The organism is Ancylobacter radicis, assembly GCF_018449475.1.
Lineage (GTDB): Bacteria > Pseudomonadota > Alphaproteobacteria > Rhizobiales > Xanthobacteraceae > Ancylobacter > Ancylobacter radicis.
Window position 1 is genome coordinate 290,601 of record NZ_JAHCQH010000021.1, and the last position, 57,671, is coordinate 348,271.

Annotated in this window: 40 protein-coding genes and 1 pseudogene (2 of these 41 cut by a window edge); 28 read left to right on the plus strand and 13 right to left on the minus strand. The window is 68.0% G+C overall.

The features are described 5' to 3' along the window. Nucleotides 1-153 carry the start of a KpsE/RkpR family capsule polysaccharide export protein gene (locus KIP89_RS17590; protein WP_213756884.1) on the minus strand. It extends 1,215 nt beyond the left edge of the window, so the window shows 153 of its 1,368 coding nt (coding positions 1-153); the start codon lies at nt 151-153; its stop codon lies beyond the left edge, outside the window. 733 nt (nt 154-886) lie between these two features. Here KIP89_RS17590 and KIP89_RS19915 point away from each other — a divergent pair. Beyond that, a pseudogene (locus KIP89_RS19915) lies at nt 887-1,747 on the plus strand (LTA synthase family protein); the annotation flags it as partial. An 11-nt stretch (nt 1,748-1,758) separates the two neighbouring features. Here the strand turns inward: KIP89_RS19915 and KIP89_RS17595 are convergent. The 4 genes from KIP89_RS17595 to KIP89_RS17610 form a co-directional block, all read right to left on the minus strand. Continuing rightward, nucleotides 1,759-3,246, minus strand: coding sequence for a glycosyltransferase family 4 protein (locus KIP89_RS17595; RefSeq protein WP_213756885.1), 1,488 nt, complete (start codon nt 3,244-3,246; stop codon nt 1,759-1,761). Then, entirely contained in the window at nt 3,243-4,631 is a 1,389-nt protein-coding gene (locus KIP89_RS17600) for an aminotransferase class I/II-fold pyridoxal phosphate-dependent enzyme (RefSeq protein ID WP_213756886.1), read from the minus strand. The genes KIP89_RS17595 and KIP89_RS17600 overlap by 4 nt, the downstream gene beginning before the upstream one ends. Continuing rightward, a complete protein-coding gene (locus KIP89_RS17605; RefSeq protein WP_213756887.1) occupies nt 4,628-11,917 on the minus strand; it encodes a type I polyketide synthase in 7,290 nt (2,429 codons plus the stop codon). Before KIP89_RS17605 ends, KIP89_RS17600 begins: the two co-directional genes overlap by 4 nt. Before the next feature lie 85 nt (nt 11,918-12,002). Then, complete coding sequence (locus tag KIP89_RS17610) at nt 12,003-14,543, minus strand: glycosyltransferase (RefSeq protein ID WP_213756888.1); 2,541 nt, start codon at nt 14,541-14,543, stop codon at nt 12,003-12,005. Between the two features lie 621 nt (nt 14,544-15,164). Here KIP89_RS17610 and KIP89_RS17615 point away from each other — a divergent pair. The 8 genes from KIP89_RS17615 (at nt 15,165) to KIP89_RS17650 (ending at nt 26,431) form a co-directional block, all read left to right on the plus strand. Beyond that, nucleotides 15,165-17,486 (plus strand): polysaccharide pyruvyl transferase family protein, encoded by a 2,322-nt coding sequence (locus KIP89_RS17615; protein ID WP_213756889.1) that lies wholly within the window; start codon nt 15,165-15,167, stop codon nt 17,484-17,486. Then, nucleotides 17,483-18,892, plus strand: a complete 1,410-nt coding sequence (locus KIP89_RS17620; RefSeq protein WP_213756890.1) for a capsule polysaccharide biogenesis protein — start codon at nt 17,483-17,485, stop codon at nt 18,890-18,892. Before KIP89_RS17615 ends, KIP89_RS17620 begins: the two co-directional genes overlap by 4 nt. Then, nucleotides 18,889-19,785, plus strand: a complete 897-nt coding sequence (locus KIP89_RS17625; protein ID WP_213756891.1) for an SDR family NAD(P)-dependent oxidoreductase — start codon at nt 18,889-18,891, stop codon at nt 19,783-19,785. Before KIP89_RS17620 ends, KIP89_RS17625 begins: the two co-directional genes overlap by 4 nt. 136 nt (nt 19,786-19,921) lie before the next feature. Then, on the plus strand, nt 19,922-21,388 hold the full coding sequence (locus KIP89_RS17630) for a mannose-1-phosphate guanylyltransferase/mannose-6-phosphate isomerase (RefSeq protein WP_213756892.1): 1,467 nt from the start codon (nt 19,922-19,924) through the stop codon (nt 21,386-21,388). Nucleotides 21,389-21,412: 24 nt separating this feature from the next. Then, entirely contained in the window at nt 21,413-22,483 is a 1,071-nt protein-coding gene (locus tag KIP89_RS17635; RefSeq protein WP_213756893.1) for a polysaccharide pyruvyl transferase family protein, read from the plus strand. Further along, entirely contained in the window at nt 22,467-23,885 is a 1,419-nt protein-coding gene (locus KIP89_RS17640; RefSeq protein ID WP_213756894.1) for a glycosyltransferase family 4 protein, read from the plus strand. Before KIP89_RS17635 ends, KIP89_RS17640 begins: the two co-directional genes overlap by 17 nt. A gap of 3 nt (nt 23,886-23,888) precedes the next feature. Beyond that, entirely contained in the window at nt 23,889-25,319 is a 1,431-nt protein-coding gene (locus tag KIP89_RS17645; protein WP_213756895.1) for a glycosyltransferase family 61 protein, read from the plus strand. Next, nucleotides 25,316-26,431, plus strand: coding sequence for a hypothetical protein (locus tag KIP89_RS17650; RefSeq protein ID WP_213756896.1), 1,116 nt, complete (start codon nt 25,316-25,318; stop codon nt 26,429-26,431). The genes KIP89_RS17645 and KIP89_RS17650 overlap by 4 nt, the downstream gene beginning before the upstream one ends. A 28-nt stretch (nt 26,432-26,459) precedes the next feature. Here the strand turns inward: KIP89_RS17650 and KIP89_RS17655 are convergent, their stop codons facing one another. Both KIP89_RS17655 and KIP89_RS17660 read right to left on the minus strand, forming a co-directional pair. Then, nucleotides 26,460-27,173 (minus strand): GDSL-type esterase/lipase family protein, encoded by a 714-nt coding sequence (locus KIP89_RS17655; RefSeq protein WP_213756897.1) that lies wholly within the window; start codon nt 27,171-27,173, stop codon nt 26,460-26,462. Continuing rightward, nucleotides 27,163-28,230, minus strand: a complete 1,068-nt coding sequence (locus tag KIP89_RS17660; protein ID WP_213756898.1) for a hypothetical protein — start codon at nt 28,228-28,230, stop codon at nt 27,163-27,165. The genes KIP89_RS17655 and KIP89_RS17660 overlap by 11 nt, the downstream gene beginning before the upstream one ends. A gap of 398 nt (nt 28,231-28,628) precedes the next feature. On the opposite strand from KIP89_RS17660, the gene KIP89_RS17665 reads away from it, so the two are divergent. The 4 genes from KIP89_RS17665 to KIP89_RS17680 are packed head-to-tail and all read left to right on the plus strand — an operon-like array spanning nt 28,629 to nt 32,195. After that, on the plus strand, nt 28,629-29,537 hold the full coding sequence (locus tag KIP89_RS17665; protein WP_213756945.1) for a metal ABC transporter substrate-binding protein: 909 nt from the start codon (nt 28,629-28,631) through the stop codon (nt 29,535-29,537). After that, entirely contained in the window at nt 29,534-30,478 is a 945-nt protein-coding gene (locus KIP89_RS17670; protein ID WP_213756899.1) for a manganese/iron ABC transporter ATP-binding protein, read from the plus strand. The genes KIP89_RS17665 and KIP89_RS17670 overlap by 4 nt, the downstream gene beginning before the upstream one ends. Further along, nucleotides 30,475-31,338 carry a metal ABC transporter permease gene (locus KIP89_RS17675; RefSeq protein WP_305825935.1) on the plus strand — a complete coding sequence of 288 codons (864 nt, stop codon included), beginning with the start codon at nt 30,475-30,477 and terminating at the stop codon, nt 31,336-31,338. Before KIP89_RS17670 ends, KIP89_RS17675 begins: the two co-directional genes overlap by 4 nt. Then, nucleotides 31,338-32,195, plus strand: a complete 858-nt coding sequence (locus KIP89_RS17680) for a metal ABC transporter permease (protein WP_213756900.1) — start codon at nt 31,338-31,340, stop codon at nt 32,193-32,195. Before KIP89_RS17675 ends, KIP89_RS17680 begins: the two co-directional genes overlap by 1 nt. A gap of 19 nt (nt 32,196-32,214) precedes the next feature. On the opposite strand, the gene KIP89_RS17685 is transcribed toward KIP89_RS17680, so the two are convergent. From KIP89_RS17685 to KIP89_RS17695, 3 genes are all read right to left on the minus strand, one after another. Further along, on the minus strand, nt 32,215-33,510 hold the full coding sequence (locus tag KIP89_RS17685) for a DUF2254 domain-containing protein (RefSeq protein ID WP_213756901.1): 1,296 nt from the start codon (nt 33,508-33,510) through the stop codon (nt 32,215-32,217). Nucleotides 33,511-33,586: 76 nt separating this feature from the next. Beyond that, the gene (locus KIP89_RS17690) at nt 33,587-35,182 is read right to left on the minus strand and encodes an FAD-dependent monooxygenase (protein WP_213756902.1); all 1,596 of its coding nucleotides are present in this window, start codon (nt 35,180-35,182) and stop codon (nt 33,587-33,589) included. Nucleotides 35,183-35,266: 84 nt separating this feature from the next. Further along, nucleotides 35,267-37,522 (minus strand): TonB-dependent siderophore receptor, encoded by a 2,256-nt coding sequence (locus KIP89_RS17695; RefSeq protein WP_213756903.1) that lies wholly within the window; start codon nt 37,520-37,522, stop codon nt 35,267-35,269. A 627-nt stretch (nt 37,523-38,149) separates the two neighbouring features. Here KIP89_RS17695 and KIP89_RS17700 point away from each other — a divergent pair. From KIP89_RS17700 to KIP89_RS17720, 5 genes are all read left to right on the plus strand, one after another. Further along, complete coding sequence (locus KIP89_RS17700; protein ID WP_213756904.1) at nt 38,150-39,151, plus strand: tripartite tricarboxylate transporter substrate-binding protein; 1,002 nt, start codon at nt 38,150-38,152, stop codon at nt 39,149-39,151. Nucleotides 39,152-39,217: 66 nt separating this feature from the next. Further along, entirely contained in the window at nt 39,218-39,721 is a 504-nt protein-coding gene (locus tag KIP89_RS17705) for a hypothetical protein (RefSeq protein WP_213756905.1), read from the plus strand. Between the two features lie 24 nt (nt 39,722-39,745). Beyond that, nucleotides 39,746-41,266, plus strand: coding sequence for a tripartite tricarboxylate transporter permease (locus KIP89_RS17710; RefSeq protein ID WP_213756906.1), 1,521 nt, complete (start codon nt 39,746-39,748; stop codon nt 41,264-41,266). Beyond that, complete coding sequence (locus tag KIP89_RS17715) at nt 41,263-42,552, plus strand: LVIVD repeat-containing protein (RefSeq protein ID WP_213756907.1); 1,290 nt, start codon at nt 41,263-41,265, stop codon at nt 42,550-42,552. Before KIP89_RS17710 ends, KIP89_RS17715 begins: the two co-directional genes overlap by 4 nt. An 11-nt stretch (nt 42,553-42,563) precedes the next feature. Then, nucleotides 42,564-42,821: a hypothetical protein gene (locus tag KIP89_RS17720; RefSeq protein WP_213756908.1), complete on the plus strand. Its 258-nt coding sequence runs from the start codon at nt 42,564-42,566 to the stop codon at nt 42,819-42,821. 18 nt (nt 42,822-42,839) lie between these two features. Here KIP89_RS17720 and mdoH read toward each other — a convergent pair whose 3' ends face one another. Beyond that, nucleotides 42,840-44,651: a glucans biosynthesis glucosyltransferase MdoH gene (mdoH, locus tag KIP89_RS17725; protein WP_213756909.1), complete on the minus strand. Its 1,812-nt coding sequence runs from the start codon at nt 44,649-44,651 to the stop codon at nt 42,840-42,842. 226 nt (nt 44,652-44,877) lie between these two features. On the opposite strand from mdoH, the gene KIP89_RS17730 reads away from it, so the two are divergent. Genes KIP89_RS17730 through KIP89_RS17745 form a run of 4 tightly spaced genes read left to right on the plus strand, consistent with a single transcriptional unit; the run spans nt 44,878 to nt 48,100 of the window. Further along, nucleotides 44,878-45,801: a zinc-dependent alcohol dehydrogenase gene (locus KIP89_RS17730; RefSeq protein WP_213756947.1), complete on the plus strand. Its 924-nt coding sequence runs from the start codon at nt 44,878-44,880 to the stop codon at nt 45,799-45,801. 7 nt (nt 45,802-45,808) lie between these two features. Beyond that, complete coding sequence (locus KIP89_RS17735; protein ID WP_213756910.1) at nt 45,809-46,210, plus strand: 6-pyruvoyl trahydropterin synthase family protein; 402 nt, start codon at nt 45,809-45,811, stop codon at nt 46,208-46,210. A gap of 10 nt (nt 46,211-46,220) precedes the next feature. Beyond that, nucleotides 46,221-47,267 carry a glycosyltransferase family 4 protein gene (locus KIP89_RS17740; protein WP_213756911.1) on the plus strand — a complete coding sequence of 349 codons (1,047 nt, stop codon included), beginning with the start codon at nt 46,221-46,223 and terminating at the stop codon, nt 47,265-47,267. Beyond that, on the plus strand, nt 47,264-48,100 hold the full coding sequence (locus tag KIP89_RS17745; protein ID WP_213756912.1) for a class I SAM-dependent methyltransferase: 837 nt from the start codon (nt 47,264-47,266) through the stop codon (nt 48,098-48,100). Before KIP89_RS17740 ends, KIP89_RS17745 begins: the two co-directional genes overlap by 4 nt. Before the next feature lie 16 nt (nt 48,101-48,116). On the opposite strand, the gene KIP89_RS17750 is transcribed toward KIP89_RS17745, so the two are convergent. Both KIP89_RS17750 and KIP89_RS17755 read right to left on the minus strand, forming a co-directional pair. After that, entirely contained in the window at nt 48,117-48,686 is a 570-nt protein-coding gene (locus KIP89_RS17750) for a cytochrome b (RefSeq protein ID WP_213756913.1), read from the minus strand. Then, nucleotides 48,673-49,401 carry a RibD family protein gene (locus tag KIP89_RS17755; RefSeq protein WP_213756914.1) on the minus strand — a complete coding sequence of 243 codons (729 nt, stop codon included), beginning with the start codon at nt 49,399-49,401 and terminating at the stop codon, nt 48,673-48,675. Before KIP89_RS17755 ends, KIP89_RS17750 begins: the two co-directional genes overlap by 14 nt. 131 nt (nt 49,402-49,532) lie before the next feature. On the opposite strand from KIP89_RS17755, the gene ribA reads away from it, so the two are divergent. The 6 genes from ribA to fhuB form a co-directional block, all read left to right on the plus strand. Then, a complete protein-coding gene (gene ribA / locus KIP89_RS17760; RefSeq protein WP_250152599.1) occupies nt 49,533-50,675 on the plus strand; it encodes a GTP cyclohydrolase II RibA in 1,143 nt (380 codons plus the stop codon). A 247-nt stretch (nt 50,676-50,922) separates the two neighbouring features. Further along, a complete protein-coding gene (locus tag KIP89_RS17765) occupies nt 50,923-51,417 on the plus strand; it encodes an RNA polymerase sigma factor (protein ID WP_213756915.1) in 495 nt (164 codons plus the stop codon). 72 nt (nt 51,418-51,489) lie between these two features. Then, nucleotides 51,490-52,473, plus strand: a complete 984-nt coding sequence (locus tag KIP89_RS17770) for a FecR family protein (protein ID WP_213756916.1) — start codon at nt 51,490-51,492, stop codon at nt 52,471-52,473. A gap of 124 nt (nt 52,474-52,597) precedes the next feature. Continuing rightward, complete coding sequence (locus KIP89_RS17775) at nt 52,598-55,057, plus strand: TonB-dependent siderophore receptor (protein WP_213756917.1); 2,460 nt, start codon at nt 52,598-52,600, stop codon at nt 55,055-55,057. Further along, a complete protein-coding gene (locus KIP89_RS17780; protein ID WP_369807192.1) occupies nt 55,054-55,983 on the plus strand; it encodes an ABC transporter substrate-binding protein in 930 nt (309 codons plus the stop codon). The genes KIP89_RS17775 and KIP89_RS17780 overlap by 4 nt, the downstream gene beginning before the upstream one ends. Then, nucleotides 55,976-57,671, plus strand: partial view of a Fe(3+)-hydroxamate ABC transporter permease FhuB gene (gene fhuB / locus KIP89_RS17785; protein WP_213756918.1) — the 5' portion only. It continues 347 nt past the right edge of the window; 1,696 of the gene's 2,043 nt are visible here — the first part of the coding sequence; its start codon is at nt 55,976-55,978; its stop codon lies off the right edge, out of view. The genes KIP89_RS17780 and fhuB overlap by 8 nt, the downstream gene beginning before the upstream one ends.

A 57,671-nucleotide genomic window follows, 5' to 3' on the forward strand; every position in this document is an offset into this window, starting at 1 on the left:
TTCGGTTTGAGGGGGGCGGACCGGCTTCAGACGGAGTCGCGACGCCACGCGATCACCCTCGGCCACAACACGTGCCGCCGGACGAACGGGCTTTGCTTTTGCCTGAATGAGGGTTTCCGCCGTGCTCTCGGGCTCTCCCATGGCGGCGGGCATGGGCACTACGCGATGCCGTTCACTCATGACACGCCTCCGATTTGGTATTCTCGATAGAATATATTTTATCATACACTGTACTATGCGTAAATTTATTATTGAATTTTGATGTATATTTCACGTTCGTAGTAATTTTGAGAAAATAAATTTCTAATGCATTGATATCAACTGTCGTGTTTATTACTGTCTCAAGCTTCCCGGCGGTAGCGAATAGGGTGGAATGATTTACATGAATGGGAGCGCAGGGGCGGGGGTGGTCGCAATAACGCTGCTTCTGATGGGCGGGTTCTGGTTGGACCGTCTCGCTGTTCCTTCGTCCCGCAAGAGCGCCCGCTCCGCCGCCGTACAGGGGATGAGGGTGGCCATACTGCTCTGGCTCTGGTTTTTGTGGCTTGGGCTTTCCGCCCGCCCCCTCTTCGCGATGACCGCGAGCCTCATCACGCTGGGCGTCTTCGTGGGAATCTCGCGCGTGAAATACGGCTATCTGCGCGAACCGCTGGTCTTCAGCGATCTCAGCTACATCGCGACCCTTATTCGCCACCCGTCGCTGTTCTATCTCGGACGACGCGAGGCGATGGGTTTCGTTCTGCTGCTCCTCGCCATCGCGGCTTTCATTGCCTTCTGGATGACGCAGGAACCGCGTTGGCACGGTGCCTTGGCGCAGGCCGGCCTTCTCGCCGGCTGCGGCGTGGCTGCGCTGATGATCGGGGCCGGAGGCGTCGGCACGCGCTTCATGGAGCGTTTCGCCCAATTGAAGCAGGCCCCGGCCGCCGAGTTCGTTCGCGATCTTGGTCTGGCGGTGTCGCTGGTGGGGGGCTTTGCTCTGTGGCGCCGCGCGCGCGATGGCCGAGGCGTCGAGGAGCGCGGCGCGGCGCCTCCTGCCAGTCACGGCCGCTACCGCGCTGTTATTGTTGTCCAGTCCGAGTCCTTCTCCGATCTGCGGCGGCATGGCCTGAGCGTCGATCTTGCCAATCTCGACCGCCTGCGACGGCGGGCCCTGACCAAGGGCAGGCTCCAGGTTTCCTGCTTCGGCGCCTACACGCATCGCTCCGAAGTCGAAATGCTCACGGGCATTCCCTTCGCCGAGCAGGGGATGGATCGTTTCGATCCGTATCTGCGACCGGCGCGGCTCGCGGAGGCATCGCTCGCCACTGTGCTCGGCCGCGCCAACTGGCGCACGGTATTCATACACCCGCACGACGCACGTTTCTTCAGGCGCGACCGGGCCGTTCCGCAACTCGGCTTCGGGCGATTCATCACCGAACATGCCTTTGGCGAGGGAGATCGCTTCGGGCCCTATGTCAGCGACCATGCGGTGGGCCGGACCATCATTGGCGAGATCGAGAAGGCGGTCGACGCCGGGCAGCCGCTGTTTGTCATGGCCATCACCATGGAGGCGCACGACCCTTACGGACCCGGTCGCCTGCCGGAGAGCGATGATCCCGTTCAGCAATATGCTCGCCACCTCGCCAATGCCGATGCGCTGCTGGGCACGGTGGCGGAGGCGCTCGACCTGCGCACCGACCGGTCGCTGCTGGTGTTCTACGGCGATCATGCCCCCATCCTTTCCGGGTATGAGGTGCTGGCGGAGGATACGGCCACGGATTACCTCATGCTCGAATGCGGTTGGGCGGTGCAGAAGGACGTGGAGCCGGCCGGTTCCAGCGACCTCTCGCCGGCGAAGATCAACGAGCTGCTGCGCTCGAAGCTCGGTGCGGTGCGCCGGCCGACGGACGGCTCGGGGGCGGGCATGGAGACGGGGAAGGATGCCAGTTTGGGCGAGGGCTTGAATGAGGGCTCCGCCACGCAGTCGATCAGGCGGTCGATGACCGAGAAATGATCCCGCCAGCGCGGCACGCTGAGCCGGGCCAGCTTGGCGAGCTGCGCCGCGCGATCCTCGGCATTGGGGGACGCGTATTCCTCGATGGTGCGGGCCCAGCCGAGGCCATCGATCGGGTCGAGGTAGCGCGGCGCGTCGCCGGCAATGTCGCGAAATACCTCAAGTTCCGAGCAGATGACCGGAACGCGCAGCGCCAAAGCCTCGAACAGCGGAAGGCCGAACCCTTCGGCGAAGGAGGGGAACAGAACGGCGCGTGATTGGCGCATGAGCCAGCGCAGATGCGCGTCCGGCAACCGGTTGCATTCCAGCACATGGTCGCCGAGCTTGCGGCAACGCTCGATGATGTCGACGACGTTCTCGTTCTCCCAGCCCCTGCGACCGACGATGATGAGCTTGGGCGCCTTGGGGCCGAGCTTTTCCACCAGCACCCGCCAGGCATGGAGCAGCACAAGATGGTTCTTGCGCGGTTCAATGGTACCGATGGTCAGGAAGAACGGGTGGGTGGGGACGCTCTCCATCTCGCCGCCCTGGAACTCGTCCTCGATGCCGAGCGGGCTGACCACGGTTTGCGGTACCGAGAGGCGGAGGCGTTCGGCGAAGGCGTTGAGCTCGTTCAGCGTGTTTCGCGAGTTGCACACGACGGCGTTGGCGGAAGAGAGCACGGTGCGCATCCGCATCTCGTGCTTTTCCGCGTCGCCCGGCCGGACATATTCCGGGTGGGTGAGGGGGATGAGGTCGTGGACCAGGAACATCGGCTTCATGCGCTGGCCGCGTGCCAGGCTGCGCACGCCGCTCACCGAATTCAACCCCTCATGCGAGACGTTGAGATAGACGGCGCCGTCGGCGTGGCGCCGGCGCAGCAGCCGGGGCAGCAGGTTCAGGGGTGAGAGCAGCCGGCGCAGCGGGGGCAGCACGTCGGGCAGCGCCGAGCGCGGCGTCGACGGCGGTTCGAGATTGGCGAGCGAGCCAGTTGGCTGGCCCAGGAAACGCTCGATGGCGAAAAGCTCGCGCTTGGTGACGCGGGCTTCCGACAGCTTCCAGCGCAGGGCCAGCGTATCGATGAAGGCGGAGACGGTAGAGGCATCAAGATACCATGTCGTCGCCCGAAGCCGTGCGACGAAGGCGGCGCGGCCCTCATATTCGTGGCTCTCCAGCAGGTGACGCGCATAGGCGAGTTCGACGCGGTCGATGCCCGTGGGGGTGTGTTGTCCGGAGCGCCGCAGCAGGCGCGTGATGTCCAGAACAGCCTTCATAGTGCACTCTCCCACGCCGCAGCGGGCACGGTGCCGGCCCCCTCGGCGCTCGCCATCGTCAGGCCAAGTCCGGCCAGCAGGTGATCGCAGTGCGCGACCTCTTCCACGAGCAGACGCACCGCATCGCGGATGTGGCTGTCTTCATGGGTCGCGCTGATAAAGAAACGCAGGCGGGCCGAACGGTGCGGCACCGCCGGATGGATGATCGGAAGTACATTGATACCGCGTGCCAGCAGGCGCTCGGACAGCAGGACCGCCTTGAGCGAGTCACCGACCATTACCGGCACGATGGCGTGGCCCTCGGCGGTGCCGGTATCGAGTCCGGCCGCCTGCGCCTGCTCCAGGAAGGAGCGGGAATTGGCGGCGAGGCGGGCGATCCGCTCGGGCTCCTGCTGCATCATGGTCAGCGCGGCGAGTGCCGCCGCTCCGGCCGCGGCCGGCAGTCCGACGCTGTAGACGAAGCCCGGCGCGGTTGCCTTGAGGAAGTCGATCAGCGTTTGCGAGCCGGCAATATAGCCGCCGCAGGAGGCGAGCGACTTGGATAGCGTTCCCATCCAGATGTCGACGCGCGAGGCATCGACGCCGGCATGTTCGGCGATGCCGTGGCCGGCCGCGCCCAGGACACCGACGCTGTGCGCCTCATCGACCATCAGCCACGCGCCAAAACGCTCCTTGAGGGCCACCAGCCGCGCGAGGTCCGGCATGTCGCCGTCCATCGAATAGAGCCCCTCGACCACGATGAGGGCCCGGCGGCTCTGTGCCCGCTCCGCCAGCAGCAGGGCTTCCAGCGTATCCAGATCGTTGTGCGGAAAGCCGCGACGCCGGGCGCCGGAGAGTTCCGCCCCAACGATGATGCTGTTGTGGATCAGCGCATCGTGGAACACGACATCATCGGCGCCCAGCAGGCTGCCGATGGTCGCGACATTGGCGGCGTGACCCGAGACGAAGACGACCGAATCCTCGGCCCTGTGGAGCCCGGCCAGCGCCGTCTCCAGTGCGCGATGGAAGGGGCGCTCGCCGGCCACGAGACGGCTTGCCGACACGCTGGTGCCATAGTGCGCGATGGCTTCCTGCGCGGCGTGGCGCACGGCCGGATGCGCATTGAGGCCGAGATAATCATAGGAGGCGAAATTGATCACCTCGCGGCCATCGATCCGGGTGGTCGCGCCGGCGCAACCTTCATGGGCCCGGTAGAAGGGATTGGCGATGCCCAGCACGTCGCCGGCCGTTCGCATGATCTTCAACTCCTCGAAACCGGGAAGCGTCTCGAAAGAGGTATCATAATACTGTGTCGGTGCGGCGCTGGTGTCCGCAGGGCGGCCACGCATCCGGGCCAGAAGCGCGCTCCTCGCAATGCCGTCGAGACGGGTATCCGGCGCGCTCATCGCAGGAGGCTCCCATCCCGGCGCATCTCGGCGGCAACGCGCGCCTTCAAGACTTCCACCGCTGCCGGCTCGACCCGCAAATGCCGGCCCGCCAGTTCCGCCGTGTCCGCGGAAAGATGGAGGCCGGCGGCAAGGATGGGCTCGCCGGTGCCGGTCTCGACCGAGGGACGCAGCTTCCGCAGCAGCTTCTCGCCGACATTCTGCAGGCTGGCCCCGGCGCCGAGGCCGAGCATCGGCAGGGCCACCTTGTGGCGGCGCTGCATTTCCATGTCCAACTCCAGCGCCATCAACGAATCCATGCCGATATCGCCCAGCGCGCGCGTGGGTTCGATGGACTCCGCCGGCAGACGCAGGATGCGGGCGACTTCATGGGTGAGCAGGCGCATCACCGTGGCGCGGGCCTCGGTGTCGCTCTGGTCGGCGATCAGGGTCAGAAGGTCGCCATCGCCCGCGCCTTCGATGGTCTCCTCGGGCCCCGGCCGGAGCGCCGCAAAGGCGGCGCCGCGCATAACGGTGAGTTCGCGTGCCGCACGCCAGTCGATCGGTGCATGAACATGCGCCGCGGGCGTGTCCGGGCTGCCCAGGGCCCGGCCAAGCTCCTCCAGCGCGTCGGCGGCGCTGAGCATGCCAAGACCAAGACGGCGGCTGAGTTTTTCCGAGGTCGCGCCATCGCGGGCCAGCACCCCCACATCGGAGATCGCGCCCCAGGCCATGGCCAGCCCCGGGCGGCCCTCGCTGCGGCGCCGCCGGGCAAGCGCCTCAAGATAAGCATTTGCAGCCACATAGGCGGACTGGCCGGGGTTGCCGACCAGCGTCGTGGCCGACGAGAACAGCACGAAATAGTCGAGATCGAGTTTCGCGGTCGCCGCATCGATGTTGCGGGCGCCGTCCACTTTCGGACCCAGTACGGCTTCGAAACGGGCCCGGTCGAGGTCGCGGATCAGGGCGTCGTCGAGGACCATGGCCGTGTGGATGATACCGGCGATGCGGCCATGCCGGGCCAGCATCCGGGCGATAAACTGATGGCAGGCCTGACTATCGCGAATGTCGAGACTTTCAGCCGTCACCTCGGCCCCGTCGAACTGCAACGGAGGTTCCATGACACCTTTGCGCGAGGCAGTGACGATGAGCTTGGCACCCTGGCCGCCCAGCCAGCGGGCCGCTTCCCGGCCGAAGCCGCCCGTGCCGCCAATGACGAGGTGGACACCCTCTGCGGCGCGGAACGGGGTGGCCGGCGCGGTTGAGGCGGGCAGGGAGGGCGGGCGGATGAGGATTTTCCCAATATGACCAGCGCCTTGCATCAACCGCAGCGCGGCGCGTACGTCGTTAGCGGCAAACAGCCGGTAGGGCAGGGGACGCAGAATGCCGCGTGCGAACAGGCCGGAGAGTTCCTCCAGCATCGCGCGCACCAGTTCCGGCTGGGCGGCGATGAGCTGGTCGGCATCGACGCCGAAATAGGACAGGTTGCGGGCGAAAGGGCGTAGTCCAATACCGGTATTGGCGATGAAATCGCGCTTGCCGAGTTCCACGAAGCGACCGAACGGCTTGAGCGTGCGGAGCGACAGTTCCATCGCCCGGCCGGACAGAGAGTTCAGAACGACATCGCAGCCACCCTGCGCGCGGACCTCGTCGGCAAAGCGGGTGTCGCGGGAATCATACACCGCGTCGGCGCCCAGAAGCCTTGCCAGAGCTCGCTTTTCCGGTGATCCGGCGGTGGCGATGATGCGAGCGCCGCGGGCGCGGGCGATCTGCATCGCGGCCATGCCGACGCCGCCGGCGGCGCCGTGGATCAGCACGGTCTCGCCGCTGCGCAGCCGCGCGCATTCGACAAGTCCATACCAGGCCGTGAGAAAGGCGACCGGCAGGGTGGCGGCGGCGTCCAGCGAAAGGCCGGCCGGGACCGGCAAAGCGGCGATGCTCGGTATAATGGTATGGGTGGCGAGGGCGGCAGGCGCGAAGGCCATCACCGCGTCGCCCGGCCGGTGCGAAGTGACATCCGGGCCGACGCGCAGCACGCGGCCGGCGCATTCGAAGCCGAGGCTGGGGCCGGCAAAACCGTTCTCCAGCATCTCGTCGCCGATCAGTCCCTGCGCGAACATCACGTCGCGGAAGTTCAGCGCGCTGGCCGCAATCTCGATCTCGACCTCGCCCGGACCGGGCGCGCGGCGCGTCTGCGCCCGCCAGTGCAGGCGGTCGAGCGCGCCGGGCCGATCCATGACGAGCCGCAGCGAGGAGGCGCCTCCGGCCGGTGCAGGCTTCGGCGTCGGAGCCAGCCGGATCGCGCGCAAACCCTTGTCGTCCAACACTAATTCGCGCTCGTCGGGCAGGCCGGCAAAGGCGCGTGCGAGGTCCGAAGCGGTGCCTTGGTCGATCAGCCGGAGGTTCAATGCTACCAGCTTGATGTCGAGGTCGGGATACTCGTTGATCGCCGTCCGGCCGAAGGCCCAGAGGGCGGCGGCGCGGGGGTGGGGGCCGAGCGGATCACCGTCGATCAGGAAACGCAGCGCCGGCGGGGTGGTGCTGGCGCGCAGCGTCTCCAGCAGGCGGCCGGCCTTGTCGAGCGCCTTGGCGAGCGAGGCGGCGCTGTCTCCGGTCAGCGGACGGTATATGAGCACCGTGGCGCCGGGAGTGGCCGGGTCGCCGTCGAGTTCGTGGCCATGTGGCGCCACGAGGCAGCTGGCGGCGTCGTTGGCCAGCAAGGCGAGGGTCGCCTGGGTGAGCGTCCCGCGATCCGGTTCCTTCCGGTTTTTCGCTGGTGTAACAAACACTTCCGTGGTGCCGCGGGCACCCGCGAGCAGGCGTCCGCGCGGCCCCGTCGCGCCCTCAAGGGCGACCAGTCGGGCAAAACCGAGCGGCGCGAGGGCCAGCGAGAGCAGCGCGCCGCCGGGGCGCAGGGCCTCGATCAGCTCGGTGCCGGCCTCGCTGAGCGGGTCGAGGCGGCGGCGCGGATCGGCGTGGATGACAAGATCCACGTCCATGCCAACCGGTTGATCTGCAAGGACAATATTCGCAGTCGGGCGAATGCGGTCGGCAAGATGGGGGCGGGCGGCGGCGTCTGACGGTATGATGGTGAGTTGGACGCGGCCATCTTCGGCGAGCGGGCGCAACGCGTCGTAGACGAGGCCATGGCGCTCCACCAGCAGCACCGAAAGCGGGCCATCGCCGGCACTTGCGGCGGTCAGAACCGCCGCCTGTTCGGCCAGCGCGCGGGCCCCTGGAGAGGCGGTTTCCCAGTGGTCGATCAGGCCAGTGAGGTGGACGATCGGGCCAGTGTGACCGAGCAGATCGGGCAGGTCGGCGGCGAGGCGCGCGCCGATGGCGATCTCCGCCGCCCGGTCGGGGGCGATGGCGGCGATTTCGTGCAGCAGCGGCTCGGGCGCCGGCAGGTCGCTGTCCGCCGTGACCTGCCATCCCTCTTCCGCGCTGTGCCGGGCGAGGCCGCCCTCGGCCAGCAGGTCGAGCAGGGTGAGGAACAGGGGGCGGCGTTCCGGGGCCAGCCGCCCAGTGGCCATGAGGCGATCGACCTCCACCCGCTCGCCGGCCCGTGCCTCGTCGCCCGCCACCGCCATGACGGCGCGATGGGCGATGGAATAGGCCAGCGCGTCGGTCAGCAGCGCGTCGTCATCCGGCGCGGCGGGCGTGGCTTGGTCGAGATGGGCGGCGAGCCGGGCGCCGGCCTCGCTGATGGCGGGGCCGACCGGCACGAGGCTCTGGCGGAAATCGCAATCGAGTTCCGGCGTGCTCGACAAAGTGAGGGCGCGCAGCCGCACCGCCTCCATCCGGGCGACGGTCGCGCCGGCGCTGTCGCGCAGCACGATGTCGAGTTCGAGCGAGCGGGGGCTGGCGCGGCGCACGGTCAGCACCGCCTGCATCGGCGCCGTGCTGCCCAGCACCTGCAGCGCGCCGAAGCGGACCGGCACGAAGGCGGTGCCCGACGGGGCACTGGCATCGGCCGCCATGACCAGGCCGTGCAGCGCGGCGTCGGCGCGCAGGGGAGAAAGAACAAAAGACGACTCGCCCACACAATTGTTCTGCGTGGGCTCCGTCAGATCGAGGGTGATGCGGTCGCCCCGGCGCGCGGCCCGCTGCACCAGCCGGAAGGCCGGCCCGTAATCGAGGCCGAGCCGTGCCGCCCCGGCATAAAGCGCCTCGGCATCGAGCACCGTGTCCGCCGGCTCGGCGGAAGCGTCCTGCGCGGTCGCCGCGCGGGCGCTCTCCTCGGCGGAGAGTACCCGGCCCTGGCCGTTGAGCGTCCAGTCCTCGGTGCCGCGGGTGCGCGAGGAAATCGCGACATGGCCCTCGGGGTCGACATAGACCCGCGTCTCGACGCTTTCGCCCGGCGTCAGGCGCAGCGCGGCGAGGATGTCGAAATCCTCCAGCAGCAGGTGCGATGTGCCGAACAGGGCGCGGCCGGCGGCGAGCGCCATTTCGGCGATGCCGGTGGCCGGCACGATCACGCTGTCACCGACCTTGTGGTCGGCGAGGAAGGGACGGGATTCGATGTCGAGCGCGCCGCGCCATTCGCGTCCGCCCTGCATCAGCCGGGCGCCGAGCAGCGGGTGGTCGGGCGCGGCGCCGCCGATGATGTCGACGGCCTCGCTGGTGCGCGGCGGCAGGATGCTCTGGCGGTTCCACGGGGTGGCCGGCAGGGCGAAGCGGCCGGGCAGGGCGGCGGGCCCGAACAGGCGTTGCTCGTCGACCTGCGCGCCATTGACCAGAGCGGCGAGCAGGGCCCGCTCGATCGGGTCCTCTTCCGTCCGGTCCTTTTCCTGCAAGGAGGCGAGCACCACACCCGCGCGGTTCTCGTCGGCGAGGATTTCCCGCACGAAACCGGTGAGCACCGGCTTGGGGCCGATTTCCAGGAAAATGCCGATGGCGGGATCGCGCGCCAGATGGCGCATCGCGGCGTCGAACATTACCGGCTGACGGATATTGTCCCACCAGTAGCGGGCACCGAGGCTCGCATCGCTCACGGGCGCCCCGGTGAGGCTGGAGATGAAGGGGATGGTGGGGGCGCGCGGCTCCAGCAGCTTCAGCGCCTGAAGAATCGGCTGCTCCAGCGGGGCCATGGCCGGGGAATGGAACGGGTAGTCGATGCCGATCCGCTTGCCGACCACGCCCTGCCGGCGGGCGAGGCGCAGCACGGCGTCGACGGCGGGCGTCGGCCCGGACAGGGTGATGCCCTTGGGCGCATTGAAGGCGCCGATCACCACTTCCGGCTGGGCGGCGGCGGCGATCAGCTCCTGGGCGCGGGCGGGGCTGGCCATGAGGAAGGCCATGGTGCCGGCGCCGCGCGTCTCGCCCTGAAGGCGGCTGCGCCAATAGATGAGCTGGGTCGCGTCGAACAGGCTGAGCGCGCCGGCGATATGGGCGGCGGCGACCTCGCCGACGCTGTGGCCGATCACGGCGGCGGGCCGGCAACCGGCCTCCATCAGCGCGCGGGCGACCGCCACTTCCAGGGCGAAGATCAGCGGCTGGACCAGCTCGGTGGCGGCCAGCGCGGTCTCGTCCGGCGGCTGGCGGAAGGCCTGCGCCAGCGACCAGCCGGCGGTCGGCGCGAAAATGTCGTCGATCTCGTCGATCGCTGCGCGGAAGGCGGCGCTGGCCAGCCATGCCGCATGGCCCATGCCGGGATATTGCCCGCCATTGCCGGTGAAGACGAAGGCGACCTCATGCCCGCCCGCGCCGGCGATGCCGCGCAGCAGCGCCACCTCATTGCCGCCGCGCGCGATGCGGCGCAGCCGGGCCGGGGCCTCGGGATCCTCGATCGAGACGGCAAGGCGGTGCGGCAGGCGCGCCCGGCCATGGGCGGCGGCATGGGCGAGGCGGGAGCGTTCGATTTCGCCATCGAGCCGTTCGGCATAGGCTTCGGCAAGGCTGGCCAGCGCCTCCGGGCTCTGGGCGGACAGCATCAGCACGCGGGCGGCCGGCGCCGGGGGCGGGGCGGGCAGTTCGTCCGCTTCCGGCAGGCGGATCACCGCATGGGCATTGGTGCCGCCAAAGCCGAAGGAGGAGATGCCGGCGAGCCGGGCGTCCGGGTCCAGCGCCACCGGCGCGGCGGCCGGGGCGAGGTTGAGCGCGGCGAAGTCGATGTTCGCGTTCAGCGTGTCGAGATGCAGCGAGGCGGGAAGCTGGCGCCGCTCCAGCGCACTGAGCGCCTTGAGCAGGCCGGCAAGGCCGGAGGCGGGCTCGAGATGGCCGATATTGGATTTCACCGAACCGATCGGCAGCGGCGCGGAGCGCCGTCGGCCCAGCGCCTCGCCCACGGCGCGCGCCTCGGCGGGGTCGCCGACCAGCGTGCCGGTGCCATGCGCCTCGATGAAGGCGAGCCGGTTCGGGTCGATGGCGCGGGCGGTGTAGAGATCGTCGAGCAGGCGCTGCTGGGCGCGGCTCTCCGGCATGGCGATGCCGACCGTGCGCCCGTCCGAATTGGTGCCGGTCGCCATCACCACCGCGCGCGGCGTGATGCCGGCGCCGGTCGCGCCCTTGAGCCGGGTGAGGATGGTGACGACGCCGCCTTCCGAGCGGACATAGCCATCCGCCGCGCCCGAGAAGGGCCGGCAGCGGCCGGTCGGCGAGAGCATGCCGGCGCGCGAGAAACCGATGAAGTTGAACGGGCTGGTGAGCACGTTCACGCCCGCCACCACGGCGGTCTCGATCTCGCCGCTCTCGATCGCCTTCACCGCGCGGTCGAAGGCGACCAGCGAGGAGGAGCAGGCGGTGTCGATGGCCAGACTCGGCCCGGTGAAGCCGAACACGTGCGAGATGCGGTTGGCGATGATGGAGAGCGCGTTGCCGGTGACGAAATGCGCGTCGGCGGCGCCGATATCGGTGACGAAATGCAGGGAATGGTCGAGCGAGGAGGCGCCGACGAACACGCCGACCGGCGCCCCGGCAAGGCGTGACAGCGGCAGATTGGCGTCCTCGAACGCCTCGCGCACCAGCTCCAGCAGCAGGCGCTGCTGCGGGTCGATCTGCTCGACCTCGCGCGGCGACAGGCCGAAGGCGCCGGCGTCGAAGCCGAAAATGTCGTCCAGCACGCCGGCAGCGAAGCTGTAGGCCCGGCCGGGCACGCCGCGGCCGGGGTGCAGGAAACGCTCGCGCGACCAGCGGTCGGCCGGGATTTCGGTGACCGCGCACTCGCCCCGTGCCAGCAGCGACCAGAATGCCGCCTCGTCCCGCGCGCCCGGCAGCCGGCAGGCGCAGCCGATGATGGCGGCGTCATGGAGCGGCTGGGCCAGCAGGGAGGCTTGGTCGGCATTCGCGCCGGTCGCGGCATGGGTCAAACGACACCTCTTTGGCTGCACCGGAGACACGTGTCCGGGGGCACGGCGGGCGGCGCCCGCGCGGGTCTGGCCGGGGCGGGCGGCGCTAGCTTTCCACCCGGTCATGGGCCGGCTGATCGGGGGCTGGCGCCGGCTCGTCGGCGCGCCGGCTGGCGTCGATCTGCTGCTGGATCCGCCCGCCAATGGCGGCGGACCAGGTGGCGAAGTCATATTTGCGGGACACCCGCGCGAGGCCGGCCTCGGCCCGCGACGCCCGCAGCTCCGCATGTTCGGCGGCCTCGAACATGGCGCGCGCGGCGGCGTCCACATCGGGGATGCCCCATTGGCCGATATAGCCGCGGCTCGCCAGATATTCCGGCGGGGTCGGGGTCTGCTGCACCGGCACCAGGAAAGCGTTGCTCTCGTCGCAGAAATCCTGCGAGCCGGAATAGTCGGAGACCACCACCGTCTTGCCCGCCAGCATGGCGTCGGCGATGACGTAGCCGAAGCCTTCCGAGCGGTGCAGCGAGACCATGGCGTCGGAGGTCCACAGCAGGGTCCAGTATTCCTCGGGCGTCAGATTGCCTTCGAGCACGCTGATGCGGTCATCGCCGGCGATGCGCTCCTCGATCTCCTCCCAGTAGGAATCGATGTTGCTCCAGTGGCCGGGATTGACCTCGCGGATCTTGATGATGAGCCGGGTCGGGTGATCGCTGTGCTCGAATGCCTTCTGGAACGCCTTGACCACGTCGAGCGGGTTCTTGCGCACGATGGAGGAGCCGAATTCCGCCGCGGTGAGGAAGATGAACTCCTCCGGGGAGCGGCGGAAGCGGTCGAGGAACGGCACATAGGCGAGCGGGCGGTGCATGCCCTTGTCGACCACGCTGACCGGCACCGAGGTGATCTTGCGATAGGCATCGGCGACATAGGTGGTCGGCGCCCAGATCTCGTCGACGGCAACCGCGCCGAGCGCGTGGCTGGCCGGCGGGCGGTCGCTTTCCCACAGATAGAAGCCGATGATGTGCGCGTCCTCGCAGATGCCGGCGAAGCGCGACAGCATCTCCGGCGCGCGGTCGGCATTGACGCAGAGCACCACCACGCGGGCGCGCACGCCGATGGTGGGGTTGTAGTCGACATCCGGGTTGAGGCAGGCCCCGTCATCGGCGTTGAAGACGAGCGGCGAGAAGTTGGACAGCGCCTCCACGAACATGGAGAGGTTGCGCCCGACGCCGGTCTCGTTGGCGTGGCCGATGATGACGAGGTCGCGCATCGGCAGGTCGTCGGCGGGCTCGGTGCCCTCGCCCTCGATCCGGCCGGCGGCCGAGAGCACGCCGAGTTCCGGGGCGCGCGCATAGACATCGCTGCGCAGCCGGTCGCGCCAGAAGTCCGCGCCGCGCTCGGCGATGGCCACTTCGGGCATCGCCACGCCACTGATGATGGCGATCAGCGCGAGATCGAAGCGGGTGAAATCGCCCGTGCCGCCGGCCCCCCAATAGGCGCGCCAGACATGGGGCGTGAAGGACAGCCGGTTCGGCTGCGTCACATCGAGCGCCACTTCCCGGAAGGAGGTGAGGCGTACGAAGTTCTCCTCGCGCATCCGCCCGCCAAGGCCCTGATCCTCCAGCAGGAACAGCCAGTACCAGCTCCAGGGCAATTCGCGGTTGCGGTACATGTCGGCCGGGGCGGCCAGCGAGCGGCGCAGCCCGTCCGAGACCAGGCTGGCATTGTTCTTGTCGGCGATGAACGGGGCGGTGGCGAATTTGTACTGGACCAGCCGCAGCCCTTCCTCGGTGAAGATGTCGATATGCGGATAGTGGCGGCGCCAGAAGGCGAACAGCGTCAGATTGATCTCGTGCTTCATCACCCGGCGGTTCATCACCGGCTCGCTGAGCAGGGTGCGGATCTCGTCGGTCAGGCAGAACACCTGGCGCTTGTAGCTGTCCTCGAAGACGTCCGAGACGATCCAGTTGGCGACCGACTGGCCGCCGGAGAGCTTGGTCTGCTGGCCGAGGCGATTGGCCATGTAGCGGGTATAGACCGAGGCGCGCCAGCGGGCCGGCGGCTCGTCCGACTTTTCCAGACGGCGGGCGATCTTGGGGATGTCGTGCCAGATGCGGTGGCGCAGCCGCGCCTCGCGGGCGACACCGCCGATATTGGCGATGAAATCGCCGAGTTCCTCGCGCGCCGCCGGGTCGGGCCAGAACGCCACGCCGGAGACGGGCCCGGCATAGGCGCTCGCATGGGCGCTGGAGCCATTGACCGTGAGCAGCATCTGGCGGTGCGCGGCGAGGCGATAGCCGGTGGCGTGAATCGGCAGATAGGCCTGGGGAGCGGTCTCGCGCTCGAACACCACGACGCCGTCAATGATGAGCCGCAGCGTCACCGGTCGGGCCAGATCGCTCCGGTCGAAGCCCCAGGCGACGGCCTGCCCGTCCTCGACGAAAATACCACCGACCACCGGCTCGTCAGCCGGTAAGGTCAAGTAATTATGCCGCGCGGAGATCAGCTCCAGCGCATTGGCAAGATGTTGTTCCTGATTAATGTCGTCGCCGCGCGCCAGCCTTTCGCGCAGATCCTCTGCCAGGGAGACCAAACCCTCCTGTGCCGCGTCGCGTCCTACCTGGCGCCCGAAGGTCTCAAAGTTCATGAATCGCCCCACTTATTGGCAAGAGGATCGGGCGATGCCGACCGCCGCACTCCGCCGGAAAGCCTCTCGATACGCATGAGGTGTGCATTGCAGCATCAAAAGCAAACCCGTGTCCAGTTATAAGTTTATGTATTAAAGCCCCATTTTTTCCAAATGTGGTAGCCTGTGACCGTACAGCGAGAGTATTTCGATTCACATGATTCACTATGTCGATTTTTGAAACAAACCAGTTCGATCAACAAACCGGAGCGACGCATTCTGTACTTACAAGGATTCCGATGAATGCGGCCATAACGTGGAATTGAGCGAGATGTTCCGGGTTGCCGCGAAGTCTCGCGTTTTCCATACCGGGAAACCATTTGACGTTAGGGAATATGTTGCGCTGCGGAATGTCGGCCCGCCGTGCCGCCGTCGACCTCAGGAGCGGCCGGCGCGCGGGAGGGCGCCGGGCGGCGCGAAGGGGGTTAGAACGCGCCGGGTGCGAAAAGGTTCAATACAACTATCAATATTTTCGAACAGTGGACACACGGGAAGAACATGCTAACTCTATTACGTTAGCACCACTCTCCGCGGAAAAATGCGGGCGAAGAGTTTCGATATTGCTTGTATTCGAGAGGTAATATGGCGGCGACGCTCGACGCGATCGTTCGGTCCCAGGGCGAAGTCCCGCTCGGCTGGGCAGGTTCGACCACCCTGATGGACTACCTTAATTTCGAGGATGCCCTGAGCCCGATCATGACGGCTCTGGTGGGCGGCGTTCCGGTCCGCCGGGTGCCGGCACGCTCGAAATCGGTGCGCATGGCCGCGATCGGTGCCATCGGGCACACGTTCGAGGGCGGCGAGGTGCATGTGTGGGGCACCGGATGCTCCCCCTGGAAGAACCCTTCCGCGCCGCCCGACCGGCGGATCGCGTTTGAAGCGCCGGCGCATGGCGCCATGCGTCTGCACGCCACCAGCGGGCCGGTGGCCGAGAAGCTGATGGCCAATGGCGGGCCGCGTCCCGGCCTCTATGGCGACCCGGCCTGGCTGCTGCCGAAATTCTACCGCCCGTCGATCGCCAAGAAGTGGAAGCTCGGCGTCGTCCTGCACGTCTCCGAACTGGCCGACCGGTCCTTCGAGGCGCGCCCGCTGCCGGCCTTCCTGCGCTACCAGATCCCGGATGAGCTGAAGGACGATATTCGCCTCATCACCACGGTGACGCCGCTCGGGGTCGAGTCGATCCGGGCCAAGCTCGACGAGATGCTGGCCTGCGAGCGGATCGTGTCCATGAGCATGCATGGGCTGGTCGTCGCCGAGGCCTATGGCATTCCCAACCTCTATTTCTCGCCCTTGTCGGAGCCGCGCGGCCTCGGCCGGATGGATCTCGACCCGAACGGGCCGTCGGATCTGCGCATCGTCGATCTCTATCTCGGCCTCGGCCGGCGCCACACCGCCGCCTATTTCCAGGATCGCGGCCTGCCGACCAACTGGCACAGCGTGATGGAGGCGGTGGACCGGACATGGGAGCCCTCGGGCTTCGTCGCCGACCGGCTGATCGACGCCTTCCCCTTCACGCCCTCGCCGCTCAAGGCGCCGGCGGGCAAGAGCATCTGGGAGCACCCGGTGATCAAGGGAATCACGCTGCGCCATGATGTGGCGCTGCTGCAGCAGCAGGACCGCGAGGCCGAGAGCGCGCAGGCGGCGCGGCCGGCGCATGTCGAGCCGGTCGAATCGGCGCCTGCCGAACCCGCGCCCGCCCCGACGCGGGCCCAGCTCGCCCGGGCCCGGAAGGCGGCGCGTGCCTCCGGCGCATCGCGCGCGGAGGTGGCGGATGTCCGTGCGGATGCGGCGGTCGAGATGAAGCGCACCGATGTGCCCCTCAAGGACGCGCCCCACACGGATGCGCCGCCGAAGGGGGTTCCCGCGACGCCCGCTGCTGCGTCGCCGGCCGCGATGCCGCCGGAACTGGCCGCCCTGCTGCGGATGAATGCCGATCGAATCTCGATCCCGCTCTCCTGGGCGGCGACCACGCGGGAGAGCCCGCATGCCAATCTCGGCGATACGCTGAGCGCGCTGATCGTGGCCGGCATGGCCGGAATCCCGGTGCGGCGCGCCGGCTTCGACCAGCCGATCGAGCGCATGGTGGCGGTCGGCACGATCGGCCACAACCAGCGCAACGGCGTGCTGCATTTCTGGGGCACCGGCGTGGATGCCGAGCGCAACCCGGTCGATCCGCTGGTGCATGGCTATGTTCGCCCGGTCGACACGCAGTTCAACATCCACGCGCTGCGCGGCCCGAACAGCGCCCGCACCCTGCGTGCCGCCGGCATCGAGGTGCCCGACATCTTCGGCGACCCGGTGTGGATGCTGCCGCGCTTCTGGCCGATGAAGGATGTGGAGAAGACGCACGATCTCGGCGTCATCCTGCACATCACCGAGCTGGAGGACCGCACGCTGGACGCGAAGGTGAAGGCCTCGCTGCGGCGCTATGCGGTGCCGGACGCCTTCAAGGACCGGATCCGGCTGATCAACACCCATTGCCCGCCGACGCCCGAGGGCATGAAGGCCAAGGTGGCGGAGATCGTCTCCTGCCGCGCCATCGTCTCCACCTCGCTGCACGGCCTCGTCATCGCCGAGACCTATGGCATTCCCTGCGCCTGGTTCGCCACCTATGGCGACGGCGAGGGGCGGATGCTCGACCTCGGCAATCACGAGCACCAGATCGACCACCGGATGCGCGACTTCTATTCCGGCGCGGGACGCACGACGCTTTCCTCCTATTGCCTGGAACGCTCCAAGCCGACCGACTGGAACGCCGTGCTGGCCTGGGTCTATGGCAAATGGCGCCCGCTCACCTATGACGACCGCCCGCTGATCCGCGCCTTCCCGATGCCGCTCGCGGTGTCGCCCGAGGACACGAGCTGGCCGCTGCCGGCGGCGATCGTCGACCGGATCGACTATTGAGCGGTGCGGCGGCGAAGGGCGCCGGCCTGGACGCGGTGGCCCGCGAGCCCATGGCCTTCGCGCCGGTGACGGCCGAACGGCGCGACGGGCCGCGCCGGGTCGAAGACGTGCCGGCGCCGACGGGTGCGGTGCCGACAGCTGCGGCGCCGGTGCGCGAGGCGTTGGCCGGGGCGGTGTTCCTGTTCCTTCAGGGGCCGGCCTCGCCCTTCGGCTTCCGGCTCGCGCAGGCGCTCATCGCGCGCGGCGCGCGGGTCGAGAAAGTGCATCTGTGCGGTGGCGACCTGGTGTTCTGGCCGGGCGCGGCCCGGCTTTATCGTGGCCGGCTCGCGGACTGGCCGGCCTATCTGGAGCGGCTGATGGCCGAGGCGCGGGTGAGCGATCTGGTGCTGTTCGGCGACTGCCGGCCCTATCATGTGCCGGCCATCGCCTGCGCGCGTGCCCTCGGCCTGCGGATGCATCTGCTGGAGGAAGGCTATGTGCGGCCCGGCCGCATCACCTGCGAGCGGGCCGGCGTCAACGCCCATTCCGACCTGCCGCGTGAGCCGGCGCAGGTGAGGGCGCAGGCCGCCGGCCTGCCGGAGCCGGCCGATGCCGCGCCGCTGGAGGAACCCTTCGCGCCGCGGGCATTGTGGGATGTGCGCTGGCATCTGGGCTATGGCGCGCTGGCGCCGCTGTTCCGGCACTACCGCCGCCATACGCTGATCCACCCCGCGCGCGATTATGCCGGCTGGGTGCTGCGCTGGCTCGGGGCCTCCGGCGCGGCCCGGCGCGACCGGGCGGCACGGGCGCGCCTCGCCGGGGAAGGGGCCTATTTCCTGTTCCCGTTGCAACTGGAAGGCGACTTCCAGATGCGCGTGCATTCGGATTTCGGCTCGGTCGAGGAGGTGGCCCGCCTTGTGCTCGGCTCCTTCGCCCAGAGTGCGCCGGCGGGGACGGCGCTGCTGGTCAAGCGCCATCCCTATGACACGCGCTTTCCGGCCAGCCGGCACATGATCGCGCGGCTGGCGGCCGAGCTGGGTCTCGCGGAACGGGTGGTCTTCATCGAGGATGGCGACATCGAGCCGCTGGTGGCGGGCAGCGCCGGCGTGGTGCTGGTCAACTCGACCACGGCGATGCTGGCGCTGAAGCATGGCCGCCCGCTTAAAGTTCTCGGCCGCGCCACCTATGACATGGCCGGCCTGTCGCATCAGGGCGCGCTTGATGGCTTCTGGCGCGCCGGCGCGGCGCCCGATCCGGCGCTGGTCGCCGCCTATCGCCGGCTGGTGATCGCCCGCACGCAGCTCGATGGCGGCTTCTTCGCGCCGCAGGCGATCGCGCGGGCGGTGGACAGCCTCGTCGCCCGCTTCGAGGCGGAGCGGATGGCCGGCGCGCGGGGCGCGGACCCGATGGCGGAGGCGCGCGGATGAGCGGGCGCCATATCCTCATCACCGGCGCGTCCGGCGGGCTCGGCGCCGCGCTGGCCCGCCATTACGCGGCGCCCGGCGTCGCGCTGCTGCTGGTCGGGCGGAATGTCGAGCGGCTCGCCCGCGTGGTCCATGAGTGCCGGGCCAAGGGGGCGGATGTGCGCCTGCTGGTGCTGGATGTGCGCGAGAGCGCGGCGCTGCACGAACTGATCGCCAAGGCCGATGCGCAGCGCCCGATCGACACCGTCTTCGCCAATGCCGGGGTGGAAGCGAGCCTCGGCCCGCTGGGCGAGGCGGAGGCGCTGGACGATGTGCTGGCGCAGATCCGTACCAATTTCGAGGGCGCGGTGGTGACCGTGCAGCCGCTGATCGACCCGATGCGGGCGCGCGGGCAGGGGCGCATCGTGCTGGTCGCCTCGCTCGCCGGGCGCATGCCGCTGCCCGACCAGCCGACCTACAGCGCCACCAAGGCCGGGCTGATCGCCTATGGCGAGGCGCTGCGCCCGGTGCTGGCGGCCAAGGGAGTGAGCCTCACTATTGCCTGCCCCGGCTTCATCGATACCGGCATGGCGCGGACCTATCGCGGCTGGCGCCCGCTGCAATGGAGCGCCGAGCGCGCCGCCGCGACGATCGCGCGGGCCACCGAGCGCGGGGCGCGCAGCGTCAGCTTTCCGTTTGCTCTGGCGGGGCTGGTCGCGCTCGGCCGGGTCGCCCCGCCTTTCCTGCGCGAGACGGTGCTGCGGCGGCTTTTCGCGGTGGATGTGCGGACGGAAGCGCGGGCCGAGGCGGCGGAACCATGCTGCGATGCAGCGTCACCGCGCTCGATTACCTATGCTTCTAAAATACCCGATAAGAAATCAAAATCAGAGGTATTTATTGAGGATATGACTTTATAATTTTGATTAAATTCGAAGTAAAAATTACCTCTGACTTTAAGTTGACGTATTCGGTATCATATATACTATCTCGCACTTGCGAAGAGATGATCCATGGTCACGCGATGACCGTGCGCGCAACTGGCGGAGACAATAGATGATCGCTGAGTCAAAGATCGTACCTGTGATTCTTGCTGGCGGTTCCGGTACCCGGCTGTGGCCGATCTCCCGCGATTCCCTGCCCAAGCAGTTTCTCGCGCTGGGCGAGGGGGAGGGCACGCTCTATCAGGAGACGCTGCGCCGGGTCGCGCCCGGCCCGATGTTCGCGGCGCCGATCGTCGTCACCAATGAGGAATTCCGCTTCTTCGCCCAGCGCCAGGCGCGCGAGATCGGCATCGATCCGACCGTGCTGCTGGAGCCGGTGCGCCGCGATTCCGCCCCCGCTCTGCTAGCCGCGACTCTGCTCGCGCAGCGCCTGCATGGCGAGGAGGCGATCGTTCTGGTGCTCGCCGCCGACCATGTGATCGGCGATGCGCCGGCCTTCCATGGCGCCTGCCGCAAGGCACTCGGCGCCGCCGGCCTCGGTCATATCGTCACTTTCGGCATCACCCCGACCGAGCCGCGCACCTCTTATGGCTATATCCGGCCGGGCGCGTCGCTGAACGGCGGCAGCGCCGCGCGGGTCGAGGCCTTCGCCGAGAAGCCCCATGCCGAACTCGCCCGCCAGTATATGGACGAGGGCTATCTCTGGAACTCCGGCAATTTCCTGTTCCCGGCCCATGTGATGCTGGAAGAGGCCGAGCTGTACGAGCCGGACGTGGTGGACGCGGTGCGCCGCTCGCTCGCCCATGCCAAGGCCGATCTCGGCTTCTGCCGGCTCGGCCCGGAATTCCGCAGCGCCCCCAGCGTCTCCATCGACTATGCGGTGATGGAGCGCACCAGCCGCGCGGCCGTGGTGGAAGGAAGCTTCCCCTGGTCGGATGTCGGCAGCTGGAACGCGATGCGCGAGATCGCCGTGCCGGACGAGCGCGGCAATGTGCAGCGCGGCCCGGTGCGTTTGGTCGATGCCGAGGATTCCTATGTGCATTCGGAAGGGCCGCTGGTCGCCGCCGTCGGCGTGAAGGGCCTGTCGATCATCGCTACCGGTGACGCGATTCTGGTGATGCCCTCGCACCGCTCGGAGGAGGTCAAGCACCTGGTCGCCTCGCTCAAGGCTGATCGCCGCAACGAGGCCAATGAACACCCCAAATGCCACCGTCCCTGGGGCAGCTATGAGACGATCAATCTCGGCTCCCGCTTCCGCGTGAAGAAGATCGTCGTCGATCCCGGCGAGCGGCTCTCGTTGCAGAAGCACCATCACCGCTCCGAGCACTGGATCGTCGTGCGTGGCACGGCCGAGGTGACGGTCGGCGAGACCGTGTCGACGGTTCACGAGAACCAGTCGACCTACATCCCGCTTGGCTCCGTCCACCGTCTTTCAAACCCCGGACGCATTCCGCTCGAACTCATCGAGGTGCAGGTCGGCTCCTATCTGGGCGAGGACGACATCGTCCGCCTGGAGGACATCTACCAGCGCGTCGAGACGGCGCCGGTTCCCGCCGCCACGGTTCTAGCGGCCGAGTAAGCGCAAACGTAAGGAAAGTACCCTGTGAGCACTCCCACCCTGCGTGACATCGTCCGTGACACTGGCATCGTACCGCTGACCTGGGCGGCCGCCACCCGGCAGCAGAACTACCTGAACCTGGGCGATGCGCTCTCCCCGGTGATGGTGGCGCTGCTCTCGGGCCGGCCGATCATCCACCAGGCGCATGACAGCCTGGGCACGCGTATGGCGGCGGTCGGCACCATCGCCCAGAATCTCAAGGGCGGCGACATCGCCGTGTGGGGGACAGGCTCCTCGCGCTATCTCAACCCGACGCAGGATGGCGAGCGCCAGCTGTTCCGGCCCGATCCGGCCTCGATCTACCGCGTCCATGCCACGCGCGGCCCGGTCAGCCGGACGATCCTCGGCGAGGAGAACGCGGTCGGGCCGGCGGTGTTCGGCGATCCGGTGTGGGCGCTGCCGCGCTTCTACAACCCGACGCTGGAGAAGAAATGGGAACTCGGCGTCATCGTCCATCTCTCGGACCTGACCGACCGGGCGCTCGATACGCTGCCGCGCGAGGCCTATGAGCGGTATCACATCCCCGCCGAGTTCGAGGGGAGCGTGCATATCATCAACACGCTGACCCCGATCAGCGCGGACGGCCTGCGCGACAAGCTGGACGAGATCCTGTCCTGCAAGCGCCTCGTCTCCACCAGCCTGCACGGCATGGTGTTCGCCGAGAGCTACGGCATTCCCTGCCTGTATTTCTCCCCGCGCGGCCAGCCGGAAGGCCTGATCGAGCGCAAGCTCGACCCGGATGACGGCTTCGATCTGCGCATCACCGACCTTTATCAGGGCGTCGGCCGCACGCGCATTCCCGTCTATGTGCAGCGCCGCAACAAGCGCACCGACTGGGCGCATCTGATCTGGGCGATCGACCTTGCCTGGCGGCCGGTGGAATTCGATGTCGATCCGCTGATCGACGCGCTGCCGATCGACGTCGCCCCGCTTGCCGCCCCGCGCGAGGGCACGGTGTTCGACCTGCCGCTCATTCGCGACATTCCCTATTCGCACGGCCCCGCCAAGGCGCCGGCCAAGCGCAAGGCGCCGGAGGCCCATGCTCTTGCGGGGTGACGAGACCGGCGCGGGCACGCCGGGCGGCTTCATGCCGGCCGCGCCCGCGCAGCTCGGCTCGCCGCGCCGCGGCACGGTGATGATCGACGGCTATAATCTCGCGCTGGAGGCCGGCACCGGGGTCGCCACCTATGCCCGCAATCTGAGCTTCGCCTGCGGCGCGCTGGGCTACCGGACCGAGATCCTCTACGGCACGCGGGCGGCGCCGAGCGCCGACCCGCTGTTGCGCGAGATCGCCTTCTTCGACCCCAATGTCGGCTCGCCCTCGCTGCTGCTGGAAATCACCCGGCGGCTGCGCCAGCTCATGACCTCGCCGCTCGGGGTGCGGGCCAAAGACGTGCCGATGAGCGGCAAGGTCATCACCCGCAGCTTCCAGTCGCGCCTGCCGCATTATGACCGGATCTGGAACGCGCCGGAGCTGTTCTCCCGCAGCTACTGGCACTTCCACGCCTATAAGCACTTTCTCACCGTGAGCGGGGTGGACAAGCCGGCGCTGATGCACTGGACCTACCCGCTGCCGATCCGCCTGCCGGGCACGCGCAACATCTACACGCTGCATGACCTCGTGCCGCTGCGCCTGCCCTTCACCACGCTCGACAACAAGAAGTTCTACAAGCGCATGATCCAGGGCGTGCTGGACCGGGCCGACCATATCGTCACCGTCTCGGAAGCCTCCAAGCGCGATATTGTCGATCTGTTCGGCTACCCCGAGGAGAAGATCACCAACACCTATCAGGCGGTCTCGATCCCCGCGAAATACGCGCAGAAGAGTGACGACCTGGTGCGCGAGGAGGTCGAGGGCGCGTTCGGGCTGAAATATAAGGGCTATTTCCTGTTCTTCGGCGCCATCGAGCCGAAGAAGAATATCGGCCGGCTGGTCGAGGCCTATCTCGCCTCGCAGGTAAGCGAGCCTTTGGTGCTGCTCGGCAAGACTGCGTGGAAGGCCGGCGAGGAACTGCGCTTTCTGAACGAGGGCAGCAACCGCTATCTCGAACAGCTCGACAACCTGACCTTCACCCGCGACCGCGTGCGGCGCTTCGACTACGCGCCGTTCCCGCTGCTGGTGAGCCTGATCCGCGGCGCCAAGGCTCTGGTCTTCCCCTCGCTTTATGAGGGGTTCGGCCTGCCGGTGCTGGAGGCGATGTCGCTCGGCACGCCGGTGATTACCTCGAACACCTCCTCCATTCCCGAAGTGGTGGGCGATGCCGCGCTGATGGTCGACCCCTACGACCCGCGCGCCATCGCCAATGCCATCAAGACCATGGCCGGCGACGCCGAGCTGCGCGCCAGCCTCTCCGCCAGGGGACGGATGCAGGCCGCGCAGTTCTCCGAAGCGCGCTACCACGCGCGCATCGGCGCGCTCTATGAGCGGCTGATGCCGGAAGGGCAGAAGGTGGGGTAGGGGATGCTGCACAAGACGTCCAGAAAGGTGCCGGTTCAGGCGGTGCTGGCCCACGCGGCCGAGCGGCGCTGGAGCGAGGTCATTGCCGCGACCGCCGATGTCGAGGCGCTGGCCGGTCAGCCCATGCTGCTCCCGCTGCGCATCGAGGCGGCGCTGGAGGACGGCAATGACGAAGAGGTGCGCCGCACCATCGACGTCGTCGAGCGGGCCACGCTGCGGGCCGAACTGCGCTTCGCGGCGGTGCGCCCGCTGCTGAAATTTGCCCGGCCGGCCGACGCCTGGCGCGTGCTGAGCGCCGACGGATCGATCACCGGGCATCACCGCTATATCCAGCAGGTTCGCAAGGTGCTCGCCTATTCGCATAGCGAGCCCGAGCTGGTGTCTGCGATCCAGGCCGCGCTGGACGCGTTGCTGGGCGAGGCCGTGGAGCCCAGCCCGTCGGACTATTCATTCCGCGACGACCCCGCGCGCCGCAATCGGCCGATGGGGGAGGTGCGGATTGTCGCGTCGACCGAGGTGGAGCCCCGCCATGTCGAGGGGCTGTCGGTGGCGCGGGATCGTTTCCGCCGCCGTCTCTCCAAGCCGGCCGCGCCGAGCGTGTGTGAGTATCACGACGTTTTCGTCGATCCGACCGGGCAGATCTGGACCGAGGACGGCTCCATCATCGTCACGACCGGGCGGCCGATCGCGCATACCTCGCGGGAGGCCTGCCGGCAGCTCGACGTGGCGCTGCCGGCCTTGCGCGGAACCCGTGGCATCTATCACTGGGTGGTCGATCTTCTCCCGCACCTGTCCCTTCTCGGCCCGGAGCCGGACATTCCGGTGCTGATCGGGGCGCATGGTCCCCGCTTCGAGCGCGAGAGCCTCGCCCTTGCCGGGATCGCCGATGAGCAGGTGATTGCGATCTCGGAGGTGGTGTTCGTGCGCCGGCTGGTGGTGCCGTCGGTGGGGATGGCCGGTCTGCGCCACTGGCAGGCGACCGGGGGCATCTTCGAGCGCGTGGCGGCACGGGCCGGCGAGATGGCCGCGGCGAACGGCTTCGCCTGCCCGGAGAAGGTCTATATCTCCCGCCGCGACAGCACGCGCCGCCGCCTGCTCAACGAGGAAGAACTGGAGGGCGCCCTTCAGCAGCGCGGCTATGCGGTTGTGCTGATGTCGACGATGCCGCTGTGGCAGCAGATCGCTCTTGCCTCCGGCGTGCGCTCCATCGTCGCCCCGCACGGCGCCGGGCTCTCGCATCTCATGTTCTGCCGGGGGGATACGCGGGTGCTGGAACTGCTGCCGATCATGGATGGCAGCTATACGCTCCGCTTCAACTATGCCCGGCTCGCCCTGGCCCTCGGCTATGACTACACCGCCTGGCTGGAGCCGCAGCTGGCCCGCTCCGACCACTGGCGCGTCTGTATCGACGAATTGCCCGAGAGCCTGCTGTGAGCCGTCATGTTCTGGCCGGCCTGCTGCTTGTCGCCCTTGGCGCCCCGGCGCGGGCCGAGCCGGTCGATATGCGCGACTACATGATTCAGGATGTCTGCCTCGATGCTGGCGGCGCCGTCATGCCGGGCGTCGCGCCCGGCGATCCGCGCTGCACCGCGCACCGCGACATCCGCGAGGGGGAGCGCGTGCCCTATCACCTCGCCGCCGCCGGGGTGCCCCTGAGGTGCGACGCGCGGCAGACCTTTCGCGACAACCTGCCTTTCACCCGCAACAACCGCGAGCGCGTGGTCGGCTTCGTGACCATCGACCGCAAGCCCTGCGTGACCGATGATCCCTGGGTGACGGCCTATCTGTCGGTGCGGTGGTTCGATGACCGCTACGCCTTCATCATGGGCATGTGGACACGGGGCAAGGATGGCGGGCGCTTCGGCGGCGGGGTAACGCCGACCTGCGATGCCGCCCCGGAGTCCTCGACCCGTTATTTCCGCAACTGGGTGCTGGCCGACTACACGCACCTGGCCAATGGCGACATCGGTTTCACCGTCTTCAGCAAGCGTGGCCAGTTGCTGGACCTGTCGCGGCCGGGCGATGCCTGCCCGAAAGCCTATCCCAACCGGATCCTCGCCCTGTGGACGCGCGGCGACTTCACCTTCACCAACGGGCAAAAGCTCAACGCGATCATCTCCCACCCCTATTCGCAGGCGGATCGCTCCGGTTTGGCGCCGGGGCGTGCCGGGCAGATGGAGCGCACCTACTGGACCCGCGAATTCGGCCAGACGCGCTGGGAGAACTGGAAGCGCGAGGACTGGGTCAACAAGAAGATGGACAAGGCCGCGCCGGAACTGGCCGAGGAGTACTTCAAGCCGGAACATTGCTCGCGGCCGTTCGAACTCGCCGGCGAGGTGACGCCGGGGCTCATTCTCGGGCCGATCGAGGAAAAGGACGGCATCTACACCCAGATGGCGCGCGACAAGGCGACGGGCGAAAGCCACCGCTGGTATCTGGCCGGCTGTCAGGAGACGACGGTGATCGTCCCGCCCGCCGGTCCCGGCGGAGACCCCTATCCGAGCCTCGACGCGGCGGGAGAGCGTTTCCTCGACTTCTGGAAATGATCGTCATCCCGGAGAGGGTTGTGACAGCTCAGGGCGGGGCGCCGACACCGGCCCGGCCTTCTTCCTCCGAGGGGAGAAGGAGCCGGATCTGATCGGCCAATATGCCGTAGCCCGCCGGGGTGAGATGCGCGCTGTCGACGAAGATCGCCGCAACTCCCTGGCGCTGCGCTGCCGCGGCAATCGCCTCATGCGTGCGCAGCAGTTGGAAACCCGCGGCCGGCGCCGCTTCGGCCAATTGCCGGTTGACGGCGGCGATGTCGGCCTGATGGAACGCCAGATCCCGGCCGCGTGGCAGGATCTCGGAGACCATCAACGGCGCTGCGGTTTCCTCGCGGATCTCGCGCACCGCCGCGAGGATGCCCGCCACGATCTCCTCGGGCGTGTCGTTCATGCGCAGATTATTGGTGCCGATGATCAGAATGACCGCGCGTGGGCGGGCGCGGGCGAAATCATAATGCGGCAGGCGCGACAGCAGGTGCTCGGTCCGGTCGCCGCCGATGCCCAGATTGATGAAGCTCCCGCCAAACGCCTCGCGCTGAATCTCGCGCGGGAAACGGGCCGCTATCGAATCCCCGATGATGACGATCTTGCCGGTGTGCCGGTCGAGGGCCGCGCCGCGCGCCTGAGAAAGCGACAGCCAGCGGGCATCGCGCGGCTCCGGCGTGGTGGAGGCACGGTCCGCCCGTGCATCGCCGGTTGCAAGGAGCGCAACGACCAGCGCGGCAAGCAGCTTAAGCCGCATGGATCCGCTGCCGCCGCAGGATGCGTCGATAGCGCGCCAGCTGCGCGGCGTCGGTCTCGATGCCCGACGCAAGCCGCAGAAGCTGCTCCGCCGCCTCAAGATTCTGCGCTGCGGCATGGCTGCGCACCGCCATGTAGAGATTGCGCAGCGCCAGCTTGCTGCAGGTGATCTCTCCCCCGCGCAGCCGCGCGGCGGCGAGATAGTGCCGTGCCGCGGCTTCCCGGTCGCCGCTCAGTTCCCAGGCCCGCGCGGTCCGCCGGGCAATGCCGAAGCTGCGCGGGCTCAATTCATGCGCGCGCTCGTAGAAGCGCGCGGCGAGCTGCCGTCGGCCGCGCCGGTGAGCCGCCTCGGCCATGTTCTTCCAGTAATGCGCTTCCCGCCGCAGGGCGTGTTTGGAGATGGCGATTTCGGCCTCGCGCCCTTCCATGGCGGCGAGCAGGAGCACCTTCAGCAGCCCCGCCTTGCTCAGATAGTCCGGCGTACCATGGCCGATGAAGGGGATGCGGACGTGCTGGGCCATGGGGGCATCGACCAGCGCCACATGCTTGGCGTCATCGTTCATCGGATCATAAACGAGGGTGATGTGGGCGTCGGAGGCCAGACCCTCATTGAGATTGTCGAACTCGAAGCCGAGCCGGCGGGCGTGATGCTGCCAGCGCCGCTCGAAGGGGACCTTGCGGCGGTCGATGGAGAATTGCGGCGACATGGAAAGGACGGTGGTGGCCCCGACATGGCTGGAAAAACCGAGCGCGCCATAGCCGCCCATGCTGGTGCCGTAGGTCGTCACCCGGTCGAAGTCGCGGGTCCGCTCGGCGGCGAGGGTCAGCGCCCGCGGCAAGCCGGGCACCTGCCACCAATGGTTCCATTTGGACACGAAAAAGAGGCCCGAGGCACCGAAGCGGGGCACGATGGACTGCGCCCAACCGACCAGCGGGTTCGGCGGCGCCTTCATCAGCGGTGTGAAGGTGACGACAATGCCCGCGGCATCCACTACCGGCTGCCACAGAAGCGCGAGGTCGTCGTCTTCGTAGATCACTTGTGGTGACAGATTGGTCAATCCTGGTTTCCCCTCAAGCGAAGCGGCCGTCACGTCTGCAACATCCTCATCGATAGTGTCGTTCAAAATTGAAATTAAAATACGATCTAAATATAGATATCAAAATGGATAGCGTAGTTTATTACCCCTGAAGGCCTTATCACGACAAGTCGAGGATATGTCGGGAGTGCGAGGGCCGCAATCCTATGATGACCTGCATTCTATTCTTTAGAGGCGTTTCGCAGCCCCCTTCCACCTTCCTGCAATTAATTCGCAATTGCGTTCGGTGGCGAACCGCGTAGAATGCTTCTGCAACTCATTCGCAGGAGGTGGAGATGCGTGTCGCAGGCGGGACGGGGCTTGGTGCGGGCAGGGGGCGGGCGTGGGGCTCGGGCACGCGCCGTTCCGTGCTGTCGGGGATGCTGGCGGCGGGGCTAGTGATGGCGCTCGGCGCCGGTCCGGCCGGGGCGCAGGAGAGCGGGCCGGCCGCTGCCGGCGAAAAGTTCAAGGTGGTGACCACCTTCACCATCATCGCCGACATGGCGCGCAACGTCGCCGGCGATGCGGCGGTGGTGGAATCCATTACCAAGCCGGGCGCCGAGATCCACAATTACACGCCGACGCCGGGCGATCTGCAGCGCGCGCAGGGCGCGCAGCTCATCCTGTGGAACGGGCTCAACCTCGAACTCTGGTTCCAGCGTTTCTTCCAGAACCTCAAGGGCGTGCCGAGCGTCGTCGTCTCCGACGGCGTGCAGCCCATGAGCATCAGTGAAGGGCCCTATAGCGGCAAGCCCAACCCGCATGCCTGGATGTCGCCGGACAATGCGCTTGTCTATGTCGACAACATCCGCGACGCGCTGGCGACCTACGATCCGGCCCATGCCGACACCTACAAGGCGAATGCCGAGGCCTATAAGGCGAAGATCGCCGCCAGCGCGGCGCCGATCCGCGCCCAGCTTGAGGCCGTCCCAGTGGAGAAACGCTGGCTGGTCACCAGCGAGGGCGCCTTCTCCTATCTCGCCCGCGACTATGGGCTGAAGGAACTCTATCTCTGGCCGATCAATGCCGACCAGCAGGGCACGCCGCAGCAGGTGCGCCGGGTGATCGACGCGGTGCGCAAGAACCACATCCCCGCCGTGTTCAGCGAAAGCACGGTCTCGGACAAGCCGGCGCGTCAGGTGGCGCGCGAGACCGGGGCGCATTATGGCGGCGTGCTCTATGTCGATTCGCTGAGCGAGGCGGACGGGCCGGTGCCGACCTATCTCGATCTGCTGCGCGTGACCTCGACCACCATCGCCAAGGGCCTTGCCGACGGGGTGTCGCCATGAATGAATCGGTCCGAAACCAGATCGCGGGCGCCGCCTCCGGCCTGAGCGGGGCGGAAGATGCGGGGATCCGCGTCGAGGATGTCACCGTCACCTATCGCAACGGTCACACCGCGCTGCGTGCGGCGAGCTTTTCCATCCCCACCGGCACCATCACCGCGCTGGTGGGGGTGAACGGCTCCGGCAAGTCCACGCTGTTCAAGGCGATCATGGGCTTCGTGCAGGTGGCGCGCGGCGACATCCGCATTCTCGGCCAGAGCGTCGAGCGGGCGCTGAAGTCGAACCTCGTCGCCTATGTGCCGCAGGCCGAGGAGGTCGACTGGAACTTTCCGGTCCTGGTCGAGGACGTGGTGATGATGGGCCGCTACGGCCATATGGGCATGATGCGCATCGCCCGCGCCGCCGACCGCGCGGCGGTCGATGCGGCGCTGGCGCGGGTGGGCATGGCGGCCCTGCGCAAGCGGCAGATCGGCGAACTGTCCGGCGGGCAGAAGAAGCGCGTGTTTCTGGCCCGCGCGCTGGCGCAGGATGCGCGGGTGATCCTGCTCGACGAGCCCTTTACCGGGGTCGACGTGACCACCGAGGAGACCATCATCGCCCTGCTCGGCGCGCTGCGCGACGAGGGGCGGGTGATGCTGGTCTCGACCCATAATCTCGGCAGCGTGCCGGAATTCTGCGACCGCACGGTGCTGATCAAGGGCACGGTGCTGGCCTATGGCCCGACCGCGACCACCTTCACCCAGGCCAATCTGGAACAGACCTTCGGCGGCGTGCTGCGCCATTTCGTGCTCGGCGGGGCGGGGCTGCACGATGATGACGACCGGCGCCGGCTCGCCGTGCTGACCGATGACGAGCGCCCGCTGGTGTTCTATGGCGAAGACGGCGCCATGGAGCACAAGAGCCGCGAGGGCGCGCCGGACAGCTCCTCGGGGAAGACCCCATGATGGCGCTGCTCGCCGAGCCGTTCGGCTATGAATATATGCGCAGCGCCATGTGGGTCTCGGCCCTGGTCGGGGCGGTGTGCGCCTTCCTGTCCTGCTACCTCATGCTCAAGGGCTGGTCGCTGATCGGCGACGCGCTCTCCCACTCCATCGTGCCCGGTGTGGCGGGGGCCTATATGCTCGGCCTGCCCTTCGCGCTCGGGGCCTTCTTCTCCGGCGGGCTGGCGGCGGCGGCGATGCTGCTGCTGTCGCAGCGCACGCGGCTGCGGGAGGATGCGGTGATCGGGTTGATCTTCTCCTCCTTCTTCGCGCTCGGCCTGTTCATGGTCTCGCTGTCGCCGACCTCGGTGAACATCCAGACCATCGTGCTCGGCAACATCCTCGCCATCACGCCGGAGGACACGCTGCAACTCGCCATCATCGGCGGGGTGTCGCTGGCGGTGCTGCTGCTGAAGTGGCGGGACCTGATGGCGGTGTTCTTCGACGAGGCGCATGCGCGCTCGATCGGGCTGAAGCCGGCGGCGCTGAAGATCATGTTCTTCACCCTGCTCTCGGCCTCGACGGTGGCGGCATTGCAGACGGTGGGCGCCTTCCTCGTCATCTGCCTCGTGGTGACGCCCGGGGCGACCGCCTATCTGCTGGCCGACCGTTTTCCGCGCCTTCTGATGATCGCGGTGGCGATCGGGGCGGGGACGAGCTTTCTCGGCGCCTATGCGAGCTATTTCCTCGACGGGGCGACGGGCGGCATCATCGTCGTGCTGCAGACCGCGCTGTTCCTCGCCGCCTTCGTCTTCGCGCCCAAGCATGGGCTGCTGGCCGCCCGGCGGCGGGCGGCGCAGGCGCTCACTGAGGAGGCCGCGTGATGAGCTTTCTGGCCACTCTCGCGGTTCCCTTCCAGTTCGACTTCATGGTCAACGCGCTGGTGATTTCGGCGCTGGTGGCGGTGCCGATGGCGCTGCTGTCCTGCTTCCTCGTGCTCAAGGGCTGGTCGCTGATGGGCGACGCCATCTCGCACGCGGTGTTTCCCGGCGTGGTGCTGGCCTATATCGCCGGCATTCCGCTGGCCATCGGCGCCTTCCTCGCCGGCATGTTCTGCGCGGTGGCGACCGGCTATCTGCAGGACAACAGCCGCATCAAGCAGGACACGGTGATGGGCATCGTGTTCTCCGGCATGTTCGGCTTCGGGCTGGTGCTCTATGTGAAGATCCAGTCCGAGGTGCATCTCGACCACATCCTGTTCGGCGACATGCTCGGCGTCTCGCTGGCCGACATCACCGAGACGGCGCTGATCGCTGGGCTGGTGGCGCTGGTGATCGGCGTGAAGTGGAAGGACCTGCTGCTGCACGCCTTCGACCCGGCGCAGGCGCGCGCCATCGGCCTGCCGGTGCGGGTGCTGCACTACGGGCTGCTGTGCCTTGTCTCGCTGGCCATTGTCGGGGCGCTGAAGGCGACCGGGTTGATCCTCGCCATCGCCATGCTGATCGCGCCGGGCGCCATCGCCTTCCTGCTGGTGCGGCGCTTCGGGGCGATGCTGCTCGCCGCGCTCCTCGTGGCGGTGGGCTGCTCGCTGGGCGGTGTCTACCTGTCCTTCTTCCTCGACAGCGCGCCGGCCCCGACCATCGTGCTGCTGATGAGCCTCGTCTTCATCCTCGCCTTCGTGCGGGCCTCGCAACTCCAGCGGCGGCTCATCGCGGCACCGGAACAGCCGAACGGGAGCTGAACTTCAGACGAGCTGAGCCTCAGGCGTCCTCGGCGGCGAGTTCGGCGAGGCGCTGGCGGTCGGCCTCCAGCGACAGCGCCGCCTGCGCGCGGGCCAGCGCCATCTCGGCCTGATGGCGGGCGGCGGCGCGGAACGACGCGTCGCCCATCCGCCCGAGCGCCAGCAGCGCCTTGCGCAGCCGGAGCTGGACCTCGACCAGTCCGGCGCCGTCGCGCGCTACCAGCATGAAGGCGTCCTCGAACAGATCATCTGCGACCAGCACCGGCACATGCACGCGCGGGAAGCGCACCTCCGACGCGCCGTCGCCGCCCTCCGCCCAATGGCACAGGAGGCGCGTGCTGCGGCCGATCACGTCGATGGCGGTGCCGGGATCATTCACGCCGGGCGAGAGCGCGCGCGAGGCGATCTCGCTCATCACGGCTAGGCCGAAGCGCGGATCCTGGTCGAAATTGCGTTCGCTGCCGATCGAGAAGGCCGCGCGCATCTGCGTCGGGATCGTGTCGTCCTCGTCTTTTTGCTCCAGCTTTTCCTCCGGCCCGCTCGCTGTCCGTCGGGGCGGGGCGATCCAGGCGAGGGGCGAATCCAGATAGACGAAGCTGCCGGGCAGGGCGGCGACATGAATGTCCGCGTCGCATTCCTCGGCAAGGCGTGACAGCGCGCCGATGTCGACGAACTGGACATAGCCGATGGCCCGCGCCGGCACGGGCGCCGCCTTGTGCGGTATCGCCTGCGCGCCCCCGCGCTGCGGCGCGCCGCCAAGGCCGGGAGCGGCGAGCCGGGCGTCGAGGGCCTGCCGGGTCGCGCGCTCGACGCGGTCGGTGGTCTCGCCGACACGGCCGAAATGGGTGAGATGATCGATCCAGCGCAGCAGCGAGACGACGATCAGGGCGATGACCCCGATGGTGACGACGAACAGCACCACGCGGCCGCGGTCGCCATAGGCCCCCGCCTTCAGCACCACGATGCCGACGATGCTGAACAGGAAGGAGCCGATGAAGGTGGAGAGCACATTCTGCGCCGTGCGGTCCTCCATCAGCAGGCGGGTGGCGCGCGGCGTCACATTGCTGGTCGCCGATCCATAGGCGGAGGTCATCACGCTAAGCGAGAAGGTGGTGACCGCCAGCATGGAGGACGCAATAATGCCGAGGATGCTGTCCACCGCATCGGCGCCGATCGAGCCGGGCATTTCCCAGGGAATGTAGCGTTCGGCGATGGCGGCGAGCCCGGCGGTCACCACGCCGGCCATGCCGATCAGGGTGGCGCGGAACCACAGCCGCCGGGTGATCTGCTGCACGATCCAGCGCCAGCGCGCCATGATGGTCTCCCCCTGCCTTGCGTCGGAAGGGCAACCCGGTGGTAGGTGAGTGGTTCCACCGGCGAGCCATCGCCGCTCAGCCGCGCACCACCTCGTCGAGATAGCGGTCGAGCCGCTTGAGATCGTCCGGCCCGCCGCGCGCGGCGATGACGAAATCGGGGCGGATCAGCGCCCAGCCGGTGGTGTCGATCGCGTAGCGGGCGCGCAGGGCGCTGTCCGGGTCCGCCTCCGGCGCCACGCGCAGCACGGTGAGATGATCGCTGGTGCGCTCCAGCCGGCCGAGCAGATCGACCGGTGCGCTCTCGTCGTCGAGCACCAGCAGGACATGCCGTGTCCCGCCGAGCAGGGGCCAGAGCGCCTGCGGCTGACCCTCGCGCAGGAACACCCCGTCGCGCGCCCGCGTGCCGGCATCGGTGCGGCGCCGGTTGTGGCGCGGCGGCTCGCCCAGGGCGAGCAGATCGCCGTCCTGATAGGCGATTTCGGTTTCCGACAATTCGATCTGCAATTGCCGCTGCGCCGCCGGCAGATTGCCGATCAGGGTGACGGCGGCGTTCTTGATCAGCCGCGCCGCCCGGCCTTTGGCGAAGGCGATGTGCAGCTTCTGGCCCGCCGCCTTGACCACGGAGAGCGCCACCGGACGCCGTTCCGGCTCATAACTCGACAGAAGAAGCTCGGCATCGCCGACATCCTTCAGCGCATGGGCGAGCTTCCAGCCGAGATTGGCCGCGTCCTGCATCCCGGTGTTCATGCCCTGGCCGCCGGCGGGGCTGTGAATATGCGCGGCATCGCCGGCCAGGAAGCAGCGCCCCGCGCGATAGCTGGCGGCGACGCGCTCATTGATGCGGAAGGCGGAGAGCCAGCTCGGATCGCGCAGGGTGAGGCCGGGCGGGCCGTAGCGGCTGACATGATCCTGCAATTCGCCGAGCGAGGGAGTGGCGTCGGGGGCGTCCTCGGCCGGGGCCGTCGCGCCGTCGGCCTCCGGCTGCGGGCGCATGGCGAAGACGCGCCAGCTATCGGCCTCGAAGGGGAAGAGGGCGACGCTGCCGCCATCGCCCCACCAGATGTGGATGCTGTCGCGATCCAGATCGCCGCCGTCGATCCGCACGTCGCCGAGCAGATAGGTGGCGGGCTCGGTATAGCCGTCGAAGGCGATGCCGAGGCTGTGGCGCACCGCGCTGCGCGCACCGTCGCAGCCGGCGAGATAGGCGGCGCGGGCCTCCTCCTCCCGCCCGTCGGCGTGGCGCAGCCGTGCGGTGACGCCGCCGGTGTCCTGGGTAAGGCCGATCAACTCCACCCCGCGTTCCACCGTGCCGCCCAGCTCGGAGAGGCGGGCGGCCAGGATCCGCTCGGTCTGCGATTGCGGCAGCAGGAGAGGGAAGGGAAACGGGCTGTCGATTCCGGCCCCGATCTCCAGCCGCGCCAGACGGTGCGGGCCGTCGCCGATGCACAGGGACTTCAGCCGCTTGCCGGCTGCCAGCAGGGCCTCGCTGGCGCCAAGGCCCTGCAACGCCTCCAGGCTGGCGCTCCATACGGCGAGCGCCTTCGACACATGGCTCGGCGCCGCCGCGCGGTCGATCAGGCGCACCCGCAGGCCGAACTGGCGCAGGCAGATGGCGAGGGTGAGCCCGGTCGGCCCCGCTCCGATGATGAGAACGTCGGCGTCCGGCTCCATCCCGCTCCCCAATCCCCACGGCCCGGTTTCGGCGCGCAGCCTAGCCTGTCGCCGGGGGAGGGTGAAGCGCGAAGCGGTGTCCGCTCACCAGTGATAGGCGAGGGTGGCGAGCACGGTGCGGCCGGTGCCGATGAAGCACTGATAGGCCGAGGCGCAGGCGGAGACGTAATATTTGTTGGCGAGGTTGGTGGCGGTGACGGAGAGCCGCCAGCCATCGTCTCCGCCGGGCTTGCCGCCGAAATCATAGTGCAGCGCGGCGTCGAACAGCACGCGGTCGGGCACGATCATCGCCGCCGTGTTGGTCTGGTCGCCATAGGTCTCGCCGACATAGCGGGCACCGCCGCCGATGGTGAGGCCCTTCAGCGTGCCGGTGCTCCAGGTGTAGTCAGCCCAGGCCGAGGCGGCGTTGCGCGGCACGCCGACCGGCGCCTTGCCCTCGACGCCCGCGACATTGCTCTGGGTCACCACCGCGTCGGTATAGGCATAGGAGACCATCACGTTGAAGCCGGGCAGGATTTCCGCCTTGCCGCTGATCTCGAGGCCCTTCGATTCCACCTCGCCGGTCTGGGTCTGGCAGGTCGAGCTGCTGCACAGCGTCACCGCCGTGTTGGTGCTGGTGTGCGCGGTGTCGGTGGTCAGCACGTTCTGCTGGGTGAGGTCGAAATAGGAGATGGTGAACAGGCCGTTGAACGTCGTCGGCTGATATTTGGCGCCGACCTCGAACTGCTCCGCCGTGGTGGGCTCGAAGGGCACGCCGCCATAGCCGGTCCCCATCACCGGATCGAAGGAGGTGGCGTAGCTCACATAGGGCGCGAGGCCGTTGTCGAACTGGTAGAGCAGGCCGGCGCGGTAGGTGAAGGCGGTGTCCTCATTGTCATAGCTCACCGTGCTGCCGGTCGCGAGCGTCTCGGTCGAGGTGCTGCCGCTCAGATAATCCTCGCGGATGCCGAGCAGGGCGTGCCAGTTGCCATAGGTCATCTGGTCCTGCGCATAGGCGCCGACCTGCGTGCGGTCGGCATTCTGCCGGGTGGTCAGGGTCGGCGAACTGATGCTCGGCCAGGTCGGGTTGAGATAGTTCACATAGACCGTGCTGCCGGTGCCGTAGGTCGATTCCGCCTCGTAATACTGCACGTCGGCGCCGATCAGCAGGGTATGCGCGATCTCGCCGGTGGCGAAGTCGGCCTGCGCCTGATTGTCCAGCGTCACGCCCTGCAGCGTCTCGATATAGCGCGAGGGCGACAGCCCCATGCACAGATAGGACACCCCGCCGCAGCCCGAGGCGGCGCGCCAGACATTGGCGTTGGCGAGCGCCGAGAGTGCCTTGAAATCGGTCTCCACGTCGAGGAAGCGGAAGTTCTGGCGCAGCGTCCACACGCTGTCGAGATCATGCTCGATCCGGTAGGCGAGGCTCCACTGGGTGCGGTCGAAGCCGGAATAGGAATCTTCGCTGGGCGAGAAGTCGCGCGGGATCTGCCCGTTCGGATTGGCCTGCAGCGTGCCGAGCGCCGGAAGCCACGTTGAATAGTAGCTCTCCGGGTCGCGCTCATAGGTGGCCTGAAGCTGGACGCGGGTATTCTCGCTCGGCTGGAACGAGACCATCGGCGCGATCAGGAGGCGCTGGCCTTCGGAGCCTTCGACGTCGGTCTCGGTGCGGCGGCCGAGCGCGATGATCCGGTAGAGCGCGGAGCCGTCCTCGGTCAGCTTGCCGTTGAGATCGGCGCCGAGTTCCAGCTCGCCATAGGAGCCGATGCCGGCGATGATCTCGTTCTGCGCCTTCGGGTCCGGCCATTTGCTCACGAGGTCGACGCTGCCGCCCGGATTGCTCTGGCCGTAGATCGAGGACATCGGCCCGCGCACGACATTGATCGAACTGAGCAGATAGGGGTCGATGCTGGGCACCGCGTAATTGAGGCCCTTGAACAGCTTCAGCCCGTCCCAGAACTGCACGTAATTGGCATTGCCGCCAAAGCCGCCGAAGCCGCGCATGATGATGCTGTCATAGCGATTGCCGGGGCGGGCGTCGGCGATCACGCCGGCCTCGTAGCGCAGCGCCTCCTGCACGGTCTGCGAACCCTGCGCCTCGATCTGCTCGCTGGTCACCACCGAGATGGAGATCGGCGTGGTCTCGATGGCGGCGTCGGTCTTGGTGGCGGCGCTGGTGGTGCGGGCGACATAGCCGTCCGTCTCGTCCTCGCCGCTGTCGGCCTCCACCTCGATCGGGTCGAGCGCCACGGTGCCGGCGGGCGGGGTCGATTGCGCGAGGGCCGGAGCGGCGGGCAGGCCGAGCAGTGCCAGCGTGAGCGCCAGTGCCGAAGGCTGCGGCAGACGACATGTATTCATGTAATTCGCCCCTCAAATATCACGTAACGTCATGCTGACGGACGTATTTCGTTGAGGTCTTGGTTATCATTCGAGTCTAGTTTCGACAATTCGCGCGACGTTTTTGGCAATAAGATTGTAATTATTAAAAATAAGAACGTATTCGATAGGCTGTAGCGTTAATGGCCGACATGTAATTCTGTGTATATTAATATGAATGTCATCTCATGGCCGAACGTATCTGGCGGGAGGCGCGTTCGCGGCTGCGTCGGGCCGGGGGCTTGCGTGAAAGGCCCTTGTTGCCCAGCAGATATGGCGTTGAGATATTCAACCAATTTCACTTTGGTTTCACTTCGGGCGATGTATTAATCGCGGGAGGCGGTGCCAGCGTCGGGATGGCCGCCACGTTTTGCCGCCAATTGGCTGATATGATCCCGCTTTGCCGCAATGCACACGGCTGTTCGGTCCTCTGGCCTCTATGGGAGGGGTGCGCGCGGCCACGCGGTGCTGCTGTCATGCGCGATGTGCTTGACGCGGGCGCGAACCAATTTATAACCAATAGCAATATGGCTGACAGGTTGGCGGGGCTTCCGCGCCTGCGCGCACAAAAGAAGACAGGGTCCGAAGCGACCCAAGGGAGGACTGCTGATGACCAACATGTTCAACAGGCGCCATGTTCTGTTCGCCGGGGCCGGCGCCCTTGCCGCCTCGCTCGCTCCCGCCGCGCGGGCGACCGGGGCGTTTCCCGACAAGCCGCTCCAGGTGCTGATTCCCACCGGTGAGGGCGGCGGCGTCGATCAGGCGGCCCGCGCCTTCAACCGCATCTGGGCCAAATATCTCGGCGCGAATTTCGAGTATTCCTATTTCCCCGGCGCCTCCGGTCAGGTCGGCTATGAGGTGTTCATCTCGAAGCGCCCGGCCGACGCCTACAATATTCTCTTCGGCAATATCGGGCCGGAGATGATCATGTACGCAACCCAGAAGGTTAAGTACAAATATCCGGAGGATTTCGTCTATCTCGGCAGCATGGATGTCGATGATTCCGTCATCTGGGTCGGCTCGGGCAGCAAGTTCAAGACCATTCAGGAGATGGTCGATGAGGGCAAGAAGCGCGAGATCACCCTCTCGACCAGCCGCCTGCCGCATCCCTCGACCATCGGCGCTCTGGCGCTGGCCGAGGCGACCGGCATGAAGGTGCGGATGATCCCCTATGGCGGCGGCGGGCCGGCCCGCTCAGCGGCCATCACCGGCGAGGTGGATGGCTGCGCCACCTTCCTGTCCTCCTCGCTCGGCCTTGGCGATCAGGCGCGCTTCCTGACCGTGTTCAACGAGACCAACCGTGCGCCGGAACTGACCAACAACGCCCCGCCGGTGAACGCGGCGCTCGGCACCAAGATCCCGCCCATGTCCGGCCAGCGGGCCATCGCCATCCACGCCAAGGCGGTCGAGGCCTACCCGGACCGGGTGAAGAAGCTCTCTGACACCTTCCAGCAGGTCTTCAGCGATCCTGACTACAAGGCGGTCGCGGAGAAGGCCGGCACACCCTGGGAGTTCATCCAGTATGGCGATGCGGCCTCGTGCCAGAAGTCGGCGCGCGAATTCGTCGAGCTTGCCGACCGCTACCGCGCCCTTCTCACCGCCACGAAGTAAGCCGTCCTGTGGGCTCCGCGCGGCGCGTGCCGCCGGAGCCCGTCGGCACGCGCGCAGGATGCCATCATGAATGACGATCGCAACGGCAAGGTCGCGACCGGCGCCGACTGGATCATCCCGATCCTCGGCGCCGGCTTCGCCACCTATTACCTCATCTCGATCAAGGATCTCGATTGGGAGGCCAAGGTCAGCGGCGTGTTCTGCGCCGTGGTCCTGTTTCTTCTGATCGGCATCTTCGCGCTGCGTACCGTGCTCGGGCTGCTGCGCGGCACGCATTACATCGAGCTGCGCAGCCTCTATGAGAGCCACAAGCTGGCCCTGATCCGCGGCTCGCTGTTCGCCCTCACCGTCGCCTCGGTCGCCATCATCCCGTGGGCCGGCTTCACCCTCAGCACCTTCGGCTTCCTGTTCGCCTGCTTCGTCTGGCTGCAGGGCATGTCGGCGCGCAACGCCGCGATCACCGCCGGCGCGCTCGCCTTTGCCGGCTATGTGCTGTTCATCCTCATCCTGCGGACGTCCTTCCCCCAGGGTCCCTTCGAGCGGCTTGCCTCGGCGCTCATCGGCCTGTGAGCCGGCACGGACGGGAGGTCCGCCATGAATCTCAGCTTCCAGATCCTATCCGACCAGTTCCTGCTGAATTTCAGCTATCTGTGGCTGATCGTGATCGCCACCACCATCGGCATCATCATCGGCGCCATGCCGGGCTTCGGCTCCGCCAACACCATCATCATGCTGCTGCCCTTCACCCTGGCGGTGGATGTGGACGTGGCGATGATCTTCATGGTCTCGCTGTTCGTTGCCTCGCATATGGGCGGCGGCATCACCTCGATCCTGCTGAACATTCCCGGCAATGGCGGCTCGGCCGCGACCTGCCTCGACGGCTATCCGATGGCGCGCAAGGGGCTGGGCCAGCAGGCGCTGGTGCTCTCCTTCGTCGCCTCGACGGTGGGCGGCATGGTCACGGCGCTGCTGTCGATCTTCCTGCTGCCCTATATCGCGCGGCTCGCCTTCTACATGCACAGCGTGGAAATGGTGGTGATCCTGCTGTTCGGCATCACGCTGATCGCCTCCGTCGCCTCCGACAACATGCTCAAAGGCCTGATCGCCGGCTTCCTCGGCCTGCTGATCGGGGCCATCGGCGCGGATCACATCTACTCCACGCCGCGCGGCACCTTCGGGTTCATCGAGCTGTATGACGGCGTGCCGCTGATCGCGGTGCTGATCGGCGTCTTCGCCATCTCCGAGGCGCTGATCATGATGGAGAACAGCTCGGTGCTCAGCGATGCCGGCCGGCAGATGATGAAGCAGGCTGGCTGGAAGGAGACCTGGGAGGGCGTCGTCATGTCCTTCCAGCGCACCTGGCACATGATCTGGACCGGCATTATCGGCCTCATCATCGGCATCGTGCCGGGCGCCGGCGCCTCCATCGCCGCCTTCGTCGCCTACCAGCAGTCGCGGCTCTACTCAAAAACGCCGGAGAAATACGGCACCGGCATCCCGGAAGGGGTGATCGCGCCGGAATCGGCCAATAATGGCTGCGCCTCGGGCGATCTCATTCCGCTGCTCGTCATCGGCGTGCCCGGCGGCACGACGGCGGCGGTGATGCTGATCGTGATGACCTATCACGGCGTGCAGCTCGGCCCGCGCCTGTTCATCCAGAACCCCGGTCTCGGCTATGGCGTGTTCATCACCATGCTGGTGGCCTATGCGGTGATGCTGTTCACCACCCTGCCGCTGACCAAATACGTCTCCAAGCTGGTGCTCATCCCGACCCCGGTTCTGGCGCCGATCATCATCGCCTTCACGCTGGTCGGGGCGTTCGCGCCGCGCGGCTACATGTTCGACCTGTGGCTCACCCTGATCTTCGGCGCCATCGGCTATGTCTGCCGCAAGACCGGCTTCAACGTGGTGGCCCTGCTGATCGGCGTCATCCTCGGGCCGATGCTGGAGGCGAATGTGATGCGGGCGCTGCGGATCAGCGGCAACGACCCCTGGGTGTTCGTCTCCTCGCCGGTGGGCAATGTGCTGTGGGTGGCGCTCGCCGTCTCGCTCGCCATTCCCTCCATCGTGCAATGGCGCCGCAACCGCGCCGCCAGCCGGGCGGCCACGGCATGAGCGGCACCGCTTCTCCCGCCGGGCCGCTGCACAGCGCCAACATCACCCCGCTCGCCCGGCTCGACATTCCCGGCGGCGGGGAGGTGGTGGTGCACAAGGGCCATGCCTTCATCGGCCACATGTCGCCCCCGCTCGGCACCAGCATCTACGATGTGCGCGACCCGAAAGCGCCGCGCCTCGTCGCCAGCCTGCCGCCGCCGGACGGCTATTCCCACACCCACAAGGTGAAGGTCGCCGGCGATCTGATGATCACCAATGTCGAGCGGCACCGCCGGCATTTCTACCGCAAGGGCGAGCGCATCGAGACGGTGACGGGCGAGCTTGCCGCCCGGCTCGGGCGGGCGCCCGGCGCCGGGGAGGTCGCGGCGGCGCTTGGCGTCGCGCCGGGCGATCTCGACGATCTGCGGGCGGGGCTCGCGCGGGGCTATAGCGACGGCGGCTTCCGCGTCTGGGACATCGCCGACCCCGCCAAGCCGCGCGAACTTGCCTATGTGAAGACCGGCGGCATCGGCGTGCACCGCTTCGATATGGACGAGCGTTACGCCTATATTTCCACGGAGATGGAAGGCTATGTCGGCAACATACTGGTCATTTACGACCTTGCCGACCCGAGCCACCCGCGCGAAGTCTCGCGCTGGCACCTGCCCGGCCAGCATGTCGCCGGCGGCGAGACGCTGGGCTGGTCCGGCCAGCGCCATCGCCTGCATCATGCGCTGCGGGTTGGCGATGTGATGTGGGCCTCGTGCTGGTATGCCGGGGCCTACGCCATCGACATTTCCGACATCGCCCATCCGCGCACGGTTGGCAGCTTCAACTACCACCCCCCCTATCCCGAGCCGACCCACACCTTCTTTCGTCTCGCCCAGCCGATCGCCGGCCGGCAGATCGCTCTCGTGATCGACGAGGAGCACGAGCACATACCCGGGCAGCCGCATGCCTTCCTCTGGGTGCTGGACGTGGCTGATCTCGGCCGCATCACGCCGATTTCCACCTTCCATGTCGGCGAATCCGCCTCGCCCTACGCGACCACGGGTGGGCGCTTCGGCGCGCATCAGTTCCAGGAACGGCAGATCGGCAGCCTCGTCTTCGCGACCTGGTTTTCCGGCGGGCTGCGCGTCATCGACCTCGCCGATCCCGAACTGCCAGTGGAGCGGGCCTATTTCATCCCCGCGCCGGCGCCCGGCCACGCGGCGCCGCAGAGCAACGATGTCGATGTCGACGAACGGGGCATCGTCTATCTGCTCGACCGCGACCGCGGCCTCGACATTCTGCGCTTCGAGGGCTGAGGGGCGGGCCGATGTGCGAGGACTGTTTCGACGACGAGGAGACCCCGCCCACCGCCTTTTCCCTTGAGGAGATCGCCGCGGCGGCACGGCACATCGAGCGCGACATGGCCGGCGCGCCGGTGCCGGCCGGTGCCTGGGATATCTATTTCGGGCGGACCAGCGGCGTTCTCGATCTGCGCCGGCTCGACCGCATCGCCCGGAGCGTCGAGGCGGCGCGGGTGCTGCTCGCGCTAAGTCGGCCGGGCGGGCATTCTCGCGCCGCCGTTTGACGGACAATGGCGGCGGCTTCAGGCCGCCTCGGCCTGCGGCTCCACGGTCGGCAGGCCGGTGGCGGCTTGCGTTTCCTCAGGGATCGCGCACAGGCCGGCCCGCATCAGCCAGCGCCCGAGCGCCGGCTCGGCGGTGAGCACCGCGAAGGGCACGGCGAGCAGCAGGCCGGTCAGCGCCGGCACGGCCCAGATCAGGGCGCCGGGCGCGAAGCTGTAGAGCGTCGCCGCCATCGCCGCGCCAAACAGGAATTGCGGCCAGAGCCCGGCCAGCGCGGTGCGCCAGGACAGCCGTGCCGCGTCGCGCGCCTGCGCGTCCCAGGTGATGGTCCGCCCGAAGGCGAGCCCGAGCATGAACAGGGCGATGCGCACGGCGACCACCGGCCCGAGCAGCACGCCGAACAGGAACTCGGTGAACGCGCCGCCCAGCAGCCGCCCCGTGCCGCCATAACGCCGGCGCTCCTCGCGGCGCAGCAGCACATCGGCGAGGCCGGCCAGCTTGGGCGTCAGGCTCATGGCGAAGGTCGCGAGGAACAGCGCCAGTCCCAGCGCCGCCGGGAACGGCTCGTCATACATCTCGGTGTCGAACACTTTCAGCGTCGCCAGCACCATGAAGCCGATCCAGGCGAAGGCGCCGAGATACATGAGAATCGCCCAAGCGATCTGGAAGCGGCTCATCGGCTTGAGGCCGGGCATCGCCAGCAGGCGCCAATACTGCATGTTGCCCTGGCACCAGCGCAGGTCGCGCCGGGTGAATTCGGTCAGATGCGGCGGATTCTCCTCATAGCTCTCCATCTCCTCGGGGAGCACGCGCACCTCATAGCCGGCGCGGCGCATCAGCACCGCCTCGATCTGGTCATGCGAGAGGATGGGGCCGCTGAGCGGGCCGTTGCCGGACAGGACGGGCAGGTGGCAATGCGCCTTGAACGGGGCGATGCGGATCACCGCGTTATGCCCCCAATAGGGTCCGCAATCGCCCGCCCACCAGGAGGCGCCCATGGTGTAGGAGCGCATGCCGTGACGCATTCCGAACTGGAAGATGCGGGCGAAGGGCGATTGCGAGGGCATGCCGACCACGAGGCTTTGCAAGATGCCGAGGCGCGGATGGGCCTGCATGATCCGCACGAGGCGCAGGATCGCGGAGGCACTGAGGAAGCTGTCGGCATCGAGGGTGAGCATCAGGTCGTGCTCATGGCCCCAGCGGTCGAGGAAGTCGCGGATATTGCCGGCCTTGAACCCCGTATTGTCGTCACGCCGGCGATAATGCAGCCGCACACCGCCGGTCTCGCGCCGCCACGCCTCGAAAAGCGCCTCTTCGGCGGCGGCGATGTCCGGGCGGGTGGTGTCGGACAGCACGAACCAGGTGAAATGCGCGCCGGCGCCGCTGCGCTCGACATCCTGGCGCATGAGCTTGAGGCGGGACAGCGCGCGCTCGGGATCCTCGTTGCGCAGCGTCATCAGCACCGCCACGCGCGCGGTGATCGGGCCATCCTCGCTCCCTGTATCGGCAAAGGGATAGACCTGCGCGCGTGCATCGGCCGGGCCGTGCAGCATCCACAGGCCGATCACCGCGTTCCAGAAGCCGAGAATGGTCCAGGGCGTCGAGACGCAGAAGGCGATCAGCAGCATTGCGTCGAGCGCGGTGACGCCGCCGGTGGCGAGCAGTCGGGCGAACAGTGCGACCAGCCCGGCATAGGTCGCGACATTGAGGACGGCGACCAAGACGCGCCGCCGGAAGAGGGTGCGAGAGGACTGGATGCCCGCCGGAGTCAGTCCGGTTGCCGCCGGGACGAGGGACGACACATCACCGGCAATCTCTTCGTTCAGACTCATGCGGCCACTCGGGGTGCGGGAACCATTGCCCTTCCGGGCGGCGACGACCTTTATACGCAGGGGCGGTGGGCCGGTTCACGCGCTTGTTGCGATCGCCTGCCCTGTACCGCTGTTAGACAGGATCATCGTGACCGGAGTTCGCCCGCCCGTGACAGAGCCAGCCTACCCCGAAACGCGCCGGCGCTCCGCCCGCCAGCTCTGGTGCGCGGCGCCGGGGCGCTATGAGATGAGAGCGGCGGAACTCGCCCCCCGCGGCGATGACATGCTGACGGTGCGGGCGCTGGCCTCCGGGGTCAGCCGGGGCAGCGAGAGCCTGGTCTGCCAGGGCCTTGTGCCGGAGAGCGAGCATCAGCGGATGCGCGCGCCGTTCCAGCAGGGCGCATTCCCCTTTCCGGTGCTCTATGGCTATCAGAGCGTCGGGCGGGTCGAGGACGGGCCGCCGGCATGGCTGGGGCGCACCGTCTTTGCGCTGCATCCCCATCAGGATGTCTATCATCTGCCGGTCTCGGCGGTGGTACCGGTGCCGGACGCCGTCCCCGCGCGGCGGGCGACGCTGGCGGCGAATATGGAGACCGCGCTCAACGCGCTGTGGGATTCCGGGGCCGGGCCGGGTGACCGGATCGTGATCGTCGGCGGCGGGGTGGTCGGGCTGCTGGTGACCGCGCTTGCCGCCGCGCTGCCCGGCGCGGAGGTGACGCTGGTCGATGTGCGCCCCGGGCGCGCAGATCTGGCGCAGGCCTTCGGCGCCCGCTTCGCGACGCCGGGCGAGGCCGGCGACGATGCCGACATCGTGTTCCATACCAGCGCCACCGCCGCCGGCTTGCAGACCGCCCTTGCGGCTGGCGGCTTCGAGGCGCGGATCGTCGAGGTGAGCTGGTACGGCAGCCGCGCCACGCCGGTGCATCTGGGCGAAACCTTCCACAGCCGCCGCCTTCAGTTGATCGGTTCGCAGGTCGGCGCCGTATCCCCTTCACGACGGCCGCGCTGGCCGCACGCCCGCCGGCTTGGCAAGGCGCTGGCGCTGCTGGACGATGCGCGGCTCGATCGGCTGATCACGCATGTCGTTCCGTTTGAACAGGCCCCGGTTCACCTGCCGGGGCTGCTGACCGGTGGGCAGGACGCGCTCGCGATCCTGCTCGCTTACTCATGAGGATGTCATGTTCTGTGTAGAAGTCCGCGATCGCATCATGATCGCCCATTCGCTGCCCGATCCGTTCTTCGGTCCCGCGCAGAACATGCATGGCGCGACCTTCGTGGTCGATGTCGCCTTCTTCCGCCCCGAACTGACGGCGAAGAATGTGGTGGTGGACATCGGCGCCGCGCTCGATGTGCTGAAAGCGGTGCTGAAGCCGCTCGCCTACCAGAATCTCGACACCCTGCCGCAATTTGCGGGCCTTCTGACGACCACCGAATTCCTCGCCAAATACATCTTCGATGCGGTGGCCGATGCTGCCCGCACCGGCGCGCTGGGCGAGGACGGGGCGGGGCTCGCCAAGATCCGCGTGACGCTGCACGAGACCGATCTCGCCCGCGCCAGCTTTGAGGGCGCCATCGGCTGAGGAGCGGGCCGTGTCAGCTTTCGCCTTCGCCATCCCCGGCGACCTCTCGCTGGCGACCGGCGGCTATGCCTATGACCGGCGCATCCTCGCGGAATGCCGGCGGGCCGGCGGCGCCGCCGTGCATGTGGCGCTGCCCGCAGGCTTTCCCTTTCCCTCGCTCGCCGATCTGGCGGACAGCGAGCAGCTTCTTCGCGCGCTGCCGGACGGGCAAGCCGTGCTGATCGACGGGCTGGCGCTGGGCGCCATGCCGGCGGCGCTGCTGCGCGGGCTGGGGCGGCCGGTGGCGGCGCTGATCCATCATCCGCTGGCGCTGGAAGCCGGCTTGGCTTCGGGCGAACGCGCCCGGCTGGAGGCCAGCGAGCGGGAGGTTTTGGCGCAGGTCGATGCCGTGATCGCCACCAGCCCGGCCACCGCGCGGCTGCTGGAGCGCGATTATGCCGTCCGCCCGGAACTGCTGCGCGTCGCCGTGCCGGGCACCGATCCCGCCCCCCGCGCCATCGGCACGGGTACGCCGCCGCGCCTTCTCGCTGTCGGCGCCGTCATTCCGCGCAAGGCCTATGGCGTGCTGGTCGAGGCGCTGGCCGGACTTGCAGGGCGCGACTGGAGCTGCCGCATCGTCGGGGCGACCGACCGCGACCCCGGCGAGACACGGGCGCTGCGCGACCTCATTGCCCGGCACGGCCTTGGCGAGCGGATCGTCCTGACGGGCGCGATCGGCTCCGACGCGCTCGACGCCGAATTCGCCGCGGCGGATTGTCTGGTCTCGGCCTCGCTGTTCGAGGGCTATGGCATGGGCCTCACCGAAGCCATTGCGCGCGGCCTCCCGGTAGTGGCGACGCGCGGCGGGGCGATCCCGGAAACGCTGCCGGCGCAGGCGGCCCTGCTGGTCGAGCCGGGCGATGCCTCCGCTCTCGCGGACGCCATCACGCGGCTGATCGAGGATCCGGCGCTGCGGCACCGCATGGCGGGCGCGGCCTGGCAGGCGGCGCAGGGTCTGCCGCGCTGGCCGGAATCAGCCGCCATCATCATGAAAGCGATGCAGGAGATGACGCGATGAGCGGTTTCGATCCCGACTGGCTGGCCTTGCGCGAGCCGGTCGACCACGCCGCCCGCAATCGCGAGGTGGCGGCAAAGCTGCGCGATCATTTCGCGGGCCGCGCCTCGCTCGTGGTGGTCGATCTGGGCTGCGGCACCGGCTCGAACCTGCGCGCGCTGGCGCCCTTGCTGCCGGCGCGCCAGCACTGGCATCTGGTCGATGGCGATGCGGTGCTGCTGGCCGAGGCGCGGCGGGTGCTCTCGCGCTGGGCCGACAGTGTGGAGGAGGCCGGCACCCGCCTCCTTCTGACCAAGGGGGGCCAGCAGATCGCGGTGAGCGTCGAGGCGGCCGACCTGACGGTGCGCGATCTGCATTTCCGCGACGTCGGCGCCGATCTCGTCACGGCAGCGGCGCTGTTCGACCTTGTCTCGGGGGAATGGCTGGAGCAACTCGTCGCCGCCTGCGCGCAGGACCGCGTGCCGCTTTATTCCGTGCTGAACTATGACGGAGTCGCCGCGTGGCAGCCGGCCTTGCCGCTCGATGCCCGGATCATCGCCGCCTTCAACCGGCACCAGCGCGGCGACAAGGGGTTCGGCCCGGCGCTCGGTCCGGCGTCCGGCGAGGTGTTCGGGCGGATGCTTGCCGAGCACGGCTATCGCTGCGCCTCCGGCGACAGCCCGTGGCGGCTGGGGCGGGAGGATCACCGGCTGGCGGCGGCGCTGGCGGCGGGCTTTGCGCAGGCCGCCATCGAGATAGCACCGGATCTGCACGAGGACGCCGCGGTCTGGGCCCGCGCGCGGGCGGACGCGGCTGAGGTGACGATCGGCCATACCGACATCTTCGCCGTGATCTGAGGTCGGCGTCGCGCGATCAGTTCAACGGCCACATGCGCCGCATGAGGCCGTCCCGCTTGACGAAGCGGTGCATGAGGGCGGCGGCGATGTGCAGCAGCACCAGCAGGCCGAGGATCTGCGCCAGCAGGCCGTGCACGCCGAACAGCCGGTTCGCCAGCGGCTCATTGGCGGGCAGGATCGCGGGCAAATCGAACAGGCCGAATATGTTGAGCGCGGGATATGAAGAGACCCCGGCCCAGCCGAGCAGGGGCACGGCGATCAGCAGCACATAGAGCAGGCCGTGGACGCTCGCCGAGACGATCCGCTCGAAGGGCGTCAGCGTCGCCAGCGGTGCGGGAGGCCGGCGTGTGAGGCGCACCAGGAGACGCAGCGCGATCAGCCAGATCACGATGAAGCCGAGCAGCTTGTGCAGGCTGTAGAGATCGCCGGTGAGCGCGTCGAAGCTGGTCGCCTCGCCCCGCGCCACCATGTAGAGCCCGAGCGGAATGAGCATGATGACGAAGGCGGCCACCACCCAGTGCAGCAAGCGGGCGGCAAAACTATAGCGCGCCGGCGTGGCGGCTCGGTCACGATCAGTCGGCCCCATGGACGCCTCCCCGCGCCGGTGTGCGCAGGTCGCAATCATACAGGACATTGCCGTCGGCCAGAACATAGGCGTTGGCGCGGGGGCGCAGGGCGCCGGTGAGTTCGTCGATCGGGCGCAGATTGAGGCCGGCCCGGCCGGAGCCGAGAATGATCGGGGCAAGGCAGATATGCAGCCGGTCGACGAGGCCGGCGTCGATGAAGCGCGAAATGGTCGAGGCGCCGCCCTCGATCAGAATCGTGTGATGACCGCGCGCGGTCAGGGCGTCGACGAGCCGTGCGGGCTCGAAAATATCCGGCTCATCCGCGCTGCCGATGCATTCGACGCCTTCCGGCCAGCCCTGCGGGTTTTCCGAGAACACGATGCGGCGGCAACCGTCGCCGTGCAGCCATTTGGCATCGCGCGGGGAGCGTCCCTGCCGGTCGATCAGCGCCCGCGCGGGACTGCGGCCCGGCACGCGGCGGGTGGTCAATCGGGGATCGTCGGCGATCACCGTGCCGACGCCCACCACCACCACATCGACCGAGGCGCGCAGGCGATGCAGATGGTCGAGCCCGGAAAAGCCGTTGATGTCGCGCGATTTTCCGGTTGGAGTCGCAATACGCCCGTCCAGCGATTGGCCAAGCTGGGCAATGATGAAGGGGGTTGGACCGCGATGGCTGAGCATCGGCTCATACAGGGCGTAAGGCGGGTCCGAAGGGGTTCGTGCATGATCCATGGGCCACTTCCGCTGCTGTTCAACCGCGACAGGTCAGGCGCCCGAAACCGAAAAGACTGGTCCATTCGGTGCGGGCATCCGTAACCACTACGTCCCACACCGCAAAATGGTGCAACGAAAGCGAGCTCCCGATGACAAATCCCGGAAGTGCTGCAGCCGATATTATGGGCCTGTTCGGCGACGTTTCCCAGACCGCCGTCGAACGCGCCCTGTCCGAGCTGCGCGCCGGGCGGCCGGTTGTCATCGAGAGCGCCGGCCGTTTCCTGATGGCGGCGGCGGCGGAGCACGCCTCGGCGGACCTCATCGCGGCGCTGGACCGCATCGGTGGCGGGCAGGCGATGCTCGTGCTGACGCCCGCCCGCCTGCGCGCGCTCGGCCATGCCGATGCGTCGGCGCCGTGCGCGATCGCCCTGCGGCCGCTCGACAGCGACCGGGTGAGCGCGCTGGTGTCGCGCCGCGGCGAAGTTCTGCACGAGGAGGTGCGGCCGGGCGACGTAGCGATGGCAACCGCCATCGATCTGGCCAAGCTGGCGCTGCTGCTTCCCGCCATGCTGGTCGCCCCGCTCTCGGCGGAGTCGCTGGAGATGATCCCCTCCGTCACGGTGCGGGCGCCGGCGGTCGAGGCCTTCGCGCAGAACCGCGCAGAGACGCTCACCCTCGTCTCGCGCGCACCGGTGCCGCTGCTGGCCGCGCGCGCCGCCGAATTCGTGGTGTTTCGCGGTGGCGAGGGCATGCGCGACCAGATTGCCGTCGTCGTCGGCAATCCCGACCCCGACAAGCCGGTGATGGTGCGCCTGCATTCGGCCTGCCTGACCGGCGACCTGTTCGGCTCGCTGCGCTGCGACTGCGGCGACCAGTTGCGCGGCACGGTTGCCACCATGGCGAAGGCGGGGGGAGGGGTGCTGCTCTATCTCGACCAGGAAGGCCGGGGAAACGGCATCGCCAACAAGATCCGCGCCTACAAGCTCCAGCATGAGGGGCTCGACACTTATGAGGCGGACGAGACGCTGGGCTTCGACCTCGACGGGCGCCGCTTTGAATTCGCCGCGGAGATGCTGCGCCTGCTCGGCTTCTCGCAGGTCGTGCTGATGACCAACAATCCCGAAAAGGCCGAGACGATGCGGCGCTCGGGCCTGACCGTTGTCGACCTTCAGAACGTCTATGGCCGGCGCGGCGCCGACAATGTGAGGTATCTCGCGGCCAAGCGCGAGCGCGCGGGGCATTTCATTGATGTCGAGGCGCTGGAGGAACACGGCTCCGCCGCGTGCGGCTGATCGGTAGGGAAAGGCCTGTTGCCTCCCGCGATGCTCTTGCCGGGCGTGAAGCCGGAACGGGCCTCACCCTTGTCCGACTATCGCCCGTTTCCGCGCGCGACCATCTCTGGGGAGGTTCAAGAAGCAGCGGATCTTACAATAGAATTTGATCTATTCTAAATATTGGCTGTCGATCTTACTGCTCTCCGGCAGGCATGTTAAACGCCGTTGCTAACGTATTTTTGATGCGGATGGCGATTGACCTGACATGCAGCCGGACCTGTCGCTTGTCTTCTCGACCCACGGGTCGGAACTGCGCCGCTATTTGCAGCGCCGGCTCGGCGATGGGCATATGGCCGGCGATCTGGTGCAGGACGCCTTCCTGAACGTCATCGAGCGGCCCGAAACCCCGATCAACGACATCCGGGCCTATCTCTATTCCATCGCCCGCAATCTCCTGCTCAACCATCTCAAGCAGGAAGCGCGGCGGCGCACCGATGTGGTGGCGCCGGAGGCGTTCGCCGACATTGCCGCCGATCAGCCGACGCCGGAGGATGTGGTGGATTCGCGCCTCCAGCTGGAGCGCATCCATGCTCTGGTGCAGGAGCTGCCTCTGCGCACGCAGCAGATTTTCGCTCTCAACCGGGTTGAAGGATTGTCCCATGCCAAGGTCGCGGCCTGTCTTGGGATTTCGGAAAGCTCGGTGCAGAAGCACCTCGCCATGGCCATCGCGCATATGACGTGCCGCCTGCGCGGCCGATAGGACGCGAAATTTACGGCTTTCCTCCCGCTCGATTGTCTATAGGGGGGAGCGCGTCGATTCATGAGGCCTTGGGTGAGCGAAGACGAGGGGCAGGTGGACGTCATCGGGCTGCGTGCGGCCGAATGGGTGGCCCGGCTTGACGGATCGCCGCTCACCGAGGCCGAGACCGGCGCGCTGCGCGACTGGCTGGCTCAGGACCCCGACCATCGCGCGGCCTTCGAGGAGGCGAGCGCCACCTGGCGCGATCTCGCGCTGCTGCGCCGCGATCCGGGACCGCTGCGCGATCTCGTGCCGGCGCGCCGGCGCCCCGTGCCCGCCCGCCGTGCGGCGGTCATCGGTGCCCTGGTCGGCCTCATGGTTCTGGTCGCCGTCGGAGCGCGCTACCAGTTCGGCGATCCCTGGCTGCTGGCCACCGCTGATTACCGGACCGCGCCGGGCGAAGTGCGCGCGGTGAGCCTGCCGGATGGCAGCACGGCCGAGCTGGGGCCGGCCAGCGCCATTGCCGTCGATTACGACAATGGCGAGCGGCGGGTGCGCCTGCTGGCGGGCGAGGTGTTCTTTGCCGCACTCCCGCGCGACGGGCGCGAGACGCGGCCATTCCTCGTGGAGGCGGCGGGCGGCACCACGACGGCGCTCGGCACCCAGTTCGTCGTCGAGAAGGATGATGAAGGTGCCGACGTGCTCGCCATCGAGCACCAGATCGAGGTGACGATGCAGCAGGACGGGGAGCGCCAAGGCGTGGTGCTCTCGCCGGGGCAGGAGGTCCGCTACCGCAGGGGGGCCGGTCTCGGGCATGTGCACGCCCGCGACGTCGCGATTGCGACCGCCTGGCGGCGCGGCATGCTCGTGTTCAACGGCGCGCGGCTAGGCCAGGTGGTGGAGACGCTCAACCGCTATCGGCGGGGACGGATCGTCATCCTTGACGAGGCACTCGCCGAGCGGCGGGTCAGCGGCGTGTTCGCCACCAGCGATCTGGGGGACGCCATCGAGACCATCACCTCCGAGCTGGGCATTGGGCAGCGGTCACTTTATCCTTTTATTACAGTGCTTTATTAAATTTATCGGCGGATTCCGAATTTCTTTTACGGACTCCGCCCGCCCGGTTGTCTTCCTCCCTGCGGGCCGGCGGCGACGGCTGTCACCGCGCTACCGCGATCCGGCAGGAAGGAAGAACGCTCCAATGACGAACTGGGTAAGTCACCGCACGCGGCGCCTGCGCCGGCATCATCTCGGCAGCGTGGCGGGCCGTGCACTGGCCCTTGGTCTCGTCCGGGCCGGTCTTGTCACCGTAGGCCTCGCGGGCATGGCGCCGGCCGCCTGGGCGCAGGGCCAGACGGCGGCGGTTCCGGTCGCCTCGCGGATCGCGTTCGACATCCCGGCGCAGGATCTCAACGGCGCTGTCCTGTCCTTCGCCCAGAAGGCCGGCCTTCGGGTCTTCTTCGATACGGAACGCTTCGGGGGGCGGCGCTCCAGCCCGGTTCAGGGCAGCTACAGCACCGCCGAGGCGCTTGAGCTTCTGCTGCGCGGCACCGGCCTCAGCTATCGCTTCACCGGTCCCAACCGGGTGACGATCGTCGATCCCGCCGCTGCCGCGACCGGCGGGGCAACGGCCGGCATCGAGCTCGACACGATCGACGTCGCCGCCGACGGCAATGGCACGGTGGGCTATGTCGCCACCGCCAGCACCGCCGGCACCAAGACCGACACGCCGCTGATCGAGACCCCGCAGTCGATCACGGTGGTCACGCGCCAGGAACTCGACGACCGCAACGTGCAGACCCTGACCGAGGCGGTCGCCTACACGCCCGGCGTGCGCACCCAGCAGAGCGGCTATGATCCGCGTTACGACGCCTTCTCGGTGCGCGGCTTCGATGTCACCTATAACGGCATCTACCGCGACGGGATGCGCCTGCCCGGCGCCAATATGGCGATCTTCAAGGTCGAGCCCTATGGCGTCGAGAGCGTCACCGTGCTGCGCGGCCCGAGTTCGGCGCTGTATGGCCTCGGTTCGCCCGGTGGCCTCGTCGACATCACCTCCAAGCGTCCGACCGAAGAGGCGTTCGGCGAGGTCGAGGTTCAGGGCGGCAATTATGACTGGTGGCAGGGCCAGTTCGACATCGGCGGTCCGGTCGACAAGGAAGGCCAGTGGCTCTACCGCCTCACCGGCGTGCTGCGCGATGCCGGCTCGCCGAACGTCTATGGCGGCGGCACCAACGACATGACCTTCATCGCCCCGGCCCTGACCTGGAAGCCGAGCGACGATACCCGCATCACCTTCCTCGGCGAGTACCAGAAGTCCGAGACACCGGCGTCGCTGCCCTATTATGGCTGGACGGGCACGGGCGGTGAGGTGTTCAGCAAGAATTTCGGCGACTACAACGCGCTGAATCAGGAGCAGTGGCGGATCGGCTATCTGGCCGAGCACGACATCGACAGCGTGTTCACCATCCGCCAGAACCTGCGCTATGGCAGCACCAATACGGGCGTACGCTACACCGGCGCGACCGGGCTCGACACCAGCACGAATGTCGCCAGCCGCTATTCCGCTTATGTCCAGGACTATCTGGACTCCTTCGTCGTCGACAATCAGGTCGAGGCGAATTTCGCGACCGGTGCTGTCGAGCACAAGCTGCTGGTCGGTCTCGATTATTCCTATCTCGCCCTGAGCGGCGGCATCGGCTATGGCGCGGCCTCGGATTACGACCTCAACACCAACCAGCCGCTCGGCCCGATCGAGGATCCCGCGCTGACCGCCGCCAGCTACCGGCAGCGTCAGAACCAGGTCGGGCTCTATGTGCAGGAGCAGGCGCAGTACGACCGGTTCATCCTGACCCTCAGTGGCCGGCAGGACTGGGTCGACACCGACGATATCGACCTTCTGGCGGACACTGCCGAGAACATTGACGACAGCGAGTTCACCTATCGCGCGGGTCTGACCTATCTGTTCGACAACGGCATCGCGCCTTATGTGAGCTATTCGACCTCGTTCGCGCCCAATCTCGGCGTGGACATCAATGGCGATGCCTTCGCGCCGACCACGGCCAAGCAGATCGAAGCCGGCGTGAAGTACCAGCCGATCGGCTTTGACGGCTTCTTCGCCGCCTCGGTGTTCCAGATCAACCAGAACAACGGCCTCGTCACCGACGACACCAACCCGCTCTACCAGGTGCAGACCGGCGAGGTGCGCGCCCGTGGCTTCGAACTGGAAGCCGTTGCCAATCTCGGGGCGGGACTGAAGGTCCGCGGCGCCTACACCTATCTCGACATGGAGAATATCGCCGGCGATCCCGACACGGTCGGCCTCGTGCCGTCGGGCCAGCCGGAGAACACGTTCGCTTTCTGGGCGGATTATCAGTTCCAGGCCGGAACGAAGCTGGTCGGTCTCGGGGTCGGCGTGGGCGTGCGCTATATCGGCACCACCTGGGGCGACTCGCTCAATACGTTCGAGAACGACGCCTACACCCTGCTCGACGCCAAGCTGAGCTACGACTTCCAGTATATCAACCCCGCGCTCAAGGGCTGGAGCTTCCAGATCAACGCCGAGAACCTGCTCGACGAGGAATACACCACCTGCGATGCCGGCTACTGCTATCTCGGCGCGCCGCGCACCGTGATCGCCGGGCTGAAGTACCGTTGGTGAGCATCAGGGCCGTGCCGTCACGCCGGGCTTTGCTGCTCGGCGCGGCGGGCGCCGCCATGGCGGGCTGGCCGCTCCTTGCCGCCGGCCCGCGGACACCGGATGCGCCGGCTCGCGACCCCTCCCGCATCGTCTCGATGGATTTCGGCCTGACCGAAACCCTCATCGAGATGGGCCGTCCACCGCTTGCCGTCCCCAACCCGGCCAGCTGGACGCAATGGGTCGTCGAGCCGGCGCTGCCGGCCGGCACGGTCAATCTCGGCACGGACCGGGAGCCCAATCTCGAACTCCTCGCCGCGCTGCGGCCCGACCTCATCGTCACCACGCCCTATCTCGACGGCATCGAGCCTTTGCTGCGCCGCTTTGCGCCGACCCGCCGCTTCTCGATCTACGCGCCGCCAAAAGGCGACGCCTATGCGCGCAGCATCATCGCCACCCGTGCGCTTGCCGCGGCGATCGGGGCGGTGAGCGCCGGGGAGGATCTGGTCGGGCGCGCGCAGGCGACGATGGAGGCGGCCCGCGCCCGCCTCACGGCCGCCGGGCTCAATGAGCGGCCGCTGCTGGTCGTCAATTTCCTCGATGACCGCCATGTCCGGGTCTATGGCGCCGGCAGCCTGTTCGGCGACGTGATGGAGCGCACGGGTCTCGTCAATGGCTGGACCCGCCCGGTCAATTACTGGGGCTTCGCCACGGTGGGGATCGAGGCGCTGGCGGAAATTCCCGCCGGCCGGCTCATCTATATGGAGCCCGTCTCGCCCGACACGCTGGAGCGTCTGGCCGCCAGCCCGCTGTGGAACACCCTGTCTTTCGTGCGCGCCGGCCGGATCGACCGCCTGCCGCCAGTGCTGATGTTCGGCATGCTGCCTTCCGCCATGCGTTTCGCGCGGCAGCTCCAGAGCCGGCTGGCGGAGGCGCCGAGCCATGGCTGACATCGCCCTACGTTCCTGCGCCGAACGCCGCCCCCGCGGAGCCGCCACCCTGCTTCTCGGCCTTGGTGCCGTTGCCCTGCTGGCGAGCGCCATCAATCTCGCCGCGCATCTGCCGGAAGGTGGGATTGGGGCCGTGTGGGGGATGCTGGTCGCCCCCGCCATGGACGATCCCGCGCAGGCCCTGATTGCCTACAGCTACGCCCCGCGTCTGGTGATCAGCCTGCTCGCCGGGGCGGCGCTGGGCCTTGCCGGGGCGCTGTTGCAGCAGGTGCTGCGCAACCCCGTGGCCTCGCCGACCGTGCTCGGCATCCAGTCCGGCGCCAATCTCGCTTTGGCGGCCACACTGGTCTGGACGCCCGAGCTGCTGGCTTTCGGCCGCGAATGGGTGGCGCTTGGCGGCGGCCTTGTGGCCATTGGCGTGGTGCTGTTGCTGACCCGGTCGAGCGGCTTCGCGCCGCTGGTGGTGATCCTCGCCGGCATGGTGGTGAGCCTTTATTGCGCCGCGCTGGCGGCGCTCATCACCCTGTTCAACAGCCATTATCTCGCCGGCCTGTTCCTGTGGGGCGCGGGCTCGCTGAGCCAGCAGGGCTGGGACGGCACGATCTTCCTGCTGCCGCGTCTGGCCATTGCCGTGCTCGCGGTGGCGCTTCTCCTGCGCCCGCTCACCTTGCTGGGGCTGGATGACATGCAGGCGCGCGGGCTCGGCCTTGCCGTCGGCGCGGTGCGCCTCGCCGTGCTGCTGGTGGCGGTGGCGCTCACCGGCTTCGTGGTGGCATCGGTGGGCGTCATCGGCTTCATCGGCCTCGCCGCGCCGGCTCTGGTGCGGCTGTGCGGCGTGCGCGGCACGGGCGCGCGGCTCGCCCTGTCGGGCCTGCTCGGGGCGGTGCTGCTCTGGGCCACGGATCAGGGCGTGCAACTCGCCGCCGCAAGCTTTGGCGAGATGGTGCCGACCGGCGCGGTGACGGCGCTGTTCGGGGCGCCGCTGCTGCTCTGGATGATCCCGCGCCTGCGTCTGCCGCCCCATGCCACGCCGGCCCTGTCCGTGCGCGGCGATCATGGTGCGGTCCGCGCCCGGCGCCGGCTCGCCTGGCTCGGGGCCTTGCTTCTCGGCATGCTGGTGCTCTCCGCGCTGTTCGGGCCGGGGCTGGAGGGCTGGAGCGTGTCCTGGCCGGGGCCGGGGGGCTCCGGGAACGCGGTTGCATTGTGGCCGCTTCGGCTGCCGCGGGCGCTCGCCGCGCTGTCCGGCGGGGTGATGCTGGCGGTGGCCGGCTGCATCCTCCAGCGCCTCACCGGCAATCCGATGGCCAGCCCCGAAGTGCTGGGCGTGAGCGCCGGCGCCGCCTGCGGGCTCACAATTGCGCTGTTCCTGCTCGCCGATTTCGGCCGTGTGGAACAGGCGCTGGCGGCATCGCTCGGGGCGAGCCTGGCGCTCCTCGCCATTCTGGCGCTGGCCCGCAGCGCGAAAGGCAGCCCGGAGCGGGTGATCCTCGCCGGCCTCGCCGTCGGCGCGCTGCTCGACGCGCTGGTCAGCGTGCTGATGGCGAGCGGCGACCCGCGTGCCGTGCTGCTGTTCAACTGGATGACCGGCTCGACCTATGGCGTCACCACCGACATGGCGGGCGCGAGCCTTCTGGCCGTTGTCGTACTGCTGGCGCTGCTGCCGCTGATTGTCCGCTGGCTCGACATCC

What these genes read in the sequence shown, in the direction of transcription:
- KIP89_RS17655 (WP_213756897.1), bottom strand. Translation starts at nt 27,173, where the DNA reads ATGCGGCTTAAGCTGCTTGCCGCGCTGGTCGTTGCGCTCCTTGCAACC.
- KIP89_RS17705 (WP_213756905.1), top strand. Translation starts at nt 39,218, where the DNA reads ATGAATGACGATCGCAACGGCAAGGTCGCGACCGGCGCCGACTGGATC.
- KIP89_RS17640 (WP_213756894.1), top strand. Translation starts at nt 22,467, where the DNA reads ATGCTCTTGCGGGGTGACGAGACCGGCGCGGGCACGCCGGGCGGCTTC.
- KIP89_RS17715 (WP_213756907.1), top strand. Translation starts at nt 41,263, where the DNA reads ATGAGCGGCACCGCTTCTCCCGCCGGGCCGCTGCACAGCGCCAACATC.
- KIP89_RS17630 (WP_213756892.1), top strand. Translation starts at nt 19,922, where the DNA reads ATGATCGCTGAGTCAAAGATCGTACCTGTGATTCTTGCTGGCGGTTCC.
- KIP89_RS17595 (WP_213756885.1), bottom strand. Translation starts at nt 3,246, where the DNA reads ATGAAGGCTGTTCTGGACATCACGCGCCTGCTGCGGCGCTCCGGACAA.
- KIP89_RS17745 (WP_213756912.1), top strand. Translation starts at nt 47,264, where the DNA reads ATGAGCGGTTTCGATCCCGACTGGCTGGCCTTGCGCGAGCCGGTCGAC.
- KIP89_RS17625 (WP_213756891.1), top strand. Translation starts at nt 18,889, where the DNA reads ATGAGCGGGCGCCATATCCTCATCACCGGCGCGTCCGGCGGGCTCGGC.
- KIP89_RS17610 (WP_213756888.1), bottom strand. Translation starts at nt 14,543, where the DNA reads ATGAACTTTGAGACCTTCGGGCGCCAGGTAGGACGCGACGCGGCACAG.
- KIP89_RS17775 (WP_213756917.1), top strand. Translation starts at nt 52,598, where the DNA reads ATGACGAACTGGGTAAGTCACCGCACGCGGCGCCTGCGCCGGCATCAT.
- KIP89_RS17750 (WP_213756913.1), bottom strand. Translation starts at nt 48,686, where the DNA reads ATGGGGCCGACTGATCGTGACCGAGCCGCCACGCCGGCGCGCTATAGT.
- ribA (WP_250152599.1), top strand. Translation starts at nt 49,533, where the DNA reads ATGACAAATCCCGGAAGTGCTGCAGCCGATATTATGGGCCTGTTCGGC.
- KIP89_RS17690 (WP_213756902.1), bottom strand. Translation starts at nt 35,182, where the DNA reads ATGGAGCCGGACGCCGACGTTCTCATCATCGGAGCGGGGCCGACCGGG.
- KIP89_RS17675 (WP_305825935.1), top strand. Translation starts at nt 30,475, where the DNA reads ATGATGGCGCTGCTCGCCGAGCCGTTCGGCTATGAATATATGCGCAGC.
- KIP89_RS17755 (WP_213756914.1), bottom strand. Translation starts at nt 49,401, where the DNA reads ATGGATCATGCACGAACCCCTTCGGACCCGCCTTACGCCCTGTATGAG.
- KIP89_RS17685 (WP_213756901.1), bottom strand. Translation starts at nt 33,510, where the DNA reads ATGGCGCGCTGGCGCTGGATCGTGCAGCAGATCACCCGGCGGCTGTGG.
- KIP89_RS17765 (WP_213756915.1), top strand. Translation starts at nt 50,923, where the DNA reads ATGCAGCCGGACCTGTCGCTTGTCTTCTCGACCCACGGGTCGGAACTG.
- KIP89_RS17700 (WP_213756904.1), top strand. Translation starts at nt 38,150, where the DNA reads ATGACCAACATGTTCAACAGGCGCCATGTTCTGTTCGCCGGGGCCGGC.
- KIP89_RS17665 (WP_213756945.1), top strand. Translation starts at nt 28,629, where the DNA reads ATGCTGGCGGCGGGGCTAGTGATGGCGCTCGGCGCCGGTCCGGCCGGG.
- KIP89_RS17645 (WP_213756895.1), top strand. Translation starts at nt 23,889, where the DNA reads ATGCTGCACAAGACGTCCAGAAAGGTGCCGGTTCAGGCGGTGCTGGCC.
- KIP89_RS17670 (WP_213756899.1), top strand. Translation starts at nt 29,534, where the DNA reads ATGAATGAATCGGTCCGAAACCAGATCGCGGGCGCCGCCTCCGGCCTG.
- KIP89_RS17680 (WP_213756900.1), top strand. Translation starts at nt 31,338, where the DNA reads ATGAGCTTTCTGGCCACTCTCGCGGTTCCCTTCCAGTTCGACTTCATG.
- KIP89_RS17710 (WP_213756906.1), top strand. Translation starts at nt 39,746, where the DNA reads ATGAATCTCAGCTTCCAGATCCTATCCGACCAGTTCCTGCTGAATTTC.
- KIP89_RS17735 (WP_213756910.1), top strand. Translation starts at nt 45,809, where the DNA reads ATGTTCTGTGTAGAAGTCCGCGATCGCATCATGATCGCCCATTCGCTG.
- KIP89_RS17730 (WP_213756947.1), top strand. Translation starts at nt 44,878, where the DNA reads ATGAGAGCGGCGGAACTCGCCCCCCGCGGCGATGACATGCTGACGGTG.
- KIP89_RS17720 (WP_213756908.1), top strand. Translation starts at nt 42,564, where the DNA reads ATGTGCGAGGACTGTTTCGACGACGAGGAGACCCCGCCCACCGCCTTT.
- KIP89_RS17695 (WP_213756903.1), bottom strand. Translation starts at nt 37,522, where the DNA reads ATGAATACATGTCGTCTGCCGCAGCCTTCGGCACTGGCGCTCACGCTG.
- KIP89_RS17615 (WP_213756889.1), top strand. Translation starts at nt 15,165, where the DNA reads ATGGCGGCGACGCTCGACGCGATCGTTCGGTCCCAGGGCGAAGTCCCG.
- mdoH (WP_213756909.1), bottom strand. Translation starts at nt 44,651, where the DNA reads ATGAGTCTGAACGAAGAGATTGCCGGTGATGTGTCGTCCCTCGTCCCG.
- KIP89_RS17600 (WP_213756886.1), bottom strand. Translation starts at nt 4,631, where the DNA reads ATGAGCGCGCCGGATACCCGTCTCGACGGCATTGCGAGGAGCGCGCTT.